General features: G+C 56.6%; 59 protein-coding genes (1 of these 59 cut by a window edge). 23 read left to right on the top strand and 36 right to left on the bottom strand.

The features are described from left to right. The 8 genes from N3G78_07915 to N3G78_07880 form a co-directional block, all read left to right on the top strand. A protein-coding gene (locus N3G78_07915; protein ID MCX8117838.1) for a xanthine dehydrogenase family protein molybdopterin-binding subunit crosses the window boundary here: on the top strand, positions 1-335 show its 3' end. The gene continues 1,966 nt to the left of window position 1, outside the view; only the last 335 of its 2,301 coding nucleotides appear in the window; its start codon lies off the left edge, out of view; its stop codon occupies positions 333-335. Further along, positions 322-2,679 carry an FAD-dependent oxidoreductase gene (locus tag N3G78_07910; protein ID MCX8117837.1) on the top strand — a complete coding sequence of 786 codons (2,358 nt, stop codon included), beginning with the start codon at positions 322-324 and terminating at the stop codon, positions 2,677-2,679. The genes N3G78_07915 and N3G78_07910 overlap by 14 nt, the downstream gene beginning before the upstream one ends. Positions 2,680-2,810: 131 nt before the next feature. Continuing rightward, positions 2,811-3,701: a cation diffusion facilitator family transporter gene (locus N3G78_07905; GenBank protein MCX8117836.1), complete on the top strand. Its 891-nt coding sequence runs from the start codon at positions 2,811-2,813 to the stop codon at positions 3,699-3,701. 174 nt (positions 3,702-3,875) lie between these two features. Beyond that, a complete protein-coding gene (locus N3G78_07900; GenBank protein MCX8117835.1) occupies positions 3,876-4,100 on the top strand; it encodes a ribbon-helix-helix domain-containing protein in 225 nt (74 codons plus the stop codon). After that, a complete protein-coding gene (locus N3G78_07895; protein MCX8117834.1) occupies positions 4,097-4,828 on the top strand; it encodes a HEAT repeat domain-containing protein in 732 nt (243 codons plus the stop codon). The genes N3G78_07900 and N3G78_07895 overlap by 4 nt, the downstream gene beginning before the upstream one ends. Before the next feature lies 1 nt (position 4,829). Further along, positions 4,830-5,861 (top strand): AAA family ATPase, encoded by a 1,032-nt coding sequence (locus N3G78_07890; protein MCX8117833.1) that lies wholly within the window; start codon positions 4,830-4,832, stop codon positions 5,859-5,861. After that, on the top strand, positions 5,851-6,183 hold the full coding sequence (locus N3G78_07885) for a hypothetical protein (GenBank protein MCX8117832.1): 333 nt from the start codon (positions 5,851-5,853) through the stop codon (positions 6,181-6,183). The genes N3G78_07890 and N3G78_07885 overlap by 11 nt, the downstream gene beginning before the upstream one ends. A 58-nt stretch (positions 6,184-6,241) precedes the next feature. After that, positions 6,242-7,060, top strand: a complete 819-nt coding sequence (locus N3G78_07880) for a hypothetical protein (protein MCX8117831.1) — start codon at positions 6,242-6,244, stop codon at positions 7,058-7,060. 39 nt (positions 7,061-7,099) lie between these two features. Here the strand turns inward: N3G78_07880 and rpsU are convergent, their stop codons facing one another. Further along, positions 7,100-7,294 carry a 30S ribosomal protein S21 gene (rpsU, locus tag N3G78_07875; protein ID MCX8117830.1) on the bottom strand — a complete coding sequence of 65 codons (195 nt, stop codon included), beginning with the start codon at positions 7,292-7,294 and terminating at the stop codon, positions 7,100-7,102. 431 nt (positions 7,295-7,725) lie between these two features. Between rpsU and N3G78_07870 the strand changes: the two genes are divergently transcribed. Beyond that, positions 7,726-8,559, top strand: coding sequence for a sulfide/dihydroorotate dehydrogenase-like FAD/NAD-binding protein (locus tag N3G78_07870; protein ID MCX8117829.1), 834 nt, complete (start codon positions 7,726-7,728; stop codon positions 8,557-8,559). 10 nt (positions 8,560-8,569) lie between these two features. Next, the gene (gltA, locus tag N3G78_07865) at positions 8,570-9,982 is read left to right on the top strand and encodes an NADPH-dependent glutamate synthase (protein ID MCX8117828.1); all 1,413 of its coding nucleotides are present in this window, start codon (positions 8,570-8,572) and stop codon (positions 9,980-9,982) included. A 34-nt stretch (positions 9,983-10,016) separates the two neighbouring features. On the opposite strand, the gene N3G78_07860 is transcribed toward gltA, so the two are convergent. The 21 genes from N3G78_07860 to gyrA all read right to left on the bottom strand — a co-directional run bounded on the left by N3G78_07860 (position 10,017) and on the right by gyrA (position 31,690). Beyond that, positions 10,017-10,505, bottom strand: coding sequence for a PaaI family thioesterase (locus N3G78_07860; protein ID MCX8117827.1), 489 nt, complete (start codon positions 10,503-10,505; stop codon positions 10,017-10,019). A gap of 140 nt (positions 10,506-10,645) precedes the next feature. After that, positions 10,646-11,119 carry a CinA family protein gene (locus N3G78_07855; protein MCX8117826.1) on the bottom strand — a complete coding sequence of 158 codons (474 nt, stop codon included), beginning with the start codon at positions 11,117-11,119 and terminating at the stop codon, positions 10,646-10,648. 46 nt (positions 11,120-11,165) lie between these two features. Next, the gene (locus tag N3G78_07850; protein MCX8117825.1) at positions 11,166-11,636 is read right to left on the bottom strand and encodes a phosphatidylglycerophosphatase A; all 471 of its coding nucleotides are present in this window, start codon (positions 11,634-11,636) and stop codon (positions 11,166-11,168) included. A gap of 16 nt (positions 11,637-11,652) precedes the next feature. Then, positions 11,653-12,408, bottom strand: coding sequence for an imidazole glycerol phosphate synthase subunit HisF (gene hisF, locus N3G78_07845; GenBank protein ID MCX8117824.1), 756 nt, complete (start codon positions 12,406-12,408; stop codon positions 11,653-11,655). Further along, entirely contained in the window at positions 12,402-13,157 is a 756-nt protein-coding gene (gene hisA / locus N3G78_07840) for a 1-(5-phosphoribosyl)-5-[(5-phosphoribosylamino)methylideneamino]imidazole-4-carboxamide isomerase (protein ID MCX8117823.1), read from the bottom strand. The genes hisF and hisA overlap by 7 nt, the downstream gene beginning before the upstream one ends. After that, on the bottom strand, positions 13,154-13,843 hold the full coding sequence (locus N3G78_07835; GenBank protein ID MCX8117822.1) for a hypothetical protein: 690 nt from the start codon (positions 13,841-13,843) through the stop codon (positions 13,154-13,156). The genes hisA and N3G78_07835 overlap by 4 nt, the downstream gene beginning before the upstream one ends. Beyond that, positions 13,840-14,493, bottom strand: a complete 654-nt coding sequence (fsa, locus tag N3G78_07830; GenBank protein MCX8117821.1) for a fructose-6-phosphate aldolase — start codon at positions 14,491-14,493, stop codon at positions 13,840-13,842. The genes N3G78_07835 and fsa overlap by 4 nt, the downstream gene beginning before the upstream one ends. Before the next feature lie 59 nt (positions 14,494-14,552). Continuing rightward, positions 14,553-15,386, bottom strand: a complete 834-nt coding sequence (gene kdsA / locus N3G78_07825) for a 3-deoxy-8-phosphooctulonate synthase (protein MCX8117820.1) — start codon at positions 15,384-15,386, stop codon at positions 14,553-14,555. A gap of 69 nt (positions 15,387-15,455) precedes the next feature. Next, entirely contained in the window at positions 15,456-16,073 is a 618-nt protein-coding gene (gene hisH / locus N3G78_07820) for an imidazole glycerol phosphate synthase subunit HisH (protein ID MCX8117819.1), read from the bottom strand. 16 nt (positions 16,074-16,089) lie between these two features. Beyond that, entirely contained in the window at positions 16,090-16,683 is a 594-nt protein-coding gene (gene hisB / locus N3G78_07815; protein MCX8117818.1) for an imidazoleglycerol-phosphate dehydratase HisB, read from the bottom strand. 18 nt (positions 16,684-16,701) lie between these two features. Further along, positions 16,702-18,006: a histidinol dehydrogenase gene (gene hisD / locus N3G78_07810; GenBank protein MCX8117817.1), complete on the bottom strand. Its 1,305-nt coding sequence runs from the start codon at positions 18,004-18,006 to the stop codon at positions 16,702-16,704. A gap of 32 nt (positions 18,007-18,038) precedes the next feature. Further along, a complete protein-coding gene (murA, locus tag N3G78_07805) occupies positions 18,039-19,298 on the bottom strand; it encodes a UDP-N-acetylglucosamine 1-carboxyvinyltransferase (GenBank protein ID MCX8117816.1) in 1,260 nt (419 codons plus the stop codon). Between the two features lie 56 nt (positions 19,299-19,354). Beyond that, positions 19,355-20,245 carry a peptide chain release factor N(5)-glutamine methyltransferase gene (gene prmC, locus N3G78_07800; GenBank protein MCX8117815.1) on the bottom strand — a complete coding sequence of 297 codons (891 nt, stop codon included), beginning with the start codon at positions 20,243-20,245 and terminating at the stop codon, positions 19,355-19,357. A 22-nt stretch (positions 20,246-20,267) separates the two neighbouring features. Next, a complete protein-coding gene (prfA, locus tag N3G78_07795) occupies positions 20,268-21,329 on the bottom strand; it encodes a peptide chain release factor 1 (protein ID MCX8117814.1) in 1,062 nt (353 codons plus the stop codon). A 250-nt stretch (positions 21,330-21,579) separates the two neighbouring features. Next, positions 21,580-21,795: a 50S ribosomal protein L31 gene (rpmE, locus tag N3G78_07790; GenBank protein MCX8117813.1), complete on the bottom strand. Its 216-nt coding sequence runs from the start codon at positions 21,793-21,795 to the stop codon at positions 21,580-21,582. Between the two features lie 63 nt (positions 21,796-21,858). After that, positions 21,859-23,112, bottom strand: coding sequence for a transcription termination factor Rho (gene rho, locus N3G78_07785; protein ID MCX8117812.1), 1,254 nt, complete (start codon positions 23,110-23,112; stop codon positions 21,859-21,861). Between the two features lie 61 nt (positions 23,113-23,173). Beyond that, positions 23,174-23,827: a dephospho-CoA kinase gene (gene coaE / locus N3G78_07780; protein ID MCX8117811.1), complete on the bottom strand. Its 654-nt coding sequence runs from the start codon at positions 23,825-23,827 to the stop codon at positions 23,174-23,176. Positions 23,828-23,872: 45 nt separating this feature from the next. After that, on the bottom strand, positions 23,873-26,269 hold the full coding sequence (gene gyrB / locus N3G78_07775) for a DNA topoisomerase (ATP-hydrolyzing) subunit B (protein ID MCX8117810.1): 2,397 nt from the start codon (positions 26,267-26,269) through the stop codon (positions 23,873-23,875). 72 nt (positions 26,270-26,341) lie between these two features. After that, positions 26,342-27,472 (bottom strand): DNA polymerase III subunit beta, encoded by a 1,131-nt coding sequence (dnaN, locus tag N3G78_07770; GenBank protein ID MCX8117809.1) that lies wholly within the window; start codon positions 27,470-27,472, stop codon positions 26,342-26,344. Positions 27,473-27,682: 210 nt separating this feature from the next. Continuing rightward, a complete protein-coding gene (gene dnaA / locus N3G78_07765; protein ID MCX8117808.1) occupies positions 27,683-29,053 on the bottom strand; it encodes a chromosomal replication initiator protein DnaA in 1,371 nt (456 codons plus the stop codon). Between the two features lie 210 nt (positions 29,054-29,263). Continuing rightward, positions 29,264-31,690: a DNA gyrase subunit A gene (gyrA, locus tag N3G78_07760; protein ID MCX8117807.1), complete on the bottom strand. Its 2,427-nt coding sequence runs from the start codon at positions 31,688-31,690 to the stop codon at positions 29,264-29,266. Positions 31,691-31,850: 160 nt separating this feature from the next. On the opposite strand from gyrA, the gene rpmH reads away from it, so the two are divergent. The 7 genes from rpmH to N3G78_07725 all read left to right on the top strand — a co-directional run bounded on the left by rpmH (position 31,851) and on the right by N3G78_07725 (position 37,498). Further along, positions 31,851-31,985 carry a 50S ribosomal protein L34 gene (gene rpmH, locus N3G78_07755; GenBank protein ID MCX8117806.1) on the top strand — a complete coding sequence of 45 codons (135 nt, stop codon included), beginning with the start codon at positions 31,851-31,853 and terminating at the stop codon, positions 31,983-31,985. Then, a complete protein-coding gene (gene rnpA, locus N3G78_07750) occupies positions 31,985-32,320 on the top strand; it encodes a ribonuclease P protein component (GenBank protein MCX8117805.1) in 336 nt (111 codons plus the stop codon). Before rpmH ends, rnpA begins: the two co-directional genes overlap by 1 nt. Before the next feature lie 18 nt (positions 32,321-32,338). Then, positions 32,339-32,596, top strand: coding sequence for a membrane protein insertion efficiency factor YidD (gene yidD, locus N3G78_07745; protein ID MCX8117804.1), 258 nt, complete (start codon positions 32,339-32,341; stop codon positions 32,594-32,596). Further along, on the top strand, positions 32,593-34,305 hold the full coding sequence (gene yidC / locus N3G78_07740; protein ID MCX8117803.1) for a membrane protein insertase YidC: 1,713 nt from the start codon (positions 32,593-32,595) through the stop codon (positions 34,303-34,305). The genes yidD and yidC overlap by 4 nt, the downstream gene beginning before the upstream one ends. A 66-nt stretch (positions 34,306-34,371) precedes the next feature. Continuing rightward, positions 34,372-34,779, top strand: a complete 408-nt coding sequence (locus tag N3G78_07735; GenBank protein ID MCX8117802.1) for a KH domain-containing protein — start codon at positions 34,372-34,374, stop codon at positions 34,777-34,779. A gap of 5 nt (positions 34,780-34,784) precedes the next feature. Further along, positions 34,785-36,197: a tRNA uridine-5-carboxymethylaminomethyl(34) synthesis GTPase MnmE gene (gene mnmE / locus N3G78_07730; GenBank protein ID MCX8117801.1), complete on the top strand. Its 1,413-nt coding sequence runs from the start codon at positions 34,785-34,787 to the stop codon at positions 36,195-36,197. 590 nt (positions 36,198-36,787) lie between these two features. Continuing rightward, positions 36,788-37,498 carry a phenylalanine--tRNA ligase beta subunit-related protein gene (locus N3G78_07725; GenBank protein MCX8117800.1) on the top strand — a complete coding sequence of 237 codons (711 nt, stop codon included), beginning with the start codon at positions 36,788-36,790 and terminating at the stop codon, positions 37,496-37,498. Positions 37,499-37,592: 94 nt separating this feature from the next. Here N3G78_07725 and N3G78_07720 read toward each other — a convergent pair whose 3' ends face one another. Beyond that, on the bottom strand, positions 37,593-37,751 hold the full coding sequence (locus N3G78_07720) for a hypothetical protein (GenBank protein ID MCX8117799.1): 159 nt from the start codon (positions 37,749-37,751) through the stop codon (positions 37,593-37,595). Positions 37,752-38,102: 351 nt separating this feature from the next. On the opposite strand from N3G78_07720, the gene N3G78_07715 reads away from it, so the two are divergent. From N3G78_07715 to N3G78_07690, 6 genes are all read left to right on the top strand, one after another. Then, entirely contained in the window at positions 38,103-39,242 is a 1,140-nt protein-coding gene (locus tag N3G78_07715; protein MCX8117798.1) for a 2-oxoacid:acceptor oxidoreductase subunit alpha, read from the top strand. Positions 39,243-39,258: 16 nt separating this feature from the next. Next, positions 39,259-40,017 (top strand): thiamine pyrophosphate-dependent enzyme, encoded by a 759-nt coding sequence (locus N3G78_07710; protein ID MCX8117797.1) that lies wholly within the window; start codon positions 39,259-39,261, stop codon positions 40,015-40,017. After that, on the top strand, positions 40,014-40,562 hold the full coding sequence (locus N3G78_07705; GenBank protein ID MCX8117796.1) for a 2-oxoacid:acceptor oxidoreductase family protein: 549 nt from the start codon (positions 40,014-40,016) through the stop codon (positions 40,560-40,562). The genes N3G78_07710 and N3G78_07705 overlap by 4 nt, the downstream gene beginning before the upstream one ends. Further along, on the top strand, positions 40,555-41,931 hold the full coding sequence (locus N3G78_07700; GenBank protein MCX8117795.1) for an FAD-dependent oxidoreductase: 1,377 nt from the start codon (positions 40,555-40,557) through the stop codon (positions 41,929-41,931). Before N3G78_07705 ends, N3G78_07700 begins: the two co-directional genes overlap by 8 nt. A 117-nt stretch (positions 41,932-42,048) precedes the next feature. Continuing rightward, positions 42,049-42,282 carry a 4Fe-4S binding protein gene (locus N3G78_07695; GenBank protein MCX8117794.1) on the top strand — a complete coding sequence of 78 codons (234 nt, stop codon included), beginning with the start codon at positions 42,049-42,051 and terminating at the stop codon, positions 42,280-42,282. Positions 42,283-42,290: 8 nt separating this feature from the next. Beyond that, the gene (locus N3G78_07690; protein MCX8117793.1) at positions 42,291-43,064 is read left to right on the top strand and encodes a LamB/YcsF family protein; all 774 of its coding nucleotides are present in this window, start codon (positions 42,291-42,293) and stop codon (positions 43,062-43,064) included. Between the two features lie 21 nt (positions 43,065-43,085). Here N3G78_07690 and polX read toward each other — a convergent pair whose 3' ends face one another. From polX to tatC, 13 genes are all read right to left on the bottom strand, one after another. After that, a complete protein-coding gene (gene polX, locus N3G78_07685) occupies positions 43,086-44,798 on the bottom strand; it encodes a DNA polymerase/3'-5' exonuclease PolX (protein ID MCX8117792.1) in 1,713 nt (570 codons plus the stop codon). Then, a complete protein-coding gene (locus tag N3G78_07680) occupies positions 44,795-45,685 on the bottom strand; it encodes a hypothetical protein (GenBank protein MCX8117791.1) in 891 nt (296 codons plus the stop codon). Before N3G78_07680 ends, polX begins: the two co-directional genes overlap by 4 nt. Continuing rightward, entirely contained in the window at positions 45,686-46,594 is a 909-nt protein-coding gene (locus N3G78_07675) for a radical SAM protein (GenBank protein ID MCX8117790.1), read from the bottom strand. 336 nt (positions 46,595-46,930) lie between these two features. Then, entirely contained in the window at positions 46,931-47,518 is a 588-nt protein-coding gene (locus N3G78_07670; protein ID MCX8117789.1) for a lytic transglycosylase domain-containing protein, read from the bottom strand. Between the two features lie 105 nt (positions 47,519-47,623). Then, positions 47,624-48,592 (bottom strand): ATP-binding cassette domain-containing protein, encoded by a 969-nt coding sequence (locus tag N3G78_07665; protein ID MCX8117788.1) that lies wholly within the window; start codon positions 48,590-48,592, stop codon positions 47,624-47,626. Positions 48,593-48,642: 50 nt separating this feature from the next. Continuing rightward, entirely contained in the window at positions 48,643-49,620 is a 978-nt protein-coding gene (locus tag N3G78_07660) for an ABC transporter ATP-binding protein (protein MCX8117787.1), read from the bottom strand. A gap of 220 nt (positions 49,621-49,840) precedes the next feature. Next, positions 49,841-50,689, bottom strand: a complete 849-nt coding sequence (locus N3G78_07655) for an ABC transporter permease (protein MCX8117786.1) — start codon at positions 50,687-50,689, stop codon at positions 49,841-49,843. A 40-nt stretch (positions 50,690-50,729) separates the two neighbouring features. Further along, on the bottom strand, positions 50,730-51,689 hold the full coding sequence (locus tag N3G78_07650) for an ABC transporter permease (GenBank protein ID MCX8117785.1): 960 nt from the start codon (positions 51,687-51,689) through the stop codon (positions 50,730-50,732). Positions 51,690-51,692: 3 nt separating this feature from the next. After that, complete coding sequence (locus N3G78_07645) at positions 51,693-53,327, bottom strand: peptide-binding protein (protein ID MCX8117784.1); 1,635 nt, start codon at positions 53,325-53,327, stop codon at positions 51,693-51,695. Then, positions 53,324-54,046, bottom strand: coding sequence for a septal ring lytic transglycosylase RlpA family protein (locus N3G78_07640; GenBank protein ID MCX8117783.1), 723 nt, complete (start codon positions 54,044-54,046; stop codon positions 53,324-53,326). Before N3G78_07640 ends, N3G78_07645 begins: the two co-directional genes overlap by 4 nt. A gap of 149 nt (positions 54,047-54,195) precedes the next feature. Beyond that, a complete protein-coding gene (locus N3G78_07635; GenBank protein MCX8117782.1) occupies positions 54,196-55,356 on the bottom strand; it encodes an ATP-grasp domain-containing protein in 1,161 nt (386 codons plus the stop codon). A 6-nt stretch (positions 55,357-55,362) separates the two neighbouring features. Next, on the bottom strand, positions 55,363-56,052 hold the full coding sequence (radC, locus tag N3G78_07630; GenBank protein ID MCX8117781.1) for a DNA repair protein RadC: 690 nt from the start codon (positions 56,050-56,052) through the stop codon (positions 55,363-55,365). Between the two features lie 21 nt (positions 56,053-56,073). Beyond that, the gene (tatC, locus tag N3G78_07625) at positions 56,074-56,820 is read right to left on the bottom strand and encodes a twin-arginine translocase subunit TatC (GenBank protein MCX8117780.1); all 747 of its coding nucleotides are present in this window, start codon (positions 56,818-56,820) and stop codon (positions 56,074-56,076) included. Positions 56,821-56,845 lie beyond the last annotated feature (25 nt).

The raw sequence follows: 56,845 nt of genomic DNA, 5'->3' as shown, positions 1-56,845 counted from the left end.
GCATCGACAGCGCCATCTTCGAAGAGACGATCCTCGACCGGAGGACGGGCCATATCCTCAACGCCAACATGATCGATTACAAGTGGCGGACCTTCTCGGAGCTCCCTCCCATCGAGAATGTCGTCTTCGAAACGCCCATCCCGAGCCACCGGTTCCATGCGGTGGGCGTGGGCGAAATCGCCACCTCCCCTGGCCCGGCGGCCGTGCTCATGGCCGTTTCGAACGCCCTCGGCGTCTGGATGCACGAATATCCGGTCACACCGGAGAGGGTGCTCAAGGCCCTGGGAAAGATCCCTGGGGGGGTCAGAAAGGAGGTCCGAGATGAGACCCTTTAGGCATCTTCACGCACAGACCGTCGAAGAGGCCTCGGCCCTCCTCAAAGAGTACGAAGGAAAGGCGGTCCTCAATGCAGGGGGCACCGACCTGATCCCGACCCTCAAGGCGGAGTGCCTTCCGGATTATCCCGAAGTCGTCATCAACATCAAGACCCTCCCAGACCTCGACTACATCAAAGAGGAGAAAGGTCTGGTGAAGATCGGGGCCTTGACCAAGCTCTCCGATATCGTCCGTTCCCCTCTGCTCAAAGAGAATTGCAAGGCCCTGGTCGATGCGGCCCGCTCGGTAGCCACCCCCCAGATCCGAAACGTCGCCACCCTCGGCGGAAATCTCTGTCAGGATGTCCGTTGCTGGTATTATCGCTATCCCGATCACCTCGGCGGAAGGATCCTCTGCCTTCGAAAAGGGGGAACGCTCTGTAACGCCTTGACCGGAGACCACAGATATCACTCCATATTCGGCGCAGCCCCCCTTTTGTCCTACCCTTGTACCTCAAATTGTCCGGCTCATACAAATATCCCCGCCTTCTTGAAGGAGATGAGGAGGGGCGATCTCGCGGAGGCGGCCCGGATCCTTCTTGACTTCAATCCCATGCCGGCCATCACGGGAAGGGTCTGTCCTATCTTCTGCGAGCCGGAATGCAACCGGACCCAATTCGATGAACCCGTCGCCATCCGGAGCATCGAACGCTTCCTTGGCGACTGGGTCCTCGAGAGGAGGGACGAATTTTACGCATCACCAAAGAAGAAGGGAGGCAGATCCATCGCCATCGTCGGCTCCGGACCTGCCGGGTTGGCAGCGGCCTACTACCTCCGGAGAGCGGGTCATCGGATCACGGTATTTGAGAGGGCTTCAGAGCCTGGCGGGATGCTTCTTTACAGCATCCCGGCTTACCGGTTGCCCAAAGAGATCGTGAGAAGGCAGATCGAGGCCTTGAAGGCGATGGGGGTCAAGTTCAAGGTGGGCATCCCTGTTGGAAAAGAGCTACCCCTATCATCGTTGATGAAAGACTTCGATGCCGTCTTCCTTGCGACCGGGGCCTGGAAGGAGAGGCCCCTCGGCATCGAGGCCGAACGATACGCCCTCTCTGGCCTTCAATTCCTGAACCGGGTGAACGAGGGGCTCCGAGAGCTCCCGGGAAAGAGGGTGGCCGTTATCGGAGGCGGCAATGTGGCCATCGATGTGGCCCGCACCCTCCGGAGGCTTGGAGGAGAGCCGGTCGTGATCTATCGCCGCACCCGGGCCGAGATGCCCGCCTTCAAGGACGAGGTGGAGAGGGCCGCTGAGGAGGGGGTCGCATTCGAGTTCCTTGCCCAGCCCACGGAGATCGTTAAAAGGGAAGGGGATTTCCTTCTAAAATCTATCCGGATTAGGCTTGGCCCTCCGGATGCCTCAGGTCGCCCCAAGCCCATCCCCATAAAAGGTTCTGATTTCACCGCCCCCTTCGATGCGATCATCAAGGCCGTGGGAGAAGAGCCAGATCTCTCTCTCCTCCCGGCCCAATTCCGAAAGAAGGTGTCTAAAACGGATTCATCGGCCCTCTGGCTCGGAAAGAACCTCTTTGCCGGGGGCGATCTCGTAAGCGGTCCCTCCACGGTGGTAAAGGCCATCGCCTCGGCCAGGGAGGCTGCGGATCTCATCGAGAGGTCCTTGAGCGGCAAATCGCTCTTCCCTTCGACGGGGAGGTCAGAATCCCCCTATGCAAGCGCCTCCTTCGTTGAGGCCTCCCGGGTCAGGCTTCCCCTGTTGTCCGTCGCCGAACGTCTAAAAACGATGGAAAAGGAGGAGGTGGGAAGTCTCGACCCGAAGGAGATCGAGACCGAAGCGAGCCGCTGCTTCCACTGCGGTTGCATCGCCGTCACCCCTTCTGACCTCGGCGTCGTCCTCACCGCCCTCGAGGCCAGGGTCGTCACCTCCAAGAGGACGATCGATGCCCAGGACTTCTTCACCGCAACCGCCACCCGTTCGACCCTTCTCGAACCGGAGGAAGTGGTCAAGGAGGTTCAGATCCCGATTCGCAGAGACGGCTCCAGACAAAGCTTCCTAAAATTCACCTTGAGGACACCGGTCGACTTCGGGATCGTGAGCGTCGCCTCGGTCCTCAGAATCGAAAACGGAAAATGTGCGGGGGCATCCATCGCCCTCGGAGGTGTGGCACCGGAGCCCATTCGGGCCAAGGCCGCCGAGGAGGCCCTCATCGGCCATCCCATCGACGAGGAGCTTGCCTCTGCTGCAGCTCAACGGGCCGTCACAAGTGCCGTCCCTCTGCCGATGAATCTTTATAAGGTCGAGATCACCAAGACCCTGATCAAACGGGCCCTCTTGGAAGCCTCATCTCCCTGACTCCATCAACCCAGCCTCCAACGAGGAGGCCTACTTCGGAGGGAGGCAGCTCGGCTCGATGAACCCTTCTCCTCGAAAGGGATGGGCCGATGGAAGAAGCTCGTTTTTTAAGACACCAACGGGAGTAGGCATTGGACACCGGAAGCCGCTATCGCCAAATCGGCCGTGTTCTGTTATTCACCCTCCTCCTCAATTTGGGGGTCGCCCTCGTAAAACTCCTTTACGGGTGGAGGATCCGATCGACGAGCATGACGGCGGATGGTTTCCACTCCCTCTCAGACGGATCCTCCAACCTTGTGGGGCTCCTGGGCCTCTGGATGGCCTCCCGCCCCGTCGATCCCACTCATCCTTATGGCCACAAAAAATATGAGACCCTTACCGCAATGGCCGTCGCTGCCCTTCTCTTCCTTTTCTGCTTCAATGTCATCCGAGAGGGGATCGGCAGGCTCCTGAGACCGATGGTGCCCCTCGTAGGCCCCGACTCCTTCTTGGTGATGAGCCTCACCATCACGGTCAATCTATGGACCGTGTATTTTGAAACCAAAAAAGGAAGGGAGCTCAATAGCGATCTTCTCCTCTCCGACTCGCTCCACACCCGGGCGGACCTCCTCACCTCCTTTTCGGTCCTCATCGCCCTCCTCGCGGTCAAGCTGGGTTATCCCATCATCGACCCCATCGTCTCCCTTCTTGTGGCCCTCTTTATCGGATATGCCGCGGTCCAAATCCTCCGGGAGACCACCCGCGTGCTCAGTGACGCCATCGCCATCCCTGTCCAGGAAGTGGAAAGGATCGTCCTCGGGATTCGAGGGGTAAAGGAATGCCATAAAATCCGGAGCAGAGGACGGGTAGATGATATCCATATGGATCTTCATGTCCTCGTTGACCGAGCAATGGATGTCCATAAAGCCCACCACCTTTCCAATGCCATTGAGAATAAAATAAAGAGGGAGTTTCCAGGGGTGACCGATGTGGTGGTCCATATCGAACCTTTGGAGATCAAGACCCGAGGAAATAACGGATAACCCTTTGAAGAAACTCCTTGTAGGATCCCCTTGGCAGGGAACTTCACAAAGCTCCGGGTTATCAAAAAATCTTAAAATTCAACGGGATTAGGGAGCGGATAGGGTGTTCAATTTTGTCCTTGACAATATATGTATTGTATTATATTGTAACTCAAACTGTTGGAGGGAAGATCCTTGTCCCAGACAAAGGTTGCCAGAACGATCTATATCAATAGCGATCAAGTGGAGGCCTTAAAAAGGCTCTCCGACAGGACAAAAGTTCCCCAGGCGGTCTACGTGAGGGAGGCCCTGGACATGCTTCTCGATAAATATTCTGAACAATTGAAATTCGATTTCAAGGCCGGTGGGAAAGAGAAGGGGAGTCAAAAAGAGCAGGGTTCCGAGGAGAAATCCAATTGACCGACCGTTTTCGACTGATCTATTTGAAATCGAACGAAGCCGAAGAGAATGCCTGGGCTTCAAGATCTCCCTCACCCGATCTTGCAGAGAGAGGGGATTTAGAGTCGAAGTTCTCCGAATCCCTTGTGGTCCTCCAGAGGTTGAAGCAGGCCATATCAGACCTCAAGCATCCTGATCCAAAGATCAGGGTGCTCGCCATAAAATATTACCTTGAAAAATCCCACCTGTCCCTTCCCGTACCCCTTCTCCAGGAAATCCTCTCCGATCCCGACGGAGGGGTGAGGGCCGAAGCCCTCTCCATGCTGATCACCTTTGGCAATCCCATCGTCTCTCCGTTTCTCAAAAAGTATTTGAAGGACCCCGACCCGAGGGTCAGATTGGTGGCCCTCAAAGGGATATTTCGGTTCAAAGAGAAGATGGACTTAAACCTCCTCATGCAGTTTTTAAGTGACGAGTCCCCTTGGGTGAGGAGAAAGGTGGCCACCCTGCTGGGATGGAATCCGGTCGAAGGTGACTTTCCCATCCTCGTGGCGCTCTCTAAGGATAAAGATGCAAGGGTGAGAAAGGCGGCCCTCTCCTCTCTGCTCACGTCTCACCCTGAGGAAGGTGAGGAACGTCTGCTCGAGGCCATGAAAGATGCGGATCCGGAGGTCCGTCGGTGGGCAAGGGAAGAATTAAATCGGATCCTCGAAAGGCCCCTGAAGGCCTCACACGCAGACAAGGGATGAGATGGAGTCCGAAAAATTGATGGCCCCTGCCTCAGGTTCCTCTGCCCCGTTAAAAGCCCAGATCCTGGGCGACCGGGTCTACTCTGCCCAGGTCTTCGCCAAGCTCCTCGGAATTTCAAAAGAGGAACTCTTCGAAAAAGAGTCCCTGGGCATCCTCCCGCCGGCAAAGAGGAATGAACGGAAAGAGAGATATTATAAACCGGAGGATGTGATCGCCTATCGCCAATACCTCTCCCTTCCCCTTCCCATCTCGTCGGTCCGAAAACAGCTCTTCCTCAACTTCAAGGGCGGGACGGGGAAGAGCTCCCTCTCAGCCTCCTACGGATTTCGCCTGGCCCAGATGGGGTTCAGGGTCCTTCTCATCGACCTCGATCCCCAGGGACACCTCACCCAGTGTTTGGGCCTGAACAACGAACACTACTCCAAAACCCTCTATAACGCCCTGGTCGAAAGGGAGGAGGTCGAAAAGATCATCGTCAAAACGGATCTTGCCACGCTCGACATCATCCCCTCGAACCTGAACCTCTCGCCCGTGGAGCTCTCCCTCTTCTCCATGAACTCCAGGGAGTTCCGGCTGAAACGCCTTCTCCAACCCCTGGAGAAGAGCTACGACGTCATCGTGATGGATGCCTCTCCCAGCATCGGCCTCCTCAACCTCAATGCCATTCTGGCCTCCAACGATCTCCTCATCCCGGTCCTGGCCGACTTTCTCTCCTATCATGGCCTGAAGATCCTCTTTGAAACCCTCTCCACCATCGAGGAGGATTTCTCCTTCGTCTTCGAAAATATCTTCATCTTCCTAAACCGCTACAACGAATCTCACCGGATCTGCAGGCGCTCCAAAAAAGCCTTGGAGACCCACTATAAAAAGTACCTCCTCAACACGGTCGTTCGACAGGATACCAAGATCGCAGAGGCCACCAGCCAGGGAAGGCCCATCTTCCTCTTCGACCAGGCCTCGAAGGGGGCTCAGGATATCGAAGACTTGATCGAAGAAATCTTCTGGATGAAAGGAAACGGACATGACCGATGAATTCACCAACAATGTGGCCCAAAAATTTCCCAACACCCACAATAAAGATCCCATCGAAAAACCCTGGGACGTCACCGAGCCCAAGGTGGTCTCTCCCCTCAAGCGATTGGCCGAAGAGTCCCGAAAGGAGGAGATCGCCGATCGAATCCATACGCTCTACTCCGAACTCCGTTCCTCCCTGACGATACGGTCTGCCCTGGAGTACGACCTGAAACGGGCGAACCGGGTCCTCGAGGAGATCGTCAAGGTGAAGACAGAGGTCGAGAAGATCATCGAGATGTTGAAGACCATGGAGGAATACATGAAAGAGAGGCTTAAGTGAGGGAGGAGAGGGACGAACCGACTGGTTTTTCTGAAGAACAGAGAGGAGGACGTTAAAGATGGCGATCAAGACGCAGGTGATGACGGCCGATGGGTTTGACCGGAGCGTGGCGGAGAAGATGCCCAAGATGAAGAAGTCGGCCGAATCGCCCCCTCCGGAAGATTCCAAAGGATTCCTTCCTCTGGAGGAGATCTCCGCCGAGGAACCTCTGGAAGGGGATCCCCTGCGGGCCTCCCCCGAAAAAAGGGTCTCCCCTTTGCCTTCTTCTCCCTCGGAGACCCCTCCCGGCCAAGACCTGGAGGTGCTCAAATTGATCGAAGACCTCCATACCCAGCTCCTCGTCTCCAGCCGAACCCAGAAGGCCCTCGAGATGGACCTCGGCCATAAGCAGAAGACCCTCCATCAGCTCACCCTGGAGAATAAGGCCTTGAAAGCGGCCTTGGAGAATGAGAAAAGGGAGCTCCAGAAATACAAAGAGGCCCAGACCGAACTCGCCTACCTCAAAGAGGAAAACGACGAAGCCCTCCGGAAGCTCCGAGAGGTGCAACAGGAACTGAAAGCCACAAGGGAGGAACTCTTAAAGGCCCTTTCCGAAAAGGAAGAGGCCTTGGCCAGAGTCCGCGAGCTGGAAGCTCAGATCGAAATGAGTGAACTTTCGAAGATAAAAGGAAGGATGAATGAACGGGAGATCTCTTATATTAGGGAGGAGAACCGGGAACTCCAGGCCCGGCTCGAGGAGACCTTTGCCCAAAAGACAGAGTTGGAACAGAGATATGAGGCCTTGAAGCGATCTTTCAACGAGATCAAAGAGTCGCTGACCCTCTTAAGAGACTCTTACAAGCAAACCTTTTATAGCCTTTCGGCCAATCCGGAGTAACTTCCCCCAAAGGCCTCCCGGCCTGGACCGAAAAGCCCCCTACCTCGAAAACCGTCGGCGCGCGGCCTTCTGCCTTCTCCTTCTGGCCTCCTGTTGTTTTCGCTTCTTCTTCACGGAGGGCTTTTCATAGGCCCTCCTCTTCTTCAACTCCTTGAGTATGCCGTCCTTGGCGAGCTGTCGTTTCAAGGCCTTGATCGCATGTTCGATCTGATCGTTCTGAACTTTGACTTCCAAAGGTTCCCCCTTCTTTCTTGCTTGATTGCGACCGCTTTCGACCTCTCGGACCTCCCTTGGAGAGGCCTCGTCGCTGTTTTTGAGGTTTCGCCTCGTTCACCCTGAGGGAAGGTTCCATGAAGGAGGGGCCGTTGTGGAGGGAAATCGCCCTGGCCCACCCCTCTTCTCCTTAAAATTAAAAACCCCCAGGACTTCCTAAAGAGTCTCTGGGGGTCCCCAAAAACTTTTTATTCAGTTCAGGCCGTCTTTTCCAAGAATTGGTTAATTTCATTTATAATTGAATTTTTAAGGGTTGTCAAGAACTTCCGAAACTAGGGGGGCCTCGACCAAACGCCCATGAGACCGGTCGGAATTTGATGATTGACTTCGGAGGTGGGGTGGTTTATATATTAGCGGGCTTTGTGAAATATTTTTCAGAAAGGGGAGGAGCCTTGTTCAGGATCACATTCAAAAGGGAGATGGCCGAAAATACCGTCTGTCATTTCAAGGTAGAAGCCCCAAGGATTGCCAGGAAGGCGAAACCTGGTCAATTTGTCGTCTTGAGGGCCAACGAGACCGGTGAGCGAATCCCCCTGACCATGGCCGGGACAGATCCGGTCAATGGGACGATCGATCTCATCTTTCAGGTGGTCGGAAAAAGCACGGCCCTTTTGAGAACCTTCAACGTGGGCGATACGATTCAAGACATTATCGGACCCCTCGGAAGGCCCACCCATATCGAAAATCTCGGAACCGTGGTCTGCGTGGGTGGCGGGACAGGGGTGGCTGTGGTCTATCCCATCACCAGGGCCTTCAAGGAGGCGGGGAATCATGTCATCGCCATCATCGGCGCTCGGACCAAGGACCTTCTCATCCTCGAGGAGGAGATGAGGGCGGCCAGCCACGATCTGAGGGTGACGACCGATGACGGAAGTTATGGCCACCATGGTTTCGTCACCGATGTCCTCAAGAAGATCCTCGATGAGCAAAAGGAGGTGAAACTGGTGGTGGGGATCGGGCCGGTGCCCATGATGAAGTTCCTCTGCAAGATGACGAAAGAGTACGGGGTGAAGACGATGGTGAGCCTCAACCCCATCATGGTCGATGCCACGGGGATGTGCGGGGCCTGCCGGGTCACCGTTGGGGGAAAGACGATGTTCTGCTGCGTGGATGGCCCGGAATTCGATGGCCATTTAGTCGACTACGACGAGCTGATCAAACGGCAGAGGGCCTATCTGACCGAAGAGAAGATCTCCATGGATCGGTTTAAAGAGTTGGGACGATAGGGGAAGGAAGATGGCCGAAGAAAAAGAGAAAAAGGAGAAAGTGAAAATCCCGAGACAGAAGATGCCCGAACAGGACCCCAAGGTGAGGGCGAAGAATTTCAACGAGGTCCCTTACGGGTATACGCCCGAGCTGGCCCAGTTGGAGGCGAGCCGTTGCATCCAGTGTAAGAAACCGAAGTGCATCGAGGGGTGTCCGGTCGAGATCGACATCCCGGCCTTCATCAAGCTGATCCTCGAGGGCGACTTCGTCGGCGCTGCCAGAAAACTGAAGGAACGGAACAGTCTGCCAGCCATCTGCGGAAGGGTCTGTCCCCAGGAGGACCAGTGCGAAAAGCTCTGCATCGTCGGGAAGAAGGACGAGCCGGTGGCCATCGGCCGCCTCGAGCGATTTGCCGCCGACTGGGAACGGGAGAAGGGACAGATCTTCATCCCAGAGAAGGCACCGTCCACGGGGAAGAAGGTGGCCGTCGTGGGTTCAGGCCCTGCGGGCCTGACCGTGGCCGGAGACCTCATCCTGAAGGGACACGAGGTGACCATCTTCGAGGCCCTCCATAAACCAGGGGGCGTCCTCATCTACGGCATCCCCGAATTTCGTCTGCCCAAGGATATCGTCCAGGCCGAGGTCAACTACCTGGAGCAGTTGGGCGTTAAAATCGAATGCAACTGCGTCATCGGCAGGATCGAGACCGTCGATGAACTCCTCCAAGAGTACGATGCCGTCTTCTTAGGGCTGGGAGCTGGCCTTCCGACGTTTTTAAACATTCCCGGCGAGAATTTCTGTGGCATCTACTCGGCCAACGAGTATCTGACCCGATCCAACCTGATGAAGGCCTACCTCTTTCCCCAGTACGACACTCCCATCGCCCGGGGGAAGAACGTGGCCGTCTTCGGAGCGGGAAACGTGGCCATGGATGCGGCTCGAACCGCCATCCGCCTGGGCGCCGATACCGTCCGCATCATCTATCGGAGATCGAGGGAGGAGATGCCCGCCCGAATCGAGGAGATCCATCATGCCGAGGAGGAGGGTGTCCAGTTCTACCTCCTGACCGCCCCCGTCCGGTTCTTAGGAGACGACAACGGCTGGGTGACGGGCGTCGAGTGCCTTCGCATGGAACTGGGCGAGCCGGACGAGTCGGGGAGGCGGAGACCCATCCCGATCAAGGGCTCGGAATTTCAGCTCGAATGCGACTTGGCCGTCGTCGCCATCGGCACCGGTGCCAACCCCCTTCTCACCACCACCACGCCAGGCCTCGAACTGAACAAGAGGGGCTACATCGTCACCGATCCCGAGACCGGAAAGACGTCCAAAAGAGGGGTCTGGGCAGGCGGGGATATCGTCACCGGCTCGGCGACCGTCATCCTCGCCATGGGAGCGGGAAGGAAAGCGGCCAACTCCATCCACGAGTATCTGATGAACCATTGAATCGGACTGGAAAATCGAAGGGGAGGGCAGGCCCTTATGAGGCTCTGCCCTCTTTCTTTTTGGAGGAGGTCGGCCCGACCGGTTTGATCCTGCTCTGGTGGATCGACCTCAGGGTGACCATGGCCTTGGCAACCAGCTCCTCGCCCTCCTCGCGCTGGTCGAAGACCTCGCTCTCCCCGACCAAAATCTGCCTCCCCTCCTTGACGATTTTCGACCTGCAGACGAGGGCCTTTCCATAGGCGGGCCAGAGAAAGTTGATCTTGAATTCGATCGTCAGGATCCTGTGGTCTTCGGGAACGAGGGTGAAGGCCGCATATCCTGCCGTGTGATCGGCCATCGTCGCGATCACCCCGGCGTGGATGTAATGGTCTTGCTGACGATGGCGATCAAAAATTCTTAACCTTGATTCGAGATAACCCCTCCCGAATCGGATCGCCTTAAACCCCACATCTCCGATAAATCCCCGGGAGTAATCCTTCGTCAAGTACCGAACCCTCTGGGGGGTGAGCGCCTTTTCCTCCATCCCGTATCTCTCCTCTTGAAAAACGCCCTCCCCTCGAGAAAAGACCACTTCCAGAGCCTTTCCCGAAAGGTTGCAAATCAGGCGATGGCCAGCGTAGGGGTTCGCTTCGGCTTCCGAAGCCCCCCTTCCTATGGGATCTCTTAGGGCTGGCCTTGGAAAAGGATCCTGCAAAGGAAGCGGAGGCCTTCTTCGGCCGACTTCTCTTTGATCTCCCTCCTCGAACCTTTCAGCTTCAACCGAATCACCTCTGCCTTTCTCCCATGGGCCACCCCGATGAAGACGAGGCCGACCGGTTTCTCCCTTGTTCCTCCGGTGGGACCGGCGATGCCCGTGGTGGATAACCCAAAGGTGGTGCCAAAGGCCTTTCGAACGCCTTGGGCCATCCTTTTGGCCACCTGGGCGCTCACTGCCCCGTACCTACCTATCTCCTTCTTCGGCACCGCCAAGTGCTTCGCCTTCGATTCATTGCTGTAGTTGACCATCCCGCCCAGGAAGTAGTCTGAACTCCCAGGGACATCCGTGATCCGGTCGCAGATCAGCCCTCCGGTGCACGATTCGGCGACGGAGAGGGTCCAGCCGTTTTCTCGCAAACGATCTCCGATGATTTTTTCCAACGATCTCTTCCCCACCCGATAGCCTCCCCGAACCTCCCCCGAATCCCTAAGGGAGGAAGGCCTGAAAAGAAGGAGCGATCCAAGCGGTCCAATGGAGAAGGAGGTTGGCATAGAGGCCAGCCACGACATCATCAAGGACCACTCCATAGCCCCCTCTCATCTTCTCCATCAGACGGATCGGAGGGGGTTTCAGGATGTCGAAAAAACGAAAGAGGACGAAGCCGACGAGGATGAACAGGACCGTTTTCGGCATCCAGAGGGTCGTCACGAAGAAGCCCATGATCTCGTCGATGACGATCCTGGGGTCATCTTTTTGACCCAAAAGGGCGCCGGCCTTCTCAGCCACCCAAACGGAGAGAAAGAAAAGGCCGGCCAGCGTGAGTTCGTAGAGGGGGGAGGGAATTTCTGAGAGCCCATAATAGAGTGGGATGGCCAGGAGCGTCCCCATCGTGCCTGGAGCGAAGGGAGCGTAACCGGTGCCGAGGCCCGTGCCCAGCAAGAGGATGAATCGATCCACCCTTCGATCCCTCTCTCTACATTCTCACCGTGATGCCCCTCTCTTTTAGGTAGGCTTTGACCCTCGGGATGGTATATTCCCGGTAGTGGAAGATCGAGGCCGCAAGAACGGCATCCGCCTTTCCAAGGACGAGTCCCTCGTAAAGGTGTTCGAGGGTTCCGACCCCTCCCGAGGCGATGACCGGGATGCTCACGCTTTCGGCAACGGTCCGGGTCAGTTCGATATCGTAGCCCTCCTTCGTCCCGTCCCGGTCCATGCTGGTCAGAAGGATCTCGCCCGCGCCCAGGGCCTCCATCCTCATCGCCCATTGGATCGCATCGATCCCAGTGGGAGTTCTCCCACCATGCGTATAGACCTCCCAGCCCGACCCTCTCCGCTTGGCATCGATGGCGATCACGATGCACTGACTTCCGAAACGCTTCGAGGCCCTTTCCACCAGAAAAGGGTCTTGGACCGCGGCGGTGTTGATCGAGACCTTGTCCGCCCCGGCCATCAAAAGGTTCCGGATATCCTCCAGGTCTCTCACCCCGCCTCCCACGACGAGGGGAATAAAGACCTCCTCGGCGGTCCGTCGGACGAGGTCGATGAGGATATCCCTCTTCTCATGGCTCGCGGTGATGTCTAAGAAGGCGATCTCGTCGGCGCCCTGCTCATCGTAGGCCTTTGCGTTCTCGACGGGATCGCCTGCGTCCTTCAGGTCGACGAAACGGGTTCCTTTCACGACCCGTCCATCTTTCACGTCGAGACAGGGGATGATCCGTTTCGCTAACATCTCCCCAAACCCGCCCCTCCCGCTTTCCTTTGAGTGAGCTCGAGGGCCTCTTTCAGATCGATCGCACCTGTATAAAGGGCCCGACCCACGATGACCCCGATCACGCCCTCGGGCTCGAGGGCCATCAGCGCCTCGATCTCTTCGATCCTGGAGGCCCCGCCCGAGGCGATGACGGGAATGGAAGTGGAACGGGCCAGCTCTCTCGTGGCCTCGAGATTCAAACCCGAGGCCATCCCATCCCTGTTGATGTCGGTGAAGATGATGGCCGCAAGGCCGATCCCTTCGACCTGGCCGACCAGCTCCCTTGCGGAGAGGGAGCTCACCTCTCCCCACCCCTCGACCGCCACCTTCCCCCCTTTTGCGTCGAGGCCGAGGATAACCCGATCGGGAAACTCACGGCAGGCCTCCTCGAGGAAGGGACGGTTTTTGAGGGCAGCCGTTCCGAGGATGACCCAGCGGGCACCGCATCGGAGGTAGTGCTCGATCGTGGCCATCTCCCGAATTCCCCCTCCGATCTCGACAGGGATCCGGATGGATCGAAGGATCTCCTCGATCAGATGGGGATGGAAAGGCCTGCCGATGATGGCGCCGTTGAGATCGACCAGGTGGAGCCTCTCTGCGCCCTTGGCCTCCCAGTATCTGGCCATCTCGACGGGGTCCTCGGAATAGATCGTCTCCTGATCGATCCTCCCCTGGATGAGCCTCACGCACTTTCCATCCTTCAGATCGATCGCAGGGATGACGATCATCTTCTCTCCTCCAGCTCTTTCCCGCCAGGAAATCGCCTGAAAACCTCCTCCATCCCCACGCGGGTCAGTTCCTCGGCCGTAAGCCACCGGGCCTTTCTCCGGAAGAAGGAGCCCATCTTGAAGAGATTCTCGCTCAAGGGTCGCTGCGTCTCATCCATGCGGCCCCTCCAGACCTCCTTCCCGTCCTTCACCCGAAAGAGATGAAGATCGAACCCCACGGAGGCTGGCCGCTCCACGCCCACCGAAGAGCCGACCCTCTCTTCGAACCGGAAGAGGAACCCGACCAACACAAAATCGCTCCGGAGCTCCTTTCCCAGTTCAATCGAGGAGGAGCGAGGCTCCTCTTCGAAGGCCCGTGGGCTATGGGAGGAGAGGGCCTCCTCCACCCTTTCCTGTGGAATGAGAGCGAAGCTCCCCATCGCCCCGATCTTTTGATAGAGGAGGCGGGTCGCCGTGCCGGGGCCGGAGAAATGGATCTCCCCCCTCCTAAAGACGACCTTGCAGACCGGGCAGGAGGCCTCTCGCTCCACGAAGAAGGGCAGGATCACGAGACGAGGCATCTGCTGACCGAGGGCATCTAAGCTTTGAAATAGGATGGAGCTGATCAGGATCAGGCCTGCCCCGTAATGAAAAAGGGTTCGGGCCTTCCTGGGCCCTCTCTGTCTCGAAAAATGAGCGAAGGTCATGTCTTGGCCCCGATCTTTTTGGCATCCTCCAAAAACTGCTCGATCCCCTTATCGGTGAGGGGGTGTTTGAACATCTGGTAAAGGATCGGCGGAGGGAGGGTCACGATCTCCGCACCCATGCGCGCGGCCTCGATCACGTGGATGGGGTTTCGGACGCTGGCCACGATGATCCGGGTCTCCAGCTCCTCATAGTTGTCATAGATCTCCCGGATCTGTTGGACCAGTTCGAGGCCGTCAAAGCTGACATCATCGAGCCTCCCCAAGAACGGGCAGATATAGGTTGCGCCCGCCTTTGCCGCCAACAGGGCCTGGGCCGGCGAGAAGATGAGGGTAACGTTGGTGGGAATTCCCTCCGCCGAGAGGCTCCTCACCGCCTTCAGGCCTTCGGGATTGATGGGGATCTTGATCACGATCTCGTCCCCCCAGGTGGCCAGCGTTCTGGCCTCCTTTAGGATCTCCTCGCAGGTGAGGCCAGTGACCTCCACATTGACCGGTCCGTTCACCTCTTTCGATATCTTCCGAATCAGGGTCTCTGGGGCCTCCCCCTCTTTGGCGAGCAAAGTCGGGTTGGTGGTGACGCCATCGACCAACCCCAGGGCATTGGCCTTCCGGATCTCTTCGAGATTGGCCGTATCGAGAAAGATCTTCACGCTGAGCCCTCCTCTCCGTCAGAATGAAGTAGGAAATCCGAATCCCGGACGTTTTCTTCTCAAACGATCCCCCACTCTCTGACCAAGCGGTGAATGGCCTTGCTCTGCAGGAGGATCCCTTCCATCTCATGGAGGGGGATCATGCTCGAAGCGTCGCATAGGGCCTCTGCCGGTCTGGGATGGGTTTCGAGGAAGAGGCCGTTGCACCCTACGGCCACGGCTGCCCGAACGAGATGGGGGACATACTGGGGGCTGCCTCCCTTCGGGTCGTCGCTCGGGATGCCATAATTCCTCACGATATGGGTCGCATCGAAGAGGACCGGACAACCGATCCCCTGCATGATGGGGATGGCGCAGAGGTCCGAGACCAACTTATTATATCCGAAACAGGTCCCCCGCTCCGTCAGAAGGACCTGGGAATTGCCCGTGCTATAGACCTTCTTCACCGCGGCCGCCATGTTCTCCGGAGCGAGGAACTGGCCCTTCTTGATATTGATCCCCCTGCCGGATTCGCCCGCCTTTAGCAGGAGGCTGGTCTGTTGGCAGAGGAAGGCAGGGATCTGGATGATGTCCAACACCTCTTTGGCCTGGTCGATGTCCTCCATCCGGTGGACATCGGAAAGGACCGGAAGATCGAAGCGCTCCTTCACCTTCGACAAGATCTTCAGCCCCTCTCTAAGCCCGGGTCCCCTGTAAAACTTCTCCGAGCTCCGGTTGTCCTTCTCATAGGAGGCCTTGAAGATCAAGGGGATCTCCATACGTTGACAGAGTTCCTTCAAGGTCTCCGCAATCTCCAGGACAACCGATTCGGCCTCGATCACGCAGGGCCCTGCGACCAGGACGAGGGGGTTTCCTTTTCCGATTCGAATCGCTCCGACGCTTACCTCGTTCATCCATCGCTCCTTCTTCGCCTTGACCTTGCCCCTTCGGCCTCGCCGACACGGGGGCTCACGGCCGGCGGATCAGATGGATTTTACAAAATTTTCCAAGATCTTTAATCCGATCCTCTGACTCTTCTCCGGGTGGAACTGGGTGGCAAAGATGTTCTCCTTGGAGATGCTCGAAGCAAAGAGGACCCCGTATGGAGTGAGGGTGGAGACCCACTCCTCCTCTTCCGGAAGGACGTAGTAGGAGTGGACGAAGTAGACGTACGACCCGCTCTCCACTCCCCGAAGGGGAGGCGCCTCCTTCCTCATTTCGATCGAATTCCAACCCATGTGCGGCACCTTATGCTCCCCATCGGGTCGAAACCTCACCACCCTCCCTTTAACGAGATCGAGGCCCCTGCAGGGCCCGAACTCCTCGCTCTCCGTGAAGAGGATCTGAAGGCCCAAACAGATGCCGAGATAGGGCTTGCCCCCCTCGATGGATCGAAGAATGGGTTCGATGAATCCGAACCTCCGCAGGTTCTCCATCGCATCCCGGAAGGCGCCGACCCCGGGCAGGACGATGGCCGAGGCGTCCTGGATCTCCCGAGGGTGATGGGCGAGATGGGCCTCGAATCCGACCCGTTCGAAGGCCTTCTGAACGCTTCGCAGATTCCCCATGCCGTAATCGACGATCGCGATCTTTGGCTTCATCGTTGACCTGTTCGATTTACAGGACGCCCTTGGTCGAGGGGACCCCCATGGTCCGCTCGTCCCTTGAGATCGCCTCCCTCAACGCCCTTCCCAGGCCTTTGAAAATCGATTCGACCATGTGATGGCTGTTCCTCCCATAGAGGAGGTTGACATGCAAGGTCATCCTCGCCTGATGGGTCAGGGCCTTTAAAAACTCCTCGACCAGTTCGAGATCGAAGGTCCCGATCCTCGACCGCCTCAGCTTCACATGGTAGACGAGGAAGGGCCTCATCGAGAGATCGAGGGCCACCGAGACCAAGGCCTCGTCCATCGGAACCATGCCCCATCCATATCGCATGATCCCTTTGGCCTCGCCAAGGGCCTTGCGGATCGCCTCGCCAAGACAGATCCCCACGTCCTCGACCGTATGGTGGGCATCCACCTGGAGGTCGCCTTCCGCCTTCAACGTGAGATCCATACGGCCGTGGTAAACCAAAAGACTGAGCATGTGATCGAAGAAGGGAAGGCCGGTCCGGATCGAATGGGCGCCGGAGCCATCCAAATTGATCTTGAGATGGACCTCCGTCTCCTTCGTCTTCCGCCTCACCTCTGCCCTTCGATCCTCCTTCACCTTCGCCCTCCTCTCCCCTCACCTTCCCAGGCCTCTTACCTTTAAGGAACGGTAATGGCCTTCCAACCCCTCCCACTCGGCCAGCCGCCTCACATCATCCTCAAAACGACCCAAGGCCTTTCTGCTGAATTCCATCAGGTTGATCCTCTTTTGAAAATCTGCCACCCCCAGGGCCGAGGCATAGCGGGCTGCCCCCGCAGTGGGAAGGATGTGGTTCGGACCTGCGAGATAGTCTCCGATCGCCTCCGGCGTATGGGGGCCGAGAAAGACCGCTCCTGCATGGATCACCGAGCCGACGAGCCGGCGGGGATGCCTTAGGCAGAGTTCGAGGTGTTCGGCCGCGATCCGGTTGGCCACCCCGATGGCCTCCTCAAGATCTCGAACGATCAGGATGGCGCCTCGTTGCCGGAGGCTTCTGCGGGCAATCCTCGCCCTCCGAAGCTCCCCCAACTGCCTCTCCAATTCTCCCCTCACGCCTTCGGCGAAGGCCTCCGAGGGAGTGATGAGGAGAGAAAGGGCGGCTTCGTCATGTTCGGCCTGCGAGAGCAGGTCGGCGGCCACAAAGGAGGCCGGGACCTCTCCGTCCGAGATGATGACGATCTCGCTCGGCCCGGCCACCATATCCAGATCGACCGAACCGTAGACGAGCCTTTTGGCGATCGCCACATAGCGGTTTCCCGGGCCCACGATCTTATCCACCTTTGGAACCGTCTCGGTGCCGTAGGCCAAGGCCCCGATGGCCTGAACGCCTCCCACCCTGAAGACCCTGTCCACGCCCGCAAGGTCGGCCGCCGCGAGCACCGCCGGGCTGAGCCCTCCCAAATGAGGCGGGGTCGTCATCACGATCTCTTTTACCCCCGCCACCCTGGCAGGGAGGGCGGCCATCAGGACGGTCGAAGGGTAGGAGGCCTTCCCTCCCGGGATGTAGATCCCGACCCTCTCAAGGGGTCTCGTCACCTGTTCGATCCGGATTCCTTTCTCGATCCATCGAAGCCTCTCGCTTCGCTTCGAGAGCCGGTGAAAGGTCCGGATCCGTTGGCAGGCCCTCCTAAGCGTCCCTAAGAAATCCGCGGAGACCTTCTTTCGGGCCTCCCTCACCTCCTCGGGTTTCACTTCGATCTGTTCGGGACGGAGTCGAACCTGGTCGAAACGGGACGTATATTCGATCAAGGCACGATCGCCGTGCTTCCTCACGTCGTTCAGGATGGAGCGGACCTTCTTCTCGAGGGAGGATGGGTCCTCGACCATCCTCCGCTCCAACCTCCGGAGATATTGTTCGAAATCCTTCTCACCCGATCGAAGCACCCTGACGGTAAAGCCCATTCTCACGAACCCTTTCTCCCGCCACCAAGCCCTCAACCTCCTTCAGGCACCCTCCGGATGTTGGCCCCGAGTTTGGCCAATTTTCGGTCGAGGCCTTCATACCCCCGATCCAGGTGGTAAACCCTCGAAATCTCCGTTGTCCCATCTGCCGCCAGACCTGCAAGCACCAGGGAGGCGCTTGCCCTCAGATCGGTCGCCATGACCTGGGCCCCGCTCAAACGCTCCACCCCCTGGATGATCGCCGTATTTCCGTGGATCCGGATGTCGGCGCCCATCCTCTGAAGTTCGTTCACGTGGATGAAGCGATTTTCGAAGATCGTCTCCGTGATGACGCTCAACCCCCTGGCGAGGGACATCAAGCTCATGAACTGGGCCTGCATATCTGTCGGAAATCCTGGATAGGGTTGGGTCTTGATATCGGCGCTCCGGATCCTTCTCGTCCCCACCACCCTCACCCCATCGGCCTCGGGCTCGATCTCCATCCCCGTCTCGCGGAGTTTATGGACGACGATCTCCATATGGTGAATGGGACACCTAAGCAGTTTGATGTGGCCTCGCGTCAATCCGGCTGCCACCATCAAGGTCCCGGCCTCGATTCGGTCGGAGATGACGGTATGCTCCGCCGGATGGAGGCCCTCCACCCCCTCGATCTCGATGACGGCGGTGCCCGCTCCTTCGATCTTCGCCCCCATCTTCCTCAAGAAATGGGCCAGATCGACCACCTCCGGTTCCATGGCCGCATTCCGCAATACGGTCTTCCCCTCGGCCAATGTGGCGGCCATCATCAGATTCTCAGTCCCGGTCACGGTGACGGTGTCGAAGGTGATCGTGGCGCCTCTCAACCGGTCGGCCTCGGCCTCCACATACCCCCTCCGGAGATCGATCTTGGCGCCCATGGCCTCCAGGCCCATCAGATGGAGGTTGATCGGCCGGGCACCTATGGCGCAACCTCCGGGAAGGGAGACCCTCGCCTTTCGTCTCCGAGCCAGAAGAGGTCCCAAGACGAGGATGGAGGCCCGCATCGTCTTGACCAAATCGTAAGGGGCCTCATCGTTCGTAATCTCCGTGGCATCGACCCGATAGACCCCGTCTTCCTCGATGACCTTGACGCCCAGATTCTGTAAAACCTTTCCGATGGTGACAATATCCCTCAACTTGGGGACGTTGTAAAGGCGGCTCTCCCCTTCGGTTAGGAGTGTGGCCGCGAAGATCGGGAGGGAGGCATTCTTCGACCCGCTGATCTCCACCTCTCCAATCAATCTTTCGCCGCCTTGGATGACGATCTTGTCCATGTCAAAACCCCATCCCCGTTTCCTCTGGAGGTCTAAAAAAGAAGGAAGATTCGTTCTCACCCCGCTTGGGGCAACCCATTTAAGGTCCTCCGCCGCTGGGCCTTCACCACCCTTTCACGTCCGGAAAGGTCTTTGAGGATCTCCACGAGCTGATATCGGCCGTCCTCCTCCATCATCTTCAAAACGATCCCCGCCTGTTGGCTTCCCACTTCGAGAAGGAGCCAGCCGCCCTCCCTGAGATAGGAGGGACACTGGGGGATCAAGCGTCTATAAAAATCGAGACCGTCCTCACCTCCCCTCAGGGCGATCAGGGGCTCGTAATGCCTAATCTCGGGCATCAGCCCCTCGATCGCAGGCTCGGGGATATAAGGAGGGTTCGAGAGGATCAGATCGAAGCCGCCTCTCGGAAGAAAAGGTTGAAGAAGATCACCCCTCACAAATCGGATCCGGTTAGAGACCGAAGCCCCTTCGGCGTTCTCCCGAGCCACCTTCAGCGCCTCCTCCGAAATGTCGGTCGCCACGAGAAAGATCTCCTTTGCCTCTTTGACGAGGGAGATGGCGATCGCGCCGCTTCCCGTCCCCAATTCCAACACCACCGGCTCCCTTGGAGAGGAAAGGGACTTCAGGATCACAAGGGCCTCCTCTACCAGGTGTTCGGTCTCGGGCCTCGGGATGAGGACCCGGGGATCGACCTTCAGGTCGATCGACCAGAACTCCTGACGGCCCAAGATATACGGAAGGGGTTCTCGGCAGGTCCTCCGTCGGACCAACTCTCCCAACGTCTCCTTCCTCGGCTCCGGCATCGGGTCTCGAAGGCAGGTATAGAGCTTCTCTTTGCTGAGGCCAAGGGAGTGGGCCAATAAAAGCTCGGCCTCCAACCTTGGGTTCTCAATCCCCCGATCTTTCAGGGCATCGATCGTCTGCCTGAGCGCCTCCAGGATCGTCATCCCCCGATCCCTCCGGCCCCCTTTAACCTTTGAGCGCCTCGGCCTGATAGTGGGTGATCAAGGCATCGAGGATCTCGTCGAGGTCTCCGTCTAAGATCTCGTTCAACCGGTAGAGGGTGAGGCCAATCCGGTGGTCGGTCACCCGACCTTGAGGAAAGTTGTAGGTCCGGATTCGCTCGCTCCGCTCCCCCGTGCCGACCTGACTCTTCCGCTGTTCGGAGATCTCCTTCTCCTTCTGCTGTCGGGCCTGATCGAGGAGCCTCGCCCGGAGGATCTTCAGGGCCTTGGCCTTGTTCTTGTGTTGGGATTTCTCGTCCTGACAGGTGACGACGATATTCGTCGGAAGGTGGGTGATCCGGACGGCGGAGTCGGTCGTATTGACGCTCTGACCTCCCGGGCCTGACGAACGAAAGATGTCGATCCGGAGGTCGTTGGGATCGATCTCCACCTCCACCTCCTCCGCCTCCGGCAGGATCGCCACGGTGACCGTGGAGGTGTGGATCCGGCCTTGGGCCTCGGTGACCGGAACCCTCTGAACCCGGTGGACACCGCTTTCGTATTTCAATCGGCTGTAGACCCCCTTGCCCTCGATCAGGGCGATGACCTCTTTGAACCCGCCCACGCCGGTCAAATTCTGGCTCATGATCTCCACGCGCCAGCGGTTCTTCTCCGCATATCTGGCATACATCCGAAAGAGGTCGGCGGCGAAGAGGGCCGCCTCGTCTCCCCCGGTTCCCGCCCGGATCTCGAGGAGGATATTCTTCTCATCGTTGGGGTCTTTCGGAAGCAGGGCCTGTCTCAACTCCTTCTCGAGCCTCTCCTTGGCCTCGCCGAGCTGGAGAAGGTCCTCCTTGATTAAGCCCTTCATCTCCTCGTCTTCGTTCTCGGCAAGGAGGAGGCGGTTCTCCTTGATCTCCTCTTCGACCCTCTTCCATCTCCGGTAGAGGTCGACCACCTTCCCGATTTCGGAAAACTCCTTGGCCACCTTCTGGAGCTCGACCTGGTTGCCGATCACCTCGGGCCGGCTCAGAAGGTGGGTCAGCGCCTCATACCGGCGCTCCACCTCTTCCAATTTCTCGAACATCTCCTCTTCCCAAACCTCTCTCCCATGAAAGGGAGTTCCATGGCCTTCAAGCCTCTTCTCTTAACCAAGGCAGCGCCGGGGGGTCGGGTCCCTTGAAGCCGCCTTTCCCAAAGGCCTCGGTCTTCTCCGGGGACACTAATGACGACTGAGGAAATCGCTACAGGGATGGATGAAAATCCTCGGGAGTGGGAAAGGGTTTTCCCAAAAGGGAAAACCATCCCGTCGGGGGTGGGGAGGGAGGGTCGATCTCTCAGGCTTTCTTCTCAACCGGCTCTCCGTACTTCTTTTTAAACCGTTCGATCCTCCCAGCAGAGTCCACGTACTTCTGCTTCCCTGTGAAGAAGGGATGGCAATTCGAGCAGATCTCCACATGGATCTCCTTCTTCGTGCTCTGGGTCTCGAAGGTCGCGCCGCAGGCACACTTGATCACCGTATCGTACATCTTGGGGTGGATATCCTTCTTCATCTCGTACGCCTCCAGGGTTCTATTTAACCGATTTGAAAGGGAGAATCAATGGGACGGCCTTCCTCATTGATTCATCGAATCGAGGAACTCCCGGTTGTTCTTGGTGGCCCGCATCTTCTCGAGCAGAAACTCCATGCTGTCGACCGGGTTCATGGGCTGCAGCACCTTTCTCAGAAGCCAGATGCGGTTCAGATCGTTTGGATCCAGAAGGAGCTCCTCCTTTCGGGTGCCGGAACGCTGGATATCGATCGAGGGGAAGACCCTGCGGTCCACCAGTCGTCGGTCGAGGTTGATCTCCATATTTCCCGTCCCCTTGAACTCCTCAAAGATCACCTCGTCCATCCGGCTTCCGGTATCGATCAGGGCGGTCCCGATGATCGTGAGGCTCCCTCCCTCCTCGACATTCCTCGCCGCCCCGAAGAATCGTTTGGGCTTCTGTAGGGCGTTGGCATCGATGCCTCCGGAGAGGATCTTTCCGCTGGGAGGAACGACGGTATTGTAGGCCCTGGCCAGACGGGTGATGCTGTCGAGAAGGATGACCACATCCCTCTTATGTTCCACCAGCCTCTTGGCCTTCTCGATCACCATCTCCGCCACCTGGATATGGCGCTGGGCCGGCTCATCGAAGGTGGAACTGATGACCTCGGCATCGACGGAGCGTTCCATGTCGGTCACCTCCTCGGGCCGTTCGTCGATGAGGAGGACGATCAAGGTGATCTCTTTGTGATTCTTTGTGATGCTATGGGCGATGGTCTGCAGCAGCATCGTCTTGCCCGTTCTCGGAGCCGCCACGATGAGCCCCCGCTGTCCCTTTCCGATGGGGGTGAGGAGATCCATCACCCTAGCCGAGTAATTCGTCGGATCATCCTCCACCTCGAGGCGGATCCTCTCCATGGGATAGAGAGGGGTCAGGTTGTCGAAGAGGATCTTGTCCCGGGCCACCTCTGGATCTTCGTGGTTCACCATCTCCACCTTCAACATGGCGAAATATCGCTCCGTGTCCTTGGGAGGCCGGATCTGGCCCGAAACCGTGTCGCCCGTTCGTAGGTTGAATCGCCGGATCTGGGAGGGCGAGATATAGATGTCATCCGGGCCGGGCAGATAGTTATAATCGGGTGCCCTCAAGAACCCGAATCCGTCGGGAAGGATCTCCAGCACCCCCTCTCCGAAGATCAGGCCATTCTTCTCGGTCTGGGCCTGGAGGATGGCGAAGATGAGGTCCTGTTTTCTCATCCCGCTTGCCCCTTCCACGTTGAGCTCTCGGGCGATCTTGGTCAACTCATTGATCTTCATCTTCTTCAATTCTTTGATGTCCATAGGCTGTCCTTTTTCCTCCTTCATTGGGTTCGAGACCTATCTCTCCGGAGCGGTGGCCAAATCACGGGCCCCTCCGGATCGATGGTGAAGTTCCCTTGGGAGCCCCTTCTCCTTTGGCGAGGCGCTTCAGCTCTTGAAAGACCTCCCTCGCCTTTCTTCGGGTCTCCTCCAACTCACCCTCGTTTCGAATCACATGGTCGGCCTTCTTCACCTTCTCTCCGATCCTCATTTGGGAACGGAGGATCCTCCTGGCCTCCTCTTCGGTCAACGAAGCCCTCCTCTTCAATCTTTCGATCTGCTGCCTCACCTTCGAGGTGACGACGATCACTCGGTCCATCTCCCGATCCAACCCGGTCTCGATCAACAGGGGCGCGTCGAGGATGACGATGGCCTGGGGATCCCGACGGCCGATCAGCCTCACCTTCTTTTCCATGGCTCGTTTGATCCGGGGGTGGAGGATCCGGTTTAAAACCTCCCTCCGCTCGGGGTCGGAAAAGACCAGTTCCGCCAACCGTTTCCGGTCGATCGTCGCATCCTCTCGGAGAATGGCCCTCCCGAAGGCCCGGACAATCTCTCTCCAGGCCTGCCGCCGGGGTTGGACGAGTTCCCGGGCGATCTGATCGGCATCGATGACATAGGCGCCTTCCTCTTGGAAGATCCGGCTGACCGTCGTCTTTCCGCTCCCCGCACCTCCGGTCACCCCGACGATGAGCATCTCTCCATCCGTCCCGAGGGAGGCCTCCGGGTTGCCCCCTTAGGGTTAAATATCGAGGCGCTGGACGAAGAGGGCATTCTCCTCGATGAACCTCCTCCGCTGTTCCACCTCATCCCCCATCAAGATGCTGAAGATCTCGTCTGCCTCGATCGCATCCTCTACCTTCACCTTCAGGAGGGTCCGCTTCTCCGGGTTCATGGTCGTCTCCCAGAGCTGTTCGGGGTTCATCTCGCCCAATCCTTTATATCTTTGAACCGTGATCCCCTCCCTCCCTATGTGGTTCAGGGACTCGAGGAGGTCCTCCATCCGCTCAACCCTCACCTCCCTTCCCTTCTCCATCAGGAGGTAGGGGGGAGGGGCCATCTCCTGGATCTCCCGATAGATCTGGAAGAGGTTCCGATACTCGACGGAGTCGATGAGGTCCCACTGGAGGCGGTTTCGCAGGGTCTTTCCCCCGTTCGATTCCTGAACCTCAAACCCATAGAGGTTATACTCTTCATCCCAATAAAGATCCGAGACCTCCAAACCCATTTTCCTTAACTGGTTTTGGAGTTCCACGAGCTTGCCTTTGTCCTCGAAAAGGTTTTTGCTACGCACCCCCTGCTCCAGGAGGAGGTTGAGGAGGGTCCGGGAGATCCCCTTCTTCTGGAACTTTTGGAAAACCTCGTTGAAGCGATAGATCTTCTCCAGCAGGGCGCCGAGCTTCTTCGCCGTAAGCCGCTGTTTCGTCCTCTCTACGATGACCTCGCTTCGGGCCACGGCCCGTTCCATCAGATACCGATTGAACTCCTCTTCGTTCTTGATATAAATTTCGTTCTTCCCCTCCGTCACCTTGAAAAGGGGAGGCTGGGCGATGTAAAGGTAGCCTCTCTCGATCACCTCCGGCATCTGCCGGTAGAAGAAGGTGAGGAGGAGGGTCCGGATATGGGACCCATCGACGTCCGCATCGCTCATGATGATGATGCGATGATAACGGATCCGATCGATATCGTAGTCGTCCTTGCCGATCCCGGCTCCCAGGGCGGAGATGATGAGCCGGATCTCCTCGTTGGCGAGCATCTTATCGAACCTCGCCTTCTCCACATTCAAGATCTTCCCTTTGATGGGAAGGATGGCCTGGGTGGTCCGGTCCCTGCCCTGCTTGGCTGACCCTCCAGCGGAGTCCCCCTCCACGATGAAGATCTCCGACCGGGCCGGATCTTTCTCTTGGCAGTCGGCCAGCTTGCCGGGAAGGGCATTGGCCTCAAGCGACCCTTTCTGTCGGCTCAATTCCCTGGCCCGCCGGGCCGCCTCCCTCGCCCGGGCGGCATCGATCACCTTGGCGATGATCTTCCTGGCCAGGGAAGGGTTCTCCTCGAAGAAGGTTCCCAGTTTTTCGTTGACCAGGGCTTCGACGAGGCCTTTGACCTCGCTGTTCCCGAGCTTGGTCTTGGTCTGGCCCTCGAACTGGGGCTCGGGGATCTTGACGCTGATCACCCCGGCCAGTCCCTCTCGGGTATCATCGCCGGTGATGCTCTCCTTGATCCCTTTGAGGAGGTTGGCGCTGGAGGCATACTGGTTGATCGTCCGGGTCAGGGCCGATTTGAACCCGATCAGGTGGGTGCCTCCCTCGTGGGTGTTGATGTTGTTGGCGAAGGAGTAGAGATTCTCCGCATACCCGTCATTGTACTGGAAGGCGATTTCGATCTCGATGCCGTTCTTGACGCCGTGGATGTAGATGGGTTTCGGATGGATGCAGTTCTTGTTCCGATTGAGGTATTCGACGAAAGAGACGATCCCCCCTTTATAATAGAAGTCGTGACGTTTTCCCGTCCGCTCATCCTCGATCGATATGGAGAGGCCTTTGTTCAAAAAGGCCAGCTCCCGGAGCCTCTGGGAGAGAAGGTCGAAGCTGAACTGCACCGTCTCAAAAATCTCGGGGTCTGCCTTGAAACGGATCTGGGTCCCCGTATGTTTCGCCTTTCCGATGACCTCCAGGGGGGTCTTGACCTCTCCCCTTTCATAGACCTGATGATAGATCTTTCCATCCCTCCGGATCTCGAGTTCGATATACTCGGAGAGGGCATTGACCACGGAGAGCCCGACGCCATGGAGGCCCCCCGAAATCTTGTAACTGCGGTTGTCGAACTTGCCGCCAGAGTGGAGCTTCGTCATGACCACTTCCACCGCTGGGCGGTTCTCTTTTTCGTGAAGATCGACCGGGATGCCTCGGCCGTTGTCCCTTACGGTCACGCTCTGGTCGCTATGGAGGATCACCTCGATCTTGTCGCAATATCCGGCCAAGGCCTCATCGATGCTGTTATCCACCAGCTCATGGACGAGGTGGTGAAGCCCCTCAACCCCTGTATTGCCGATATACATGGCGGGCCTCTTCCGAACGCCCGCCAGGCCTTCCAAGACCTTGATCTGTTCTGCGGTATATTGTTCTGAGGCTTCGTTCATGCGCTCTCCTTGAATCGAGATTCCACGGTTTCAATGAGCGGGCAGTGAGAGACCGTTTGAGGACGAAGAGGCTCACATTCTCATGGGCATAATGATGTTGAGGTGTTGGGGAGCGGTCTGGGGAGGATAGGGTCGGAGAACTCCTGGACTCCCATCATCTTTGAGCTCGAAGAGAACCTCCTCGACATCGAAGGACTGGATGGCTTCCATCAGATATCGGGCGTTGAAGCCGATCTCGAGGGGAGGCCCTTCATACTCGATCTCCACCTCTTCCTTCGCATCCCCGAAGTCCTGATGATACGAAGAGAGTTCCATCACATTCCTCTTAATCGAAAGCTTGATGCCTTCTGACCTCTCACTGGCCATGGTCGCCACCCGTTTCAACGACCCATAGATGAGGTCCTTCTTCATCACGAGGCTTTTATCGTTTTCCTTCGGAATGACCTGTTCATAATCGGGAAACTCCCCGTCGATCAGCCGGATGACCATTAAGGAGGACCCCAGTTTAAAGAAGGCATGGGTCGGATCGAACCCGATCCCGACCTCCTCCACCTCTTCTTTGTCTCCGAGGATCTTTTTGATTTCGAGGATCCCCTTTTTCGGGAGGATGACCCCTTTGCCGATCCCGGGGATGGTGGGGGCCTCCCGATCGATCAAAGAGAGGCGGTGTCCATCGGTGGCCACCATCCTTAAGGTCTCCTTCCCACCGGCCTTTCGCTGGACGAAGAGGATCCCGTTGAGATGGTACCGGGATTCCTCATTGGAGGCGGCAAAGACGGTCTTTTCGATCATCTCCCGGACCGTCCGGAGGGGATGGGTCGACCAAGGTTTGTCTTGCCAGGTTGGAAGGGAAGGAAAGTCCTCCGGATCCAATCCGGCGAGGTTGAAGAGGGACTTTCCACATCGGAGTTGGATCCAGTGGTTCTCTCTCTTTTGGATGTGGATCGTCTCCTCCGGGAGCTCCCGAATGATCTCGTATAGTTTTTTCGATGAGACCGAGGCCTTCCCGTTCTGGTGGACCTTGGCCGGAAGGGCTTCCTGAATGCCGGTTTGAAGATCGGTTCCGGTCAGAAAGAGGCTGTCCTCCTTCCATTCCAGAAAGATGTGGGAGAGGATGGGAAGGGTCGTCTTCCTTCCCGCAATTCCCTGCATCAATCCTAATCCCCTGAGAAAGTCCTTCTTCTGGATCTCAAAATAGGACATCTTTTCCTCCTCTGACTTCTCCGATCTTTTCTAAAAGTGCCTTTTCACCTTCATCATCGTTTTCTGTGGAATTGGGGAAAAAGGGACGATCCCTGCGATCCTTAAAACGAAGAGGGGCCTCTCGTTTCGTTTGAAAAAGACGAAAGAGACGGTTTGAAGGAAGGAATCGAAGATCGGGCCTTCTGGGTTCCACAAGATCTCCACATCCTTTTAAGATGGAATTCGACTCATCAGATGATCGATCTTCTCTTTGAAAGAGGGATCCTCGGCCATCCTTTCCTCCACCTTTTTGATGGAGTGGAGGACGGTGGAATGATCTTTGCCTCCGAACTTTTCTCCGATCTCAATCAGAGAGAGGTTGGTCATTTTTCGAGCCAGATAGATCGCAATCTGCCGGGGCAAAACATATCCTTTGTTCTTCCGTTTCACTTTAAAATCGGATAGCCTCAGATTGAAATGGTTGGCCACCACCTTCTGGATCGCCTCGATGGAGACCGACTCCTCCCTGGGTTTAATGATATTCTTCAAGACCTCTTTGGCCATCGGAAGGTCGATGTGAGTTTGGGAGAGGGAGGCAAAGGCCCCGATCCGAATGAGGCATCCTTCCAGCATTCGAATATTGGAGTCGATCTGGGAGGCGAGGAAGAAGGCGACGTCATTGGGAAGTTGAATCCCTTCGATCTCGGCCTTCTTTCGGAGGATCGCCACCTTGGTTTCGATATCCGGCGGTTGGATGTCGGCGATCAACCCCCACTCGAAACGGGATCGGAGACGTTCTTCGAAATGGGGGATGTCTTTTGGGAATTTATCGCTCGTCACGACGATCTGTTTTCTCGCCTCATATAGGGAATTGAAGGTGTGAAAAAATTCAGCCTGGGTTCTCTCCTTACCCGCGATGAATTGAATATCGTCAATCAGGAGGATGTCCATCCGTCGATATTTATTTCGAAACTCCTCCATCTTTTCAAACCGGATGGAGTTGATCATTTCGTTGGTGAATTCCTCCGCAGAGGTGTAACAGATCTTCTTCAGGTCGGGGATGACCCGGTGCTGGAGGATATGGTTCCCGATGGCATGAAGGAGGTGGGTTTTTCCCAATCCCACGCCCCCATAGATGAAAAGGGGGTTGTAATTTTTAGCCGGCACATTGGCCACGGCCAGGCAGGCCGCGTTTGCGAATTGGTTGCCCGGCCCCACCACAAAGTTCTCAAAGGTATATTTCGGGTTGAAGGGAGATCTCGGCGGGGAGGAGGTAAAAGGCAATGGATTTTCAGAAGCATTAAACCCTTTCGTGGCCGCCCGAGAAGGAGGGGGCTCATTTTTGATTCGAAATTGGAGATTAAAAGACCTCTGGGTCAAAAAGGAGATGGCTTCCTTGATCTGGGTCGAGTAGTGTTCTTGGATCCACTCCTTGAAGAAGCGGTTGGGCACCTCCACTTCGACCTTCTCACCCTCCAACGATCGGAGGTGAACGGGTTTGATCCAGATGTCGAAATTCTGTTGGCCGATCCTCTCTCTCAGAAGGGCAGAGACTTTAGACCACAGATCATCCTTGGATTCGACGCGGATGGTATCGGGCATAAGAAGAAGATTTTAGGGGTTAGGCAGGAAATACCCCGAAAGAAAAAAACAAATCATTTGAACAAATTATATAGCTTTTTTCACAGCGTTTCCACAATTGTGGAAAAATGATTTAATTGTGTATCTGAGGGGATTGGTTTTGTGGACGAAGCAATCTCTCTGGAAACCGAAATACCAATAACCCTAATTAAAAAAAAAATCAAGTCTTTTTTAATCTCTTTCGGCCAGTTTGGCCACGGCCACCACCCGTTCCGATTCTTCGAGGGTGATGAGCCTTACGCCCTGGGTACTTCTTCCCTGGATAGGAATGTCGGCCGCCCTCAACCGGATGATCCTTCCTTTATTGGAGATGATCATGAGTTCATCCTCGTCGGTAATCGACTTAATGCCGACGACATCCCCGGTCTTCTTCGTCCTCTTGACGGTGAAGATTCCACTCCCCCCTCGGTTCTGAATCCGATATTCCGAGGCCATCGATCGTTTTCCATAACCGTTTTCGGTGACCGTCAACAAGGAGGTGTGGGGATGGACCACCTCCATGGCGACGACCTCATCCCCTTTGGCCAGGCGGATCCCGCGAATCCCCCGTGCCGTCCGGCCCATCTCCCGGACCTGGTTTTCGGGGAAGTGGATGGCCTTGCCCAGTTTCGTTCCGATGAAGAGGTGCTGTTTCCCATCGGTCAATTTGGTGGAGATGAGTTCGTCCCCTTCGTCGAGGCCGATGGCGATGATGCCTCCGGATCGGGGGTTGCTGTAGGCCTCGAGGGCGGTCTTCTTGATCGTCCCGTTTTTGGTCGCAAAGGTGATGAACTTGCCCGGGGCAAAATCTTTGAGGGAGAGGATCGTCGTCACCTTCTCCTCCGGGCCGAGGTTGAGGAGATTGACGATCGCCTTTCCCCGGGTCAAGCGGCCCGCCTGGGGAATTTCGTGGACCTTCTTCCAGTAGATCTTTCCCGCGTCGGTGAAAAAGAGGAGGTAGTCATGGGTCGAGGCGATGAAGAGGTCTTCGACGAAGTCCTCCTCCTTCACGTTGATCCCCACCTTCCCCTTTCCGCCCCGGTGCTGGCTCCGATAAAGACTGATGGGATTTCGCTTGATATACCCGGAGTGGGTGATGGTGACCACCATCTCCTCCTCGGCGATGAGGTCTTCGATCCGGATCTCCGGGGCGACGTCCACGATCTCCGTCTGTCTCTCATCCCCATAAGAGGTTTTGATCGAAAGGAGCTCTTCTTTGATCACGTTGAGCATCAGGCGTTCGCTGGCCAGGATATCCCGGAGGCGATTGATCAGCTTGATCGTCTCCTCGTACTCTTCGACGATCTTCCGTTGCTCCAGGTTGGTCAGGCGCTGAAGCCTCATGTCGAGAATGGCCTGGGCCTGTTCTTCGGAAAGCTCAAAGCGATCCATCAACCGCTCTTTGGCCTCTTTTGGGGTTTTGGAGGTTTTAATCGTGGTGATGACCGCATCGATCTGGTCGATCGCCTTTTTGAGGCCCTCTAGGATATGGGCCCGGGCCTCCGCTTTCCTCAGTTCGAAGAGGGACCGCCGGGTGACGACCTCCTTGCGGTGAAGGAGGAAGAGGTGGAGCATCTCTTTTAAGGAGAGGAGCTTGGGTTGGTTTTGGTGGATGGCCAAGAGGATGATGCCGAAGGAGGTCTGCATCTGGGTGTTCTTGTAAAGCTGGTTGAGGATGACCTCTGGGACCTCGTTCCGTCTCAGCTCGATGACCACGCGCATCCCCTCTCGGTCCGATTCGTCCCGGACCGCAGAGATCCCCTCGATCACCTTCTCCTGAATCAACTCGGCGATCCTTTCGATCAGCTTGGCCTTGTTGGTCTGGTAGGGGAGCTCCGTGACGACGATGCTCTCCCGCTCGCCTCTCTTGTCCCTCTCGATAAAGGCCCTCGCCCGGAGTTGGATGACGCCCTTTCCCGTTTCATAAGCCGAACGAATTCCATCGCGTCCGTAGATGAACCCCCCTGTCGGGAAATCCGGCCCCGGGATATGGGACATCAGCTCGTCGGTCGTGAGCTCCGGGTTGTCGATGAGGGCGATCAGTCCATCGATGACCTCGTTTAGATTGTGGGGGGGGATGTTGGTGGCCATTCCCACCGCGATTCCCGAAGACCCGTTCACAATGAGGTTGGGGAATTTGGAGGGAAGGACAGAGGGCTCTAAAAGGGATTCGTCGTAGTTTGGGATGAAATCGACCGTCTCTTTATCGATATCGGCCAGAAGCTCATGGGCCAGTTTGGCCATGCGGATCTCCGTATAACGCATCGCGGCGGGCGGATCGCCATCGATCGATCCGAAATTTCCCTGGCCATCGATCAAGGGATAACGGAGCGAGAAATCCTGGGCCATCCTGACGATGGCATCGTAGACCGCCATATCCCCATGGGGGTGATACTTCCCGATGACGTCCCCGACAATCCTGGCCGACTTCTTATAGGGTTTATCCCAATCGTTGTTTAGTTCGTTCATCGCATAAAGGATCCGGCGATGAACGGGTTTTAGCCCGTCCCTTACGTCGGGAAGGGCCCGGCCGATGATGACGCTCATCGCATAGTCCATATAGGACCGTTTCATCTCGTCTTCGATATTGATGGGGATGGCCATCTGAGGCTCGTTCATGGGCACTCCAGAACCGGTCAATTTTGTTGAAAAACTTAATATAAATCGGGTTGCCTGTCAACCGAAATACCTGCCGATCTTGACTTTTTGGAAGAAATATGGTTTATTCAAAAAGTTTAATCATTTCAAAAAACAAGACACGTCTCGAAAGAGGATTCCCATGAAGCGAACCTACCAACCGAGCACGATCAGACGTAAAAGGACGCACGGCTTCTTGGAAAGGATGTCTACTCGCAGCGGCCGAAAAGTCCTGAAACGGAGGAGGGCCAAGGGAAGGAAGAGGCTGACGGTTTAGTGAGAGGATTGTTCCGTTTCACCCGAAAGGAGAGGATTGCCCTTTCAGATGACTTCAGAAGGGCGATGAGATCCGGAAGGAAGCTCTCCACCAAACATTACCTTCTCTACCTTTATGAAAACCGGAGAGAACACCATCGCCTGGGCATCGTCGTAAAAAAGGAGGTTGGATCGGCAAGCACCCGGAATCGGATGAAACGATACCTCCGCGAATTCTTTCGCTTAAATAAACACCAGATCCAGGGAGCCCTCGATATTGTCATCCTGGTGAAGAAGGGAGACCTCCCGAACTCCTATCACGAGGTCGAGAGGGAATTGAAAAAGGTCCTGGTCTGAATGGCCGGAAAGGCTCAAATGAATCTCAAAGGCCTCTCTATTTTGATGATTCGAACCTACCAGAGGACGATCTCCTTGTGGTTCGGCCCATGCTGCCGCTTCTCCCCCTCCTGTTCTAACTATGCAATAGAGGCGATCGAGCGGTATGGGATAGCCCTTGGCGGGTGGCTGGCCTTCAGAAGGCTCCTCAGGTGCCATCCGTTCAACCCAGGGGGTTATGACCCCTTGGAGGCCTCCGGTCGAACCGCATGGAGGGAAGCAGAGAGAAATCGATGATCGATAAAAGGGCACTGTTAGCTATCATATTGACTTTTTTAGTCATTTTCGGTTGGGGGATCATCCAAACAAAATTATTTCCGCCGGTTAAGCCACCTCAGGAGGAGAAAAAGGGAGAGGTCGTTCCCCAACCGAAGAAGGAGATGAAAGCTTCGAAGGAAGAAAAACCCCTTCCGAAACCTAAGGTGATCCCGAAGAAAGAAATTGTCATTGAGACGAGAAATTTCACGGCCACCCTCACCAACGCAGATGCGCGGTTAAAACATTTCAAGCTGAAACATTATCGCGATCGGATCGAAGAGTCTCCCATCACCCTACAACTCACCAAATTCGTCAAAGGGCTCTTCGGAGGAAAGGTTCAAGAACCTGAAAAGCCAAAACCCCTCGACCTCGTCAATACGAGCGAAGAGGAGGGGCTTCCCCTCGGCCTTATCGTGCAGCCAACCATCGATCCTTTCGGATGGGAGGTGGATAAGGATGGGATCCAACTCCTGAAACCGGGTGAAAAAGGGGAGGTCACATTTACCCAAGAACTCGGCAATGGATTGAAATTGTTAAAGAAATTCATTTTCTCTTCCGAAGGAGACCACATCGATATAAAGATCGAGGTTCAGAACCAAACAAAGAACGAGATGATGGCCCAGCTTGGAATCGAATGGATAGGAAAGGTCGAGTTGGAAAAGTTTGCCGATCATGAAAATAAAGATTATGGGCTCAAGTATCTATTCATGAAAGATCAAAGAATCGAAAAAAAGGACCTCGGGGGAACAGGGAGTGGAGGCTGCACCCCTGGGTGTGGGGCTCCCAAGAGAAGCCTTGAGCCATTTGAGGTGGCAGATCAGGGCCAGATCCGATGGTTTGCCTTTGCCGGAGAGTATTTCACGGCCCTTATCGTTCCCACCCCTTCTGAAAATAATATCCAGTTGAATATAAAGGGAGGAGAGAAGAATATCCTAAAAGCCCAATTGACCTCGCCCCCCTTTTCCATACAATCCCAAGGTACGGTCTCAAGAAGTTTCCGTCTCTATTTGGGGCCAAAGCTAACAGACCCTCTTAAAGAGCTTGGGGTTGGAGCCGAGGGTCTGGTCGATTTTGGATTTTTCACGGTCATAGCAAAACCCCTTCTATGGTTCCTAAAATTGACCCATCAGGTCACAAAAAATTTTGGCATCGACATCATCATCTTGAGCATCCTTCTCAAAATCCTCTTTCTCCCCCTGACCCAGATCAGTATGAAATCGATGAGGGAGATGCAGAAGGTCCAGCCGGAAATGAACCGGTTAAGAGAACAATACAAGAATGATAAGGCGAGGCTTCAGCACGAGATCATGCTCCTCTATAAGAGGAGGAGGATTAACCCGATGAGCGGTTGTCTCCCGATGCTTATTCAAATCCCCGTTTTCATAGCACTTTATAATGCGTTGCACAATTCCATCGAACTGAGACATGCCGCATTCATCCTCTGGATCAGGGATCTCTCTGCTAAGGATCCTATCTATATCACCCCGATCCTCATGGGGGCCACCATGGTCATCCAGCAGAAGATGACCCCGACCGCTGCTGACCCGGCGCAGGCGAGATTGTTCATGCTCATGCCCATTATGTTCACCTTCCTCTTTTTAAATTTCCCTTCGGGTTTGGTCCTCTACTGGATGGTCACTAACATCCTCTCGATTGCCCATCAATATATCGTGAATAGAAAATGGTGATGGAATGTGTCGAAGGATAAAATGATTTCTACAGCCCAAGCAATGATGGAAGACCTTTTAAGATTGATGGGATTCCAATCCTTAGTGGAGGTCTCCCTCAATGAGGAAGGCCTCTTCTTCAACCTGAAGGGAGACCGGGAGGGGGTTTTGATCGGCAAACATGGACGGACGCTCGACTCCCTCCAATTTCTATTCAACCGAATGGTGAATAAGAGGCTTAAGGAAAACATAAAGGTTTTCCTTGATATTAACGGATATAAGGCGAGGAGGATTGACTCCCTCACCAAGATGGCCCTCCGACTTGGGGAGAAGGTGAAAAGGGAAGGCCAACCGCTCGCCATCGGTCCCTATACTCCTCATGATCGGAGGATAATCCACCTGGCCTTGAAGAACGATCCGGCCATTGAGACGGTTAGCCTCGGCGATGGCGAGATGAAAAAGATTAGGATCCTTCCTAAGAGTAAAGGCCTTTGAATCGGATGGATACGGATCCATCAAGAGCTCCATCCACTTCTTCCGAAGAGACGATCGCAGCCATATCGACCCCCCTCGGCGAGAGCGGTATCGGAATTGTCCGCATAAGCGGACCGCTGTCCGAACCCATTCTCAAAAGGATTTTTAAGCCTACCAAAGAGACCTCCTCCTTCATCTCTCATCGCTTCTATTATGGTCATATCGAAGACCCCAAGACGGGTATCACTTTAGATGAAGTTCTGGTTGTCTTGATGAGGGCACCGAAGACTTATACCCGAGAGGATGTTGCTGAGATCCATTGCCACGGAGGCTATCTCATCCTCCAGAAAGTCTTGGAGTTGGTCATAGGAGAAGGGGCGAGGTTGGCCCAACCCGGAGAGTTCACAAAAAGGGCCTTTCTTAATGGCCGCATCGACCTCACTCAGGCCGAGGCGGTCATCGATCTCATCAAAGCGAAGACGGCCGAGGGGATCGAAATTGCCAACCAACAGCTCAAAGGAACGCTATTCAGGGAAGTCTGTAACCTCAGGGAGAAATTGTTAAACTTCCTTGCCAGGATAGAGGCCCATATCGATTTTCCCGACGAAGAGATCGACGAGATGTCGATAGAGGAGGTGAGGAGGGAACTTCTCGACCTTATTCAAATGGTTGGGGATTGGATATCCACCTACGAGGAGGGTTCGATCTTCAGGGAGGGGATTTCCTGCGCCATCATCGGAAAGACCAATGTAGGCAAGTCAAGCCTTCTCAACGTCTTAATGAATCAAGATCGAGCAATCGTGACCCCTATTCCAGGAACGACCAGGGACGTGATCGAGGAAGTTCTCAACATCCAGGGAATCCCCGTTCGTCTTATGGACACTGCAGGGTTGAGAAAGACGAGGGATTCGATCGAACAGGAGGGCGTCCTTCGAGCGAAAGAGAAGGCCGCAACCGCCGACCTCATCCTCCTCGTCCTGGATGGAAGCCAACCCCTCGAACCGGACGATTTTGAGATTGCGGCCGAAATCGAGGGAAAGAAGAAGGTGGTTGTCTTGAACAAAAGGGATCTTCCAATGAGGGTTTCGATGGAGGCGCTTAAGAATCGATTTCCTCATGATCCCATCGTTTCGATCTCTGCGCTGAAAAAAGAGGGGATCGAGGATTTGAAAAGGACTGTCTTCGATCTGATGGTCAGACGAGGGGTGAGGGCGACCCCTGAACACCTTATCATTGCCAACCTGAGACATAAAAAGATTCTTTTAGAGGTAAAAGAGAGTCTCTTAAGAGCTGTAAAAGGGCTCGAAGAAGGGGTCTCCTTTGAGTTCATAGCGTTAGAAATTAGATCTGCCCTCCTTAGCCTTGGGGAGATGGTGGGAGAGACAACCCCAGAGGATGTCCTAAATAGAATTTTCGAACAATTCTGCATAGGTAAATGATGTTTCACGTGAAACATACCTCAAACCCTTTTTCCGAAGGAGAAAGTTTCGTCTTTTAGACCCGGAATCAAAAAGCCGTGCAAGGAAAGCCAGCTGCCATCGCTGGACATGAACTTGCCTCTCTCCCAACAGGTTCGACTGTCCATGATTTAGAAAAGGGAGCTTTGTTTGCTCAAAAAGGGAAGGTTTCCTCTCAAAGGGTTTAATAAGGACTTTGAAGAGTTGAAATAGGCCTTTTCTTGGTAGGAGAAACCAATTAGATCCAAAATACCAACATCTCTTTCTCATTAGATTTTCTGAAGATTTTCTGATGCGCTCCGCCCAAAAGCCAACCCATCTGAGACAAAGATCAAGAGGGTTTTTAAATATAGATGTGCCATTTCCATTGAAGAACAAGGGGAACAAATCATATAAATAATTGAAATTATTTAATATTTTGCAAATATAATGTCAATAAAATGGAAAGGCATATCGGCCGAGATCAAACATCAGGCCAAGAGTGATCCTCAAACCATATTTTCAAGTAGGAGGTTCAAGGTCTGTTGACACCTCATCGAATTAGATGGTAAGGAAAGTAAAGAGGTGGGTTCATGCGTTTTTCCATTCAGCAAGAGCTGTTCGATCTGCTACCCGATCTCACCATCGGAATGGTGGTCGCTGTGGATCTTCACTCCCCCAAGGACCCTGGGGAGATAGACCGATTCCTCGGTCAGGTCATCGAGGCGTTGAGGAAAGGTTTCGTCAGCGAAAAGGCCCAAGATCATCCCCGGATCAAACCCTGGAGGGCCGCATTGAGCAAGGTCGGGATTTCGGGGAGCAAGTTTCCGAGTTCGATCGAATCGATGGTGAGGAGGATCCTCAAAGGAGATCCGTTCCCCAAGATCAATCCACTGGTCGATCTCTATAACGCCCTCTCCTTGAAACATCTCGTGCCGATGGGGGGACATGACTTGGATACGGTCAAAGGCAATATCCATCTCCGATTCGCTGAAGGATGGGAGCCCTTCACCCCCATGGGAGGCGGAGAGACCATCATCGTTCCAAAAGGGGAGCTGGTCTATCGAGATGATGAAGAGGTGCTGACCCGGAACTGGGTCTGGCGTCAGTGCGAGAAGGATAAGGTAACGGAGAGGACGAAAAAGATCTTCATTCCCATCGACCTCCTGGGCGAGGTAGGAGACAAGGCCATGGCCGAGGCGATCATCGGCGATCTCTCCGAAAGGATTTCCCACTCTTTTGGAGGACGACTCTTCTCAACCGTCCTCAACCGGGAGCACCCCTCTCAGGAGTTCTTTTTCTGAAAAGAAAATAAAAAGGGAAGAGAGGATTTCTCCCTTCCCCCTTAACTTATGGTCTCTTTCCTCCAGAGGAATCAGTGATCGCTTTTCCTTCGAGTTAGAAGCCTTTCTTCTGAATTTCGGCCAAGCCCTCATCCACCGTAAATACGGCGCCACATTTCGGGCATTTGATCTTGGTGTCCCCTGGCGTTCCACAACCAAACGAGAAGATTGCCATCATGGCCAATGCCAAAACGATGCTGACCAACCTCTTCATTCAATTCACCTCCTTTCGTGGAGTGCTCGGACTTTACGTCCCCTATTGTCAAATATAGGTTTATCGAATAACAAAAAACCCTCCCTTTGTCAAGAAAAAAATGGCTTCTCTTTTGGTTTACCCGGTCAAATTACTTCTTCTTCGACTTCGGTTTCTTTGTCGTCTTCGTTGCCTTGCCGTGGGTCTTGCCACATGCCATGTTCCGATCACCTCCTCCGTCATCGGGTTTGAATTATTTATCCCCTTTAATTTAGAATTTGTCAAGAAGATTCTTTTCTGTTATATGTGAACGCCGACCGTTGAAAGATCTCTTCGGAGGAGGTGGATCCTTCAGGATCCTTGACGAGGAAGATGGAGCCGAGATGGGTCGACTCCCCCTTACCGAAGGGGACCTATTATTTATCAGGCAATGAGGCCTCCGCAGAGGGGGCGCTCGCCGCGGGATGCCGATTTTATGCGGGCTATCCGATCACGCCCTCGAGCGAGTTGATGGAGCGGATGGCCCTTCGGATGAGACAGGTCGGTGGCGTCTTCATTCAGATGGAGGATGAGATCGCCTCCATCTCTGCGGTGATCGGAGCCTCCTGGGCAGGGGCCAAGGCCATGACCGCCACCTCCGGGCCAGGATTCAGCCTGATGCAGGAGTCGATCGGATATGCGGCCTTTACCGAGACGCCCTGCGTCATCGTCGATGTCCAGAGGGCAGGCCCTTGCACCGGCCAGGCCACCCGGGTCGGAAGCGGAGACATCATGCAGGCCAAATGGGGCTCCCATGGGGATTATCAGGTGATCGCCCTCTCTCCCTGGTCTTCGCAGGAGATGTACGATCTGACGGTCCGCGCCTTCAACCTCAGCGAACGGTTCCGCGTGCCGGCGCTGGTGATGGCCGACGAGGCGATCGGCCATCTCCGGGAGACGATCCAGGTGGCCTCAAAAGTGGAGGTTTGGGACCGAAAGAAGAAGAAGGGCGAGGCGCCGTTCGACACCGAAGAGGAGGACGGCGTTCCTCCCATGGCCGCCTTCGGAGAGGGAGAGCGCCTCTCCGTGACCGGCTCCACCCACGACGGTTTTGGCTATCGGAAGACCGATGACCCGGAGGTCCATGCGAAACTGGTCAGGCGGATCAACCTCAAGATCCTGAACCATAAGGCCTCTATCATCGAAACCGAATTCTATTTTCTCGACGAGGCGGAGGTGGGCCTCGTCGCCTACGGGTTCACGGCCCGCACCAGCCTCTATGCGGTCAAGCGGCTGAGGAAAGAAGGCGTGAGGGTGGGGATGATGAGGCTCAAGACGCTCTGGCCCTTTCCGGACGAAGAGGTGGCTGAAATGGGGCGGAAGGTGAAGAGGATCCTCGTCCCTGAGATGAACCTCGGGCAGGTGGCCGGAGAGATCAAGAAATACGTCTCCTGCGACGTGATTCCCCTCAACCAGACCAACGGAGAGGTGATCCGGCCGGAGCGGATCATCGAAACCTTGAAGAAACTTTAGGGAAAAGGACCCGCCGATGGCCCGAGCCCTTGAACAATATATCCGCCCTGGTGTCAAGTCGACGCCCTTCTGCCCAGGTTGTGGACACGGGATCCTGATGGGCCTCCTTCTGAGGGCCATCGATGAGCTGAAAATGGACATGAAGAAGATGCTCTTCGTGTCGGGCATCGGTTGCGCGGCCTGGATCCCGAGCCCTCATTATAATGGCGACACCCTCCACACCCTTCACGGCAGGGCGCTCGCCTTTGCCACGGGTGCCAAGCTCTTCAACCCCGAGCTCTGCGTGGTGGTGGTGAGCGGAGATGGGGACCTCTCCTCCATCGGAGGAAACCACCTCATCCATGCCGCCAGAAGGAATATCGATCTCAAGGTGATCTGCGCCAACAACATGATCTACGGCATGACCGGAGGACAGGTGGCCTCCACCACTCCTCACGGCTCGAAGACGGCCACGACCGAGGAAGGAAATCCCTACCGTCCTTTCGATCTTTGCAAACTGGTGGTGGGAGCTGGGGCCACCTACGTCGCCCGCTACGCCGTCACCCAGCCCGTGGCGCTCATCCAATCGATCAAGAAGGCCCTTCGTCATCAGGGGTTCTCCTTCATCGAGGTCCTCTCCCCCTGTCCCACCCAGTACGGGAGACGCAATCGGCTCGACCGGCCGGACGAGATGATCCGGGATCTGATCCGGCGCTGCATCCTCGAAGAGGAGGCCGAGGGGATGTCGGAGGAGGAGTTGGCAGAAAAGATCATCACGGGAGAGTTCCTCTCATGACCGAGATCAAACAGATCCGGCTGAGCGGCTTCGGCGGTCAGGGGGTGGTCCTCGCAGGCCTCCTCTTGGGACAGGCGGGCGTCTTGGAAGGGAAATATATCTCCGGTTCCAATTCCTATGGAGCACAGGCCAGGGGTTCGGGCTGTAAGTCGGAGATCATCTTCTCGGAAGGACCGGTCGATTTTCCTCACCTGACGGTTGCCGACGTCCTGGTTGCCATGTCCCAGGGCGCTTACAATACCTACTGCACTGAGGTGAGGCCGGAGACGGGCCTCATCCTCTTCGACCAGACCTTGGTGGAGCCGAGGGCAGACCTTCGGGTAAAGCATCTCGGCATCCCTGCCACCGAGGTCTCGGTGAAGCGGTTGAAGAATAAGCAGGTGGCCAACATCGTCTTCCTCGGGGCCCTCATCCAAATCACAAAACTCGTCTCGGCCAAGGCCCTTCGCAAGGCTATCGCCATGCACGTGAGCGAGCGGTTCCGTCCGCTCAACCTTCAGGCCCTTCGGGTCGGAATGGAGCTGGGGAGGAAGGTCTATGGTTGAAGGAAGAACCCATCGCCCCCTGCTCCACCCTTCTAAATGCCGTAGTTGCGACATCTGCCTGAGGGGATGTCCTGCGGAGTGGATTCCCGAATACCGGAAGGAGGAGGAGAGCCTCCGAGGGACGCTCTATCGCGAAAAGATGGCCGATCCTCCTTCAAAGGGAAGGATCCCCCTTCCTCCCTGTCAGGAGGCCTGCCCCATCCATCAGGATGCGAGGGGCTATGTGGCCCTGATCGCCAAAGGGAAGTACAGGGAGGCCCTCGACCTGATCCGCGAGGTCAATCCCCTGCCCGGCGTCTGCGGCTACATCTGCCACCATCCCTGCGAGGAAGCCTGTCTGAGAGAGGGCGTGGATCGCCCGGTCCCCATCCGGTTGCTCAAGCGCTTTATCGCAGAGCAGGGCCGGAGTGAGCAGAGGTGGAAGGTGGCGGGAAGGATGAGACGGGAGAGGATCTTGGTGGTGGGTTCTGGTCCGGCTGGCCTGGCCTGTGCCAACGATCTGACCCTCAAGGGCTTCAGGGTGACGCTCTTCGAAGCCCTTCCCGTCCTGGGTGGGATGCTCCGGGTGGGAATCCCCTCCTTTCGTTTGCCGAGAGAGGTCCTGGAGATGGAGGTCGAAGGGATCCGGAGGCTGGGGGTGGAGATGGAGGTGAATCGGCCCTTCCGTTTGGAAGGAGACGGAACGATCCTTCAGCGTTCGGGCTTTGATGCCATCTTCCTCTCGATGGGGGCTCACCGAAGTTTAAGGCTGAACATCCCGGGAGAGTCCCTTCAGGGAGTTCATCCTGGAGTCGAGTTTTTGAGAAAGGTCAATCTCGGCAGGAAGGTCGAAACGGGCAGTAAGGTCGCGGTCATCGGCGGCGGAAATGTGGCCATCGATGTGGCCCGGTGTTTGCTTCGGCTCGGTGCAAAAAGGATCGATCTCTATTACAGGCGTTCGAGGAGAGAGATGCCGGCCATCGCCGAGGAGGTCGATCAGGCCGTCAGGGAAGGAGTGAGACTTCACTTCCTCACCGCACCGGTCAGGATCACGGGAAGGGCGGGAAGGGTTTCTGGGATGGAGTGTATCCGGATGCGGCTTGCCGAGCCGGACGAGACGGGACGGAGAAGGCCGGTTCCGGTGGAAGGCTCCAATTTCACGGTCGAGGCCGATATGATCATCCCCGCGATCGGCCAGGGAATCGATTCTCGCTATTTAAAAGGGCTTGAGAGAAATCCTGACGGAACGGTACGGGTCGATGAGAAAGGTCAGACGAATCTCAAGGGGGTCTTTGCGGGCGGTGATATGGTGACCGGACCGGGCTGGGCCATCGAGGCCATCGCAGCAGGGAAGAGAGGGGCAGAGGCCATTGCCGAGTATCTGAGATGAGTGACCTTTGAGGAGTTCGTCCTTCGGGGTATGACCAGGGAATGTAAAAAAGAGGCGGTTCAGAAGGTTAGAGGGAAAGCCCCTTCGACGAGGGACAGGAGAAAAGGCGAGCCCTCGATGGAGGAGGGTCTTCTCAGGGAAGAGGCGGTCCGGGAGGCGGAGCGGTGTCTCGGGCTGAGGGATTGCCAGTCCTGCGATCTCTGCAGTCTCCTCTGTCCCGATCTCTGCATCACCCGCGACGAGAAGACCGGAGAGGTCCAGATCGACCTCGACTACTGCAAGGGCTGTGGCATCTGCGCCGCCATCTGCCCGAAGGGGGCGATCGAGATGGTCCTGGAGGAGTCAAGATGAGCAGCAAGATCCAGATCGACCTAAACTCCGACGTGGGAGAGAGCTTCGGTGCCTACAAACTGGGGATGGACGAGGAGGTGATCCCCTACCTCACCTCTGCCAACATCGCCTGCGGGTTCCATGCCGGAGATCCCTCGGTGATGCGAAAGACCGTCGCCTTGGCGAAGCGATATGGCGTGGAGGTGGGGGCCCATCCCGGCTTTCCGGACCTGATCGGCTTTGGCAGAAGGAATCTCGATGCCACCCTCGAGGAGATCCAGGACTATATCGTCTACCAGACCGGTGCGCTCCAGGCCTTTGTCGTCTCTCAAGGGCTTCGGCTTCAGCATGTGAAGGCCCACGGAGCGCTCTACAACATGGCCGTGGCCAATCCGAGGATCTGGGAGGCCATGGCCGAGGCGATCTCGAAAGTGGACAAGGAGATCATCCTAGTCGCCCTCGCCTCCTCGAACAACGAACCCCTTCTCGAGATGGGGAAACGTTACGGGATCCGCATCGCCTTCGAGGCCTTTCCCGACAGGGCTTACCGCAGAGACGGCTCCCTCGTCCCCCGGAGGGAGAAGGGAGCGGTGATCGAGGATCACGAGCTTGTGGCCAAAAGGGCCTTGAAGATGGCGGTCGAGGGAAAGGTCGTGGCCATCGACGGAACGGAGATCGATCTCTGGGCCGATACGCTCTGCGTCCACGGAGACAATCCTGCCGCGGTCCAGATGGTCAGGAGGATCCGGGAAGAGCTGAAGGCCTCGGGGGTGAACGTGGTCTCGATGAAGTGGTTCGTCTGATCGATCGGATTTAAAAGATCGTTACCCTTTCCGGCACCACCTCAGGAGGTCCTTCAAGGGAAGGGTGTTCAGGACGTCCCTCCTTTCGAGCCATCCCCTTCTGGCCACCGCCACCCCCAAGCTCATCATCCAGAGCTGGTCGAGATGGTGGGTATCGGTTCCGATGGCCACCCTCACGCCCATCTCCTTTGCTTTTCGACAGTGGAGGTCGTTGAGATCGAGGCGTTCGGCATAGGCATTGAGCTCAAGGGCCTTTCCATATCGCTTTGCCGCGGCCATCACCTCCTCCAGTTCCACCTCATACGGAGCCCTCGATCCTAAGAGCCTTCCGGTGGGATGTCCGAGGATATGGACAAAGGGGTTTTCGAGGGCCTTGACCATCCGCCGGGTCATCTTCTCCCGATCCTGCTTGAAGCCGCTGTGGACCGAGGCGACCACGATGTCGAGCCTCTGGAGGACCTTATCGGGAAGGTCGAGCCTCCCATCGCTCAGGATGTCGACCTCCGCACCCTTGAGGATCCGAAACCCTTTCAGCCTCTCGTTGAGCCGGTCGATCTCCTCCATCTGCTTCGTCAATCTCGTCTCATCGAGGCCGTGGGTGATCCTCAAGGACCTCGTATGATCGCAGATGGCCACATACTCATAGCCCTTTTTCCGGGCAGCCTCAGCGACCTCTTCGATGGGCGAGGTGCCGTCGCTCCAGTTGGAGTGGACATGGAAGTCTCCCCGGATCTCCGACTCTTCGATCAAATCGGGAAGCCCCCCCTCGAGCGCGGCCTCGATCTCTCCCCGATCCTCCCGGAGTTCGGGTTCGATCCAGACCATGCCGAGGGCCTCGTAGACCTCCGCCTCCTCTTTTCCGCCAATCTTTCTTTCGCCCTTGAAGACCCCGTACTCGTTGATCTTGATCCCCTTGGCCTTTGCGATCCCCCTCAGGCGAATGTTATGGGCCTTCGATCCCGTGAAATATTGCAGGGCTGCGCCGTAGGAGTCCTCCTCGACGACGCGGAGGTCGATCTGAAGGCCCCCTTCGACGATGACCGAGGCCTTGGTCTCGCCCGAAGCCAAGATCTCTTTCACCTCGGGGAGATGGGTGAAGGTCTGGATGATCCTCTCCGGATTCGGACCCGTGGCGAGGATGTCGATGTCGCCGATATCCTCCCGCATCCTCCTCAGGGAGCCTGCCCACTGGATCCTTTCGGAACCTGTGGCTTTGCGCAGGGCCTCCACGATCCTTTTGGCCACAGGAAAGGCCATGCCGAGGTTCATCCTTCCCTTGCTCTGTTTGAGGAGCTCGATGCCCCGCCGGATATTCTCGATCTTCTTTTCACCCATCCCGGGGAGGTCGAGGAGGGAGCCATCGCTCAGGGCCTTCTCCAACTGGGATAGGGATTCGATCCGCCTCTCTTTGTGGAGGAGGGCGAGGGTCTTCGGTCCCATTCCCGGGATCTCCATCATGGCGATCAACTCGTCCGAGATCCCCTTTTTGGCCTCCTCAAATTTAGCCACCCTCCCGGTCTTCAGATATTCTTCGATCTTCTGGGAGATTCCTTCACCGATCCCCGGGATCTTTCGGAGTCGGCCACTTTCGGCGATCTCTTCGATATCCTGGGTGAGGTCGCCGAGAAGCCTTGCGGCCTTTCGGTAGGCGTTCACCTTAAAGGGATTCTCCCCTTTGAATTCGAGCACATCGGCCATCTTCTCGAAGAGGTCGGCAAGCTCCCTGTTCTTCATGCTCGGGGCTCTCCGTATCTGAGATAATCCCTTAGGCAGCTCGAAAAGTTCTCGACCACATCCTTTTTGCTGTTGATGAGGTAGATGCGGTGTCCAATATGGAAGAGCTCCTCGATCAGCCGTACCACCGGGTGGCGCTCCTCCGATTCCGCACCGTATCTCCTCTCGAGCTCCTCCTCCAACATCCCAACCAGCTTGTCCTTCATCCTGAGCTGAGTATCGTTGAAGAGGACGGCCATATCGGGCAGGAGGTCCTCCAGCCTCGAGAAGAAGGTGGTGATCTCGGGCCGTTCGATCCCCCGGGGTGGGGAGGACTTCACCTCCACATAGACGAGCCTCCGGTTCCAAGAAGCGACCACGTCGAAATCCCCGCCGGAGGGGGTTCCCTTGACGCTAACGCCATAGAGGGCTGGCGAGGCAAACTCCCTCTTGAACATCTCGGCGATGAACCACTCCAGGGTGGGGCCGAAGCTGAAGATAGGAGCGAGTCGGGTTCGGTAGGTCTGTCTTCCTGTCCTTTGGAGGATCCCCATCGCCTCCAGGACCTCGCAGTAGTGTCGGGCCACCCTCGTCGAACAGTAACGGGTCAGATCGCCGACGCCGAACCCATTTTGGTGTTTGATCATGTCCCTGAGGACCAGGCGGAAGGAGTATTTCTTCATCGACTCGTAGAATCGGTCCCGGTCTTCAGGGGAGAGATCCGGTGGGAAGAGGAGGCGATCGGTGGGGTTCTTCCTGAAGACCCTCAAGCCCCTTGCCCTGAGAAGGCCTTCGACAGCGGAGGGATCTTCAACCGAAGCCCTCCTTAACAACTCGATCTCTCGGGTGAGAGACCGGAGCTTCCTTTTGAGGGACCGGTTCTCTCGAAGGGCCTCTTCCAAATCCACCTAAAAACCCCGATAGAGTTTGAGTCGTCTGGCGATCTGGATCGCCTCGGTAAACTCCTTTTGGGAGATCCTGCGGCTGATTTCGGGATAGTCGAAGGCCCTGTATTCGGGCCGGTATTGGGCCATGATGTTCACATAGGAGTCGACCGAGATCTCCTCGGCGATGAACTTCAGAACCGCTTCCGAGGAGGCCACTCCGTTGGGCATGACGAGGTGACGGATGAGAAGGCCCCTTTCGGCAATGCCTGATTCGTTGAGCTTTAGGTCGCCCACCTGGCGGTGCATCTCTTTGAGAACCTTTTTCAGGACCTCCGGGTAATCCGGAGCATTGGAGTATCGATGGCTCTGTTTCTCGTCCATATATTTCGCATCGGGCATGTAGATGTCGACGATCCCCTCCAGAAGCTGGATCACCTCCAGGGACTCGTACCCGGAGCAGTTATAGACGATGGGAAGCCTCACGCCCAGTTCGATCGCCTCGGGAAGGGAGGCCACGATCTGGGGGGCATAATGGGTCGGGGTCACGAAGTTGATGTTGTGGCAGCCGATCTCCTGGAGCCTCCTCATCGCCCTGGCCAACTGGGTGGTGGAGATCCTCTCTCCCATGCCTCCGTGGCTGATGTCGTGATTCTGGCAGAAGACGCACCGGAGGTTGCAGTGGGTGAGGAAGATCGTCCCCGATCCATGGTATCCGACCAGGGGCGGCTCTTCGCCGAAGTGGGGGAAGGCGCTCGAGACCATCAACTCCGATGGGGCCCTGCAATAACCTATCTCGCCCTCCGACCGGTTGACCCGGCACTGCCTCGGGCAGAGCCTGCACTCCTTAAGGTGCTCCATGAGGAGATCGATCCGATTCTTAAGCTCTCCGCGTTCATAAAGTTGGAGGTAAGCGGGTCGAAAGGAAGCCATCTGAACCTCCCTGTCCCCCCTTAGTCTATTTTAATGATAACCTTCCCGATGTATAAAATCGAACCAATGGAGATGGGTGAAGGCCGCTGAGGGCAGGGCTTCGACACTTAACTTCAGAAAAGGGGCACTCAAGGAACCAGCCCCCACTCGAATTCACTTAAGGATGAAGTCCTCCCTATCCCTTAATGACGTGGGGTGAATTAGGGAGTGAACCAGGGATGAACCATGGTAAACCAGCCTTCTAAGCCTTGGACGTCGGTTTACCTATGGCCCCGGTTATCGACCTATGGGGATAACTTACCACAAAAATCGGAGGATTGCTATCGAATCGGTGGGTCAGAGGGTGTGGTAGGTGATGAACACCTTCCTGTAAAAGTCTTCGGGGAGTTTCTGCCTTTTATCGATCAGACCCTTTACATAGGTCGGACCGTAGTTATAGGCGACCAGGGCGATCCGGAGGTCCTCGAAGTGGTTGATGAGCTGAGATAGGTAATGGATGCCCATCCTTAAATTAAGGAGGGGATTGAACAGGGTCGATTCTCCCTTCCATTCGATCCCGAGCTCCCGGGCAATCGATTCAGCCACGTAGGGCATCAGCTGCATCAGCCCCATGGCTCCCTTTTCGGAGACCGATCTGTTCTTAAAAGAGCTTTCGATGGCGATGAGGGCCAGGATGAACTTCGGGTCATGGTTATATCGGATCGACTCCTCATAAATGGCCTCGGCCAGTTGCATCCGAGTCTTCTCATCGATATCCGTGGAATACCTCTCCAAAACCCTTCCGATCTCCTCTATCACCTCTTTCCTGCTCTGGGTGATGGCATAGGGGTCGGAGAGATGGATGAAGAAGCCGGTCATGATGAAGACGAGGAAAATCCTGAAGGCTAACCTCCTCTTTCCTCCCCCAAGTCCGTAAGACCCCATTTTAGCCCCCTTGTAACAAGGTTTCACAAAGTTAACATAAATATAGTCGCCTGTCAAGCGCTGGACGGAGCTGGGATCAGGGACCGGGTCGAAGGGGCGGGGTGATTAAAGGGGAAAGTGGCAGGCCACGAGGTGGCCCACGCCGTGGTCAAGGAGGATGGGCTCCTCGGTGAGACACCTCTCCTTAGAGTGGGGGCATCTGGGCTGGAAGAGGCATCCCTTGTTCTGATCCGCGGGTCTTGATTCCTCGCTCAGGGGCCTCTCCCCACCCCGCTTTTTCGGGTCGAGCTTCGGGATCGCTTGGAGCAGGATCTGGGTGTAGGGGTGGAGGGGGTGTCGGAAGAGCTCGTCTCCTTCGGCCATCTCCACGATCTTTCCCAGGTACATCACGGCGATTCGATCGCTCACATGTTTGACGATCCGGAGGTCATGGGAGATGAAGAGGTAGGTGAGGCCCAGTTGGTCCCTTAGGTCCATCAGGAGGTTGAGGATCTGGGCCTGGATGGAAACGTCAAGGGCCGAGACGGGTTCGTCGGCGACGATCAGTTCGGGATGGAGGGAGATGGCCCTTGCGATGCCGATCCGCTGGCGCTGGCCGCCGCTGAACTCGTGGGGATAGCGCATCGCATCCCCTGGATGGAGGCCGACCTGCCTGAGGACCTCTGAGACCCTTTCGGCCTTCTCTTTTCCCGTGGCGATCCGGTGGACCTCGAGGCCTTCGCCCACGATCTCGCCCACCTTCATCCTCGGGTTGAGCGACTCATAGGGGTCCTGGAAGATGAACTGCATATACGGTCTCAACCTCCGGAGCTCCTCCCGGCCGAGGCGGAGGATATCCCTCCCCTTGAAGAGGACCTTGCCTGCGGTCGGCTCGATCAACCTCAGGAGGGCCTTGCCAGCGGTCGTCTTTCCGCAACCGCTCTCACCCACCAGGCCGAGGGTCTCTCCCTTTTGGATATAGAAGGAGACCCCGTCCACCGCCCGGACAGGCTCTCCATCGGAGGAGAAGAGCCTCTGCCGGTAGAAGTACTTTTTTAACTCCTGGACTTGGAGGAAGCTTTGGCCTTCGGACATCGTTCAAATCCAGAGGGGCTCTTTAGTAGTCAAGGTCCCGCCCTCTCCTCTCAACAACAGTTTTTCCACCGGATACAACGGCTGTAATGGTTCTCCTCGACCTTGAGGAGAGGGGGTTCCTCGATCTTGCAGGCCTCGATCGCCAGATAGCATCTCGGGTGGAATTTACAGCCCGAGGGGAGGTCCAAAGGGTTTGGCACCTGGCCAGGGATGGCATTGAGCCTCCTCTTTTTCTCCTCGAGCCTCGGGATCGACTCTAAAAGCCCTTTGGTATAAGGATGTCGCATCCGTCCGAAGATGGCCTCGATCGGGCCGGACTCCACGATCCTTCCCGCATACATCACCGCCACCCGATCGGCCACCTCAGAGACGACGCCGAGGTCGTGGGTGATGAGCATCACGGCCATGCCCATCTCCCTCTGGATCTCCTTCAAAAGCCTCAGGACCTGGGCCTGGATCGTCACATCGAGGGCGGTGGTCGGCTCATCGGCAATGAGAAGCTTGGGCTGGCAGGAGAGGGCCATGGCGATCATGGCCCGCTGTCTCATGCCGCCGCTCAGCTGATGGGGATAGGCGTCTATCCTCACCTCGGGCGAGGGGATCCTCACCCGATCGAGCATCTCGACGGCCCTCCTTCTTGCCTCCCTCTTATCGAGGCCCTGATGGAGTTTGAGGACCTCGGTGATCTGGTTTCCGATGGTGAAGACAGGGTTGAGCGAGGTCATGGGCTCCTGGAAGATCATGGAGATCTCGTTTCCCCTCACCCTCTCCATCTCCTTCTCGTCGAGGCTCAGCAGGTCTCTTCCTTCGAACCAGATCTCTCCGCTCTCGATCCTCCCCGGAGGGATGGGAATGAGCCTCAGGAGGGTGAGGCCGGTCACGCTCTTTCCGCATCCCGATTCGCCCACGACGCAGAGGACCTCTGCCGGGTAGATCTCGAAACTGACATCCTCGACCGCCCTCACCACCCCGTCCTCCGTATAGAACCGAGTGGTCAGGGAGCGGACGTTCAAAAGAGGGGCTCCCATAAAGGCCTTTTTACCTTCCCATAAACCCGTAGGCTTGCGACATCAGATGCTATTGTAAAGGAACTAATTATTGTTACAGTCATTCCAAGAATCTTTCTTCTCTCATTGCGAGCGTAGCGTGGCAATCCCTTGAGATTGCTTCGGTCAGTGAGGTTCCTCGCAATGGCACCATTTTACTTTCGTTTGTAATTATTTGCATTGTTCGATCTTTGATTGTCAACTATCTCGAGCCCCTCAGCCGCGGATCGAGGGCATCCCTCAAGCCTTCACCGAAGAGGTTGAACGAGAGGACCGTGATGAGGATGGCCAGCCCGGGAAAGAGGGTCAACCACCAGGCATCGAAGATATAGGTCCTGCCCTCGGTCAGGATATTTCCCCAGCTCGGGGCAGGGGGTTGAACCCCGAAGCCGAGGAAACTCAAGCCCGCCTCCACGAGGATGGCCGTGGCCACATCGAGGGTGGCCGTGACGAAGACCGGGGCCAGGCCATTGGGAAGGATGTGCCTGAAGATGATCCTCCTGTCCTTGACGCCGAGCGCCTTTGCGGCCTGGACGTAGTCCCTCTCCCTCAGGGAGAGGAATTCGGCCCTGACGAACCTGGAGGTCCCCATCCAGGAGGTGATGCCGATGACGAGCATGATGTTGAAGATGCTCGGGCCAAGGAGGGCGACGACCGTGAGGATGAGGAAGAAGGTGGGAAAGCAGAGCATGATGTCGACGAAGCGCATCAGAAGGGAGTCGATCCACCCGCCGTAATATCCTGCCACCGCGCCCACGAGGATGCCGATGAAGAGGGAGATGGCGACCGCCACAAAACCGACGGAGAGGGAGATGCGCGATCCATAGAGCATTCGGCTCAGGACGTCCCTTCCCAACTGGTCCGTTCCCAGGGGATGGCTCAGGGAGGGAGGCTTCAGCTTGAGGGAGACATCGGTCTTTCCAGGATCGTAGGGCGCGATCCAGGCCGCCGTTCCCGCAACGAAGAAGACGAGGAGGATGACGAAGAGGCCCCCGAGGGCCAGCCGGTTCCGTTTGAAATACCTCCAGAGGGTCCTCGTCTGATAGCCCACCTTCAACTCCTTGACCTTCCTTCTCCTTTCAAGGCCTTCCTCACTGATACCTGATCCTCGGATCGACGATGGCGTAGAGCATGTCGGCAATAAAATTTCCCAGAAGGACGAGGACGGCGGTGATCGTGTTGATCGTCATCACCACGGGGTAGTCCCTGGCGAGGACCGACTGATAGGCCAGCCTCCCGATCCCGGGCCAGGCAAAGACCGTCTCCATGATGATCGACCCTCCGATGAGGCCGGGAATGAGGAAACCGAAGAGGGTAACGATGGGGAGGAGGGCGTTTCTCAGGGCGTGTTTATAATAGACCTCCTCCTCGGGTAACCCCTTGGCCTTGGCGGTCCGGATGTAATCCTGCCGGACGACCTCCAGCATGCTGGAGCGGGTGTAACGGGAGAGGGCGGCGATCCCTCCGATGGAGAGGAGGATCGATGGAAGCATGAGGTGCCAGAGACGGTCGAGCACCACCTCCAGGGTGCTCAGGTCCTCGGTCACGAAAGACCTCATCCCGAGGACGGGGTAGCCGAAGAGCTTGACCGTGGCGAGGATGAGGAGGTAGGCGAGCCAGAACCCAGGGATGGAGATCCCGAGGTAGGCCCCGAAGGTGCCCAGATTGTCGAGGAAGGAGTACCTCTTGCGGGCCGAGAAGACCCCGAGGGGAATCGCCAGGGAGAAGATGATGAGGATGGAGACGACGTTAAGGAGGAGGGTGTTTCCGATCTTTTCGCCGATCTTCTCCAGCACAGGCCTTCCGTCCTTGAAGGAGTAGAGCTGACCGGTGAAGAGGCGCTTGAGCCAGAGGAAGTACTGGAGGTAGATCGGCTTGTCGAGGTCGTAGTTCTTCTCCATCTGCTCGATGATCTTGGGAGAGACCTTCGGGTCGAGGGTGAGGGCGATCGGGCTTCCCGGGGCCTGGGTAATGATCACCCAGGAGATGAGGCTGATTCCGACCAGGGTGATGAAGGTATAAAAAAGGCGTCGGATGAGATACCGGGTCATAAGCTACTGCTCCATCACGATCCCCCTCGGGACCGTCCACTTGATGAGGTCGTACATCAGGCCGGCCTTCTCCAGCCGGATCTCCTTGAAAATCTCCTTTCCGGAGGCGTCCCTCTCGACCAGGAAGAACTTCCTCTGGAGGGCGGAGAGGCCCTGGGGCATGTAGAGAAAGGTATAGGGCTGGTCCTCGGCGATCAATTCGTGGAGTCGCCAGTAGATGGCCTTTCGCTTTTCGATATCGTACTCCCTCCTTCCCGCCTCCCAGAGCCTGTCGGCCTCAGGGTTGCGGTAGGAGATGAAGTTGAACCCTTTCTCGATCTGGCTCGAGTGCCAGATCATATAGTCATCGGGGTCCGGGGAGAGGGCCCAACCGAGGATGCAGGCGTCGAAGTGCCTGGCGTTGATGAAGTTCTTGAGGAAGATGCTCCACTCGTAGACCTCGAAGGTGACGTCCACACCGAGCTCCCGGAGCTGCCTTTGGACAAGCACGCCCACATCCTTTCGGATCTCGTTTCCGCTGTTGGTGATCAATTTGAATCGAAAGGGCCTGCCCTCCCGGTCGAGGATGCCGTCTCCATCGGTATCCCTCCAGCCGGCCTCGGCAAGAAGTTTTTTGGCCTTTGCGGGATCGTAAGGAAGGGGCTTTACGTTCGGGTTGTAGTACCAGAGATGGCTGGGGAAGGGGCCGCTGATGACCGATCCAAATCCGTAGAGGACGTATTGGACGAGCTCCTCCCGGTTGATCGCATGGGTGAAGGCCTGCCTGACCCGCCTGTCCTGGAAGAGGGGGTTCCTCAAGTTGTAGCCGAGGTAGGTATAGCTGAAGACCGGCTGGGAATAGATCTTGAGGAAGTCCACCTCCTTCATCCTCCGGTACTGGTGGGGAAGGACGCCGTAGTAGTCGATCCCCTTGGTGAGAAGCTCCATCTCGCTCAGGGACGTCTCGGGAATGATCCGGTAGATGATCCTGTCCAGTCCCGGCCTTCCTTCGAAGTAGTCCGGATTGGCCTCGACCACGATCTTCTCATCGGTCACCCACTCCACGAACCGAAAGGGGCCGGTTCCGATGGGCCTCCGGTTGAAGGCGGTCGTGTTGATGTCCTCCTTCTCGAGGAGGTGCTTCGGAATGATGCCCATCGACCAGGTCCCAAGCCCGGGGGAGAAGGGCTCTTTGTAGGTTACTCGAAAGGTATGAGGGTCCAGGACCTCCGCCTTCTTGACCAGTTCGTAGTCGCTTCGGCGGACCGTGTTCGTCTTCTCGTCCATGATCTTGTCGTAGGTGAATTTTACGTCGTGGGCCGTGAACTCTTTTCCGTCGTGCCAGCGAACCCCCTTTCGGAGGAAGAAGGTGATCCTCGGCTCCTGGCCTTCCTCCACCTTCCAGGATTCGGCCAGTACCCCGACGAATTTCTCAAGATTCCGGTCATATTTGATGAGGCCGTTGAAGACGAGGGAGTTGATCTCGCTCGAGGCAGAATCCTGGGCCAGGATCGGGTTGAGAAAGGAGGCATCGCCGATGGAGCTCATGATGAGCTGGTTGACCCTCTGGGGAGGCCGGTGGGTGACGAAGAGGAGGTTGACCCCGATCAAAAGCAGAAAGAGCAGTGGAGGGATGGCCAGGAGGGTTTTGATCTTCATCGGTTCGTGACCAGGACGTTGAATCCCAACTGGGATAGCCTCTCGGCTGCGGGAAGGGCTGCCTCTCTCGTGTCGAAGGGCCCGATCCTCACCCGGTGGTATCGCTGGGTCTGGGTCTCGACGATCGCCACATAAACATTATCGAAATTCCTTTTTAACTGTTCGGCCAGGTCCCGGGCCCTCTTCTCCTCGATGAAGGAGCCGACCTGAACGTGGAAACGCTCGATAAGCTCCTCGAGGCCCGGTCCGACCCACTCCACCTTTACATAGGCCGTGCCCTTTGCCCACATCCCGAGGATCCTTGCCGCTGCATAGGAGACGTCGAGGATTCGCTCCTTCACGAAAGGACCGCGATCGTTGACCCGCAGCTCCACGGATCTTCCGTTTTCGAGGTTGGTCACCATCACCATCGTCCCCAGGGGAAGGGTGTTGTGGGCGCAGGTGAGCTGAAACATGTCGTAGACTTCGCCGCTGGAGGTCGGCCTGCCGTGGAATTCCCCTCCATACCAGGAGGCGATGCCGTACTGGACGTTCAGGCTCTCCCGGCGTTCGATCCTGGCCGGCCGCTCGATTTGGACTTCAGGTGCCTTTTCCTCTTTGGGGGGTTCCCTCCTGACCTCCTGCCCCTCAAAAGGGGCGATGGGCCTCGGCCCGATGGCTACGCGCTGTTTCGGTACGCAGGCCAGGAGGCATGCGAGAGGGACGAGAAGGAAGGCCATTCGCATAGGGAATCGTTGGTGTTCCAAAAGGGAGATGGCGTTAAGGCCGTGTGTTATGTAGCCATTATACCGAATGTCATCCCGTGTTGCAATCACCGAACAGGCCTGAGAGAGGAAACCCGAAAGGCCATGGAAGGTCCTGAAAGGTCTCAGCGCCGTTCGAGGAATCGCTTCATCTCAGGGTCGTAGAGGAAGGTGAAGAAGGTCAAGGCCGCGCCGAGGATCGGTAGGGGGTCTTCTCTGGAGAGGATGTCATCGCAGGTGTTTCGATCGAAGAGACGGAAAAAAGGGGGGTCGAGCCGGAATCGGTCTGGGTTGTTGAAGAAGTGGAGGAGGTCTCCGAAGAGGAGCCACCGGCCTCTCCTTCCGACCGGGTAGCGAAGGACCGGGTCGAACCGCTCTCCCAGGGCCAGCCTCAACATGAGATAGGGGAAATCGACCTCAGAGAAGATGGCCAGCTGAAGCGACCCCCAGAACCTCGGGTTGACCTCCATCAATTTAGGAAGGCCGTCTCTCGGATCGACCTTGAACTCCGCCATGGCGACCCCCACCCATTTAAGGGCCCTGAGGAGCGAGAGGCCGAGCTCCATGATCTCGGGATGTTCGACCCCCTCCCTGAGCGTGCTCGGGCCTCCCCGGACCGGATACATCCTCAACTTTTTATGGACGAAGGCCGCCTTCACGTCGGAGGCCTCATCGAAAAGGGCCGAAAATCCGAAGGTCCCTCCTCCATCCGGGATGTACTCCTGAATCAGGGGAGAGGGATAACGTTGATGGACCCTTTGATAAGACGGGAGGAGATCTTCCTCCCTTTCGACATAGGCGATCCCGAAGGAGCCCGAGCTGATCCTGGGTTTGATTACGTAGCCATCCCCTTTGGCCAGAGGCCCCAGGGAGAGCTCCGAAGGGGATCCAAAGGTCTTCGGCACCGGAATGCCCCTGGCCTCTGCAAACCGGATCAGCTTTGCCTTGTCCCTGACGAATTCGAGCTTCTCCAGCTCCGGGATGAGAAGATAGGTGTGCTTTGAGATCTCCGATCGGTATCGGGCGACGAGGAGGAGGGTCTCCTCTTCCATCGGAAAGAGGCACTCATAACGGGTTCTTTTCAGCTCCTTAAGGAGGAAATCGATAAATTGGTCGGGCCTCAGGCGGGGCGAAGGGTAGACGATCCTCTTCGAACAATATCTTGAGAAGAAAGAGGTGTTGAGAAAGGTCCTCTCTCCCACGGTCACATCGACCCCTCTTCGGCCCAGAGAACGGACTACGGCGAGTGTCTTTCTGAAATGGCCATCGGTGACCAGCGCCCTCATCGATGATCAAATCAATCCTTCGTCTGCCAGGCTGCGGTAGTCGTCTCCGGCGAGGATGACGTGGTCGTAGACCTTGATCCCCATGAGCCGTCCCGCCTCGACTAACTGCCGGGTGATCCGGAGGTCTTCCTCGCTCGGGGTGGGATTTCCGCTCGGATGATTGTGGAGGAGGATGACCCCGGCCGCAGACTCGAGCAGGGCCTCCCGGAAGACCTCTCTCGGATGGACGAGGCTCGCATCGAGCGTCCCCTCGGAGATGGTGACCTCTTTGATCAAACGGTTGGCACGGTTGAGGAGGAGGACCTTGAAGACCTCCTTTCGGAGATCGCGCAACAGGGGAAGGTAGTGGTCCCTCACGTCGGCGGAGCGTTTGAAGGTGGGCCGCTCGGTCTTCCTTTCGGACTGGACACGCCTCACCAGCTGAAAGGCGGCAAAGAGGGTGGCGGCCTTGGCCGCTCCGATCCCTTTCACCTTCATCAATTCAGAGGGGGAGCGGGTGAAGAGGTTATCGAGCGACCCATAGCGGTCGAGGAGTTCCCTGGCCAGATCGATGGCCGTCTTCCTCCTTGTCCCCTTTCCGATGAGGATCCCGAGGAGTTCGGCCTCGGTCAGGTGCTGGGGGCCCTGCTGAAGGAGCCGCTCTCTCGGCCTCTCCCTCTCCGGCCATTTCGAAATCTTATAGGGGGATTCGGACATATCTCGGGTCCATCGAGGTCCTCAATCCCCCTTCTCCGCCTCGGGGGGGCTCCGCTTCTTTCCGAAGACCTTCGAGAGGAGGATGCTCAGTTCGTAAAGCCCCATCAATGGGATGGCCATGAGAAGTTGCGAGAGGATGTCCGGCGGGGTGAGCACGGCCGCAAAGATAAAGATCAGGAGGATCGCATACTTTCTGTGCCTGGCCATGCTCCTCGCATCGACCACCCCGATTCGCGCCAGCAAGACGAGGACGACAGGAAATTGAAAGACGAGCCCAAAGGCCAGGATAAACTTGAGGCTGAAGGAGAGGTACTCCTTCATGCTCGGCATCGGCTTGATGAAGTCCGTGGCATAGCCCAGGAGGAATTTGAACCCCACGGGAATGGCGACGAAGTAGGCAAAGAGGATTCCCAGGACGAAAAAGAAAGAGCCTGCCGTGACAAAGGGGATCACGTACTGCTTTTCGTGGCGGTAGAGGCCGGGGGCCACGAAGGCCCAGATCTGGTAGAGGACGAAAGGGGAGGCCAGCATGAGGCCGGCGACAAAGGCGACCTTCATGTAGGTGAAGAAGGCCTCCGCCACGCTCGTGAAGACGAGGCTCCCTCCAGGAGGCATCACCTTCAGGAGGGGGCGGGAGAGGATGTCGAAGAGGGTCTGGGAGAAGGCGTAACAGATGACGAATCCAACGCCGATGGAGATGAAGGAGAGGATGAGACGTTTTCGGAGCTCCTGAAGATGAGCGGTGAGGGGGAGTTTCTGGTCATCCATGGGAGGAGACTTCCTCTTTCTTCGT

This window comes from Thermodesulfobacteriota bacterium, assembly GCA_026415035.1.
In the GTDB taxonomy this organism is placed as follows: domain Bacteria; phylum Desulfobacterota; class BSN033; order BSN033; family UBA1163; genus RBG-16-49-23.
The sequence above is the reverse complement of the archived record's forward strand: the minus strand, read 5'-3'. Positions and strand labels throughout refer to the sequence as shown.

What these genes read in the sequence shown, in the direction of transcription:
- N3G78_07910 (MCX8117837.1), top strand. Translation starts at nt 322, where the DNA reads ATGAGACCCTTTAGGCATCTTCACGCACAGACCGTCGAAGAGGCCTCG.
- N3G78_07890 (MCX8117833.1), top strand. Translation starts at nt 4,830, where the DNA reads ATGGAGTCCGAAAAATTGATGGCCCCTGCCTCAGGTTCCTCTGCCCCG.
- N3G78_07885 (MCX8117832.1), top strand. Translation starts at nt 5,851, where the DNA reads ATGACCGATGAATTCACCAACAATGTGGCCCAAAAATTTCCCAACACC.
- N3G78_07880 (MCX8117831.1), top strand. Translation starts at nt 6,242, where the DNA reads ATGGCGATCAAGACGCAGGTGATGACGGCCGATGGGTTTGACCGGAGC.
- gltA (MCX8117828.1), top strand. Translation starts at nt 8,570, where the DNA reads ATGGCCGAAGAAAAAGAGAAAAAGGAGAAAGTGAAAATCCCGAGACAG.
- N3G78_07860 (MCX8117827.1), bottom strand. Translation starts at nt 10,505, where the DNA reads ATGGAGGAAAAGGCGCTCACCCCCCAGAGGGTTCGGTACTTGACGAAG.
- hisF (MCX8117824.1), bottom strand. Translation starts at nt 12,408, where the DNA reads ATGTTAGCGAAACGGATCATCCCCTGTCTCGACGTGAAAGATGGACGG.
- hisA (MCX8117823.1), bottom strand. Translation starts at nt 13,157, where the DNA reads ATGATCGTCATCCCTGCGATCGATCTGAAGGATGGAAAGTGCGTGAGG.
- N3G78_07835 (MCX8117822.1), bottom strand. Translation starts at nt 13,843, where the DNA reads ATGACCTTCGCTCATTTTTCGAGACAGAGAGGGCCCAGGAAGGCCCGA.
- kdsA (MCX8117820.1), bottom strand. Translation starts at nt 15,386, where the DNA reads ATGAACGAGGTAAGCGTCGGAGCGATTCGAATCGGAAAAGGAAACCCC.
- hisH (MCX8117819.1), bottom strand. Translation starts at nt 16,073, where the DNA reads ATGAAGCCAAAGATCGCGATCGTCGATTACGGCATGGGGAATCTGCGA.
- hisD (MCX8117817.1), bottom strand. Translation starts at nt 18,006, where the DNA reads ATGGGCTTTACCGTCAGGGTGCTTCGATCGGGTGAGAAGGATTTCGAA.
- murA (MCX8117816.1), bottom strand. Translation starts at nt 19,298, where the DNA reads ATGGACAAGATCGTCATCCAAGGCGGCGAAAGATTGATTGGAGAGGTG.
- prmC (MCX8117815.1), bottom strand. Translation starts at nt 20,245, where the DNA reads ATGACGATCCTGGAGGCGCTCAGGCAGACGATCGATGCCCTGAAAGAT.
- prfA (MCX8117814.1), bottom strand. Translation starts at nt 21,329, where the DNA reads ATGTTCGAGAAATTGGAAGAGGTGGAGCGCCGGTATGAGGCGCTGACC.
- rpmE (MCX8117813.1), bottom strand. Translation starts at nt 21,795, where the DNA reads ATGAAGAAGGATATCCACCCCAAGATGTACGATACGGTGATCAAGTGT.
- rho (MCX8117812.1), bottom strand. Translation starts at nt 23,112, where the DNA reads ATGGACATCAAAGAATTGAAGAAGATGAAGATCAATGAGTTGACCAAG.
- coaE (MCX8117811.1), bottom strand. Translation starts at nt 23,827, where the DNA reads ATGCTCATCGTCGGGGTGACCGGAGGTGCGGGGAGCGGAAAGACGACG.
- gyrB (MCX8117810.1), bottom strand. Translation starts at nt 26,269, where the DNA reads ATGAACGAAGCCTCAGAACAATATACCGCAGAACAGATCAAGGTCTTG.
- dnaN (MCX8117809.1), bottom strand. Translation starts at nt 27,472, where the DNA reads ATGTCCTATTTTGAGATCCAGAAGAAGGACTTTCTCAGGGGATTAGGA.
- dnaA (MCX8117808.1), bottom strand. Translation starts at nt 29,053, where the DNA reads ATGCCCGATACCATCCGCGTCGAATCCAAGGATGATCTGTGGTCTAAA.
- gyrA (MCX8117807.1), bottom strand. Translation starts at nt 31,690, where the DNA reads ATGAACGAGCCTCAGATGGCCATCCCCATCAATATCGAAGACGAGATG.
- rpmH (MCX8117806.1), top strand. Translation starts at nt 31,851, where the DNA reads ATGAAGCGAACCTACCAACCGAGCACGATCAGACGTAAAAGGACGCAC.
- yidD (MCX8117804.1), top strand. Translation starts at nt 32,339, where the DNA reads ATGAATCTCAAAGGCCTCTCTATTTTGATGATTCGAACCTACCAGAGG.
- yidC (MCX8117803.1), top strand. Translation starts at nt 32,593, where the DNA reads ATGATCGATAAAAGGGCACTGTTAGCTATCATATTGACTTTTTTAGTC.
- N3G78_07735 (MCX8117802.1), top strand. Translation starts at nt 34,372, where the DNA reads ATGGGATTCCAATCCTTAGTGGAGGTCTCCCTCAATGAGGAAGGCCTC.
- mnmE (MCX8117801.1), top strand. Translation starts at nt 34,785, where the DNA reads ATGGATACGGATCCATCAAGAGCTCCATCCACTTCTTCCGAAGAGACG.
- N3G78_07725 (MCX8117800.1), top strand. Translation starts at nt 36,788, where the DNA reads ATGCGTTTTTCCATTCAGCAAGAGCTGTTCGATCTGCTACCCGATCTC.
- N3G78_07720 (MCX8117799.1), bottom strand. Translation starts at nt 37,751, where the DNA reads ATGAAGAGGTTGGTCAGCATCGTTTTGGCATTGGCCATGATGGCAATC.
- N3G78_07715 (MCX8117798.1), top strand. Translation starts at nt 38,103, where the DNA reads ATGGAGCCGAGATGGGTCGACTCCCCCTTACCGAAGGGGACCTATTAT.
- N3G78_07710 (MCX8117797.1), top strand. Translation starts at nt 39,259, where the DNA reads ATGGCCCGAGCCCTTGAACAATATATCCGCCCTGGTGTCAAGTCGACG.
- N3G78_07705 (MCX8117796.1), top strand. Translation starts at nt 40,014, where the DNA reads ATGACCGAGATCAAACAGATCCGGCTGAGCGGCTTCGGCGGTCAGGGG.
- N3G78_07700 (MCX8117795.1), top strand. Translation starts at nt 40,555, where the DNA reads ATGGTTGAAGGAAGAACCCATCGCCCCCTGCTCCACCCTTCTAAATGC.
- N3G78_07695 (MCX8117794.1), top strand. Translation starts at nt 42,049, where the DNA reads ATGGAGGAGGGTCTTCTCAGGGAAGAGGCGGTCCGGGAGGCGGAGCGG.
- polX (MCX8117792.1), bottom strand. Translation starts at nt 44,798, where the DNA reads ATGAAGAACAGGGAGCTTGCCGACCTCTTCGAGAAGATGGCCGATGTG.
- N3G78_07675 (MCX8117790.1), bottom strand. Translation starts at nt 46,594, where the DNA reads ATGGCTTCCTTTCGACCCGCTTACCTCCAACTTTATGAACGCGGAGAG.
- N3G78_07670 (MCX8117789.1), bottom strand. Translation starts at nt 47,518, where the DNA reads ATGGGGTCTTACGGACTTGGGGGAGGAAAGAGGAGGTTAGCCTTCAGG.
- N3G78_07665 (MCX8117788.1), bottom strand. Translation starts at nt 48,592, where the DNA reads ATGTCCGAAGGCCAAAGCTTCCTCCAAGTCCAGGAGTTAAAAAAGTAC.
- N3G78_07660 (MCX8117787.1), bottom strand. Translation starts at nt 49,620, where the DNA reads ATGGGAGCCCCTCTTTTGAACGTCCGCTCCCTGACCACTCGGTTCTAT.
- N3G78_07650 (MCX8117785.1), bottom strand. Translation starts at nt 51,689, where the DNA reads ATGACCCGGTATCTCATCCGACGCCTTTTTTATACCTTCATCACCCTG.
- N3G78_07645 (MCX8117784.1), bottom strand. Translation starts at nt 53,327, where the DNA reads ATGAAGATCAAAACCCTCCTGGCCATCCCTCCACTGCTCTTTCTGCTT.
- N3G78_07640 (MCX8117783.1), bottom strand. Translation starts at nt 54,046, where the DNA reads ATGGCCTTCCTTCTCGTCCCTCTCGCATGCCTCCTGGCCTGCGTACCG.
- N3G78_07635 (MCX8117782.1), bottom strand. Translation starts at nt 55,356, where the DNA reads ATGAGGGCGCTGGTCACCGATGGCCATTTCAGAAAGACACTCGCCGTA.
- radC (MCX8117781.1), bottom strand. Translation starts at nt 56,052, where the DNA reads ATGTCCGAATCCCCCTATAAGATTTCGAAATGGCCGGAGAGGGAGAGG.
- tatC (MCX8117780.1), bottom strand. Translation starts at nt 56,820, where the DNA reads ATGGATGACCAGAAACTCCCCCTCACCGCTCATCTTCAGGAGCTCCGA.